This is a genomic window from Streptococcus azizii, assembly GCF_001984715.1.
GTDB classification, from domain to species: Bacteria; Bacillota; Bacilli; order Lactobacillales; family Streptococcaceae; genus Streptococcus; species Streptococcus azizii.
In genome coordinates this window covers 57,672-115,342 of record NZ_MSPR01000002.1, presented here as the reverse complement: position 1 = coordinate 115,342, position 57,671 = coordinate 57,672, and the positions used below count along the sequence as shown (strand labels likewise).

At 43.8% G+C, this 57,671-nt stretch carries 57 protein-coding genes and 1 other annotated feature (2 of these 58 cut by a window edge); of the genes, 47 read left to right on the top strand and 10 right to left on the bottom strand.

Going from position 1 to position 57,671, the window contains the following annotated elements; translation table 11 throughout:
• The 3 genes in view from BVE84_RS01820 to BVE84_RS01810 are tightly spaced (at most 7 nt apart) and all read left to right on the top strand, a layout consistent with a single transcriptional unit that may run on beyond the window.
• On the top strand, positions 1-134 hold the 3' end of the coding sequence (locus BVE84_RS01820; protein ID WP_076995379.1) for a YutD family protein. The gene continues 409 nt to the left of window position 1, outside the view; only the last 134 of its 543 coding nucleotides appear in the window; its start codon lies beyond the left edge, outside the window; the stop codon is at positions 132-134.
• A gap of 7 nt (positions 135-141) precedes the next feature.
• Positions 142-1,254, top strand: a complete 1,113-nt coding sequence (gene rlmN / locus BVE84_RS01815) for a dual-specificity RNA methyltransferase RlmN (RefSeq protein ID WP_076995378.1) — start codon at positions 142-144, stop codon at positions 1,252-1,254.
• Complete coding sequence (locus tag BVE84_RS01810; protein ID WP_076995377.1) at positions 1,251-1,790, top strand: VanZ family protein; 540 nt, start codon at positions 1,251-1,253, stop codon at positions 1,788-1,790. The genes rlmN and BVE84_RS01810 overlap by 4 nt, the downstream gene beginning before the upstream one ends.
• A gap of 118 nt (positions 1,791-1,908) precedes the next feature.
• Here the strand turns inward: BVE84_RS01810 and pepC are convergent, their stop codons facing one another.
• Entirely contained in the window at positions 1,909-3,249 is a 1,341-nt protein-coding gene (gene pepC, locus BVE84_RS01805; protein ID WP_076995376.1) for an aminopeptidase C, read from the bottom strand.
• Positions 3,250-3,551: 302 nt separating this feature from the next.
• On the opposite strand from pepC, the gene typA reads away from it, so the two are divergent.
• The 14 genes from typA to ileS all read left to right on the top strand — a co-directional run bounded on the left by typA (position 3,552) and on the right by ileS (position 18,706).
• Positions 3,552-5,402: a translational GTPase TypA gene (typA, locus tag BVE84_RS01800; RefSeq protein ID WP_076995375.1), complete on the top strand. Its 1,851-nt coding sequence runs from the start codon at positions 3,552-3,554 to the stop codon at positions 5,400-5,402.
• 4 nt (positions 5,403-5,406) lie between these two features.
• Entirely contained in the window at positions 5,407-5,691 is a 285-nt protein-coding gene (locus BVE84_RS01795) for a DUF3165 family protein (protein WP_076995374.1), read from the top strand.
• 346 nt (positions 5,692-6,037) lie between these two features.
• Complete coding sequence (gene murD, locus BVE84_RS01790) at positions 6,038-7,396, top strand: UDP-N-acetylmuramoyl-L-alanine--D-glutamate ligase (RefSeq protein ID WP_076995373.1); 1,359 nt, start codon at positions 6,038-6,040, stop codon at positions 7,394-7,396.
• A gap of 3 nt (positions 7,397-7,399) precedes the next feature.
• Positions 7,400-8,467 (top strand): UDP-N-acetylglucosamine--N-acetylmuramyl-(pentapeptide) pyrophosphoryl-undecaprenol N-acetylglucosamine transferase, encoded by a 1,068-nt coding sequence (locus tag BVE84_RS01785; protein ID WP_076995372.1) that lies wholly within the window; start codon positions 7,400-7,402, stop codon positions 8,465-8,467.
• A gap of 1 nt (position 8,468) precedes the next feature.
• Positions 8,469-9,467: a cell division protein FtsQ/DivIB gene (locus BVE84_RS01780; protein WP_076995371.1), complete on the top strand. Its 999-nt coding sequence runs from the start codon at positions 8,469-8,471 to the stop codon at positions 9,465-9,467.
• Positions 9,468-9,619: 152 nt separating this feature from the next.
• A complete protein-coding gene (gene ftsA / locus BVE84_RS01775) occupies positions 9,620-10,996 on the top strand; it encodes a cell division protein FtsA (protein ID WP_076995370.1) in 1,377 nt (458 codons plus the stop codon).
• 23 nt (positions 10,997-11,019) lie between these two features.
• Entirely contained in the window at positions 11,020-12,222 is a 1,203-nt protein-coding gene (gene ftsZ / locus BVE84_RS01770) for a cell division protein FtsZ (protein ID WP_076995369.1), read from the top strand.
• Between the two features lies 1 nt (position 12,223).
• Positions 12,224-12,895, top strand: coding sequence for a YggS family pyridoxal phosphate-dependent enzyme (locus BVE84_RS01765; RefSeq protein WP_076995368.1), 672 nt, complete (start codon positions 12,224-12,226; stop codon positions 12,893-12,895).
• 11 nt (positions 12,896-12,906) lie between these two features.
• Positions 12,907-13,440 carry a cell division protein SepF gene (locus tag BVE84_RS01760; RefSeq protein WP_076995367.1) on the top strand — a complete coding sequence of 178 codons (534 nt, stop codon included), beginning with the start codon at positions 12,907-12,909 and terminating at the stop codon, positions 13,438-13,440.
• 4 nt (positions 13,441-13,444) lie between these two features.
• Positions 13,445-13,696, top strand: a complete 252-nt coding sequence (locus tag BVE84_RS01755; RefSeq protein ID WP_076995366.1) for a YggT family protein — start codon at positions 13,445-13,447, stop codon at positions 13,694-13,696.
• Between the two features lie 15 nt (positions 13,697-13,711).
• Positions 13,712-14,497 (top strand): YlmH family RNA-binding protein, encoded by a 786-nt coding sequence (locus BVE84_RS11005; RefSeq protein WP_076995365.1) that lies wholly within the window; start codon positions 13,712-13,714, stop codon positions 14,495-14,497.
• Between the two features lie 6 nt (positions 14,498-14,503).
• Positions 14,504-15,208, top strand: a complete 705-nt coding sequence (locus tag BVE84_RS11000; protein WP_076995364.1) for a DivIVA domain-containing protein — start codon at positions 14,504-14,506, stop codon at positions 15,206-15,208.
• Positions 15,207-15,421 (top strand) — a binding site (T-box leader). It overlaps the preceding gene by 2 nt.
• 33 nt (positions 15,422-15,454) lie before the next feature.
• Entirely contained in the window at positions 15,455-15,895 is a 441-nt protein-coding gene (locus BVE84_RS01740) for a GNAT family N-acetyltransferase (protein ID WP_076995363.1), read from the top strand.
• Positions 15,896-15,907: 12 nt separating this feature from the next.
• Positions 15,908-18,706, top strand: a complete 2,799-nt coding sequence (gene ileS, locus BVE84_RS01735; RefSeq protein ID WP_076995362.1) for an isoleucine--tRNA ligase — start codon at positions 15,908-15,910, stop codon at positions 18,704-18,706.
• 401 nt (positions 18,707-19,107) lie between these two features.
• Here ileS and BVE84_RS01730 read toward each other — a convergent pair whose 3' ends face one another.
• Genes BVE84_RS01730 through BVE84_RS01720 form a run of 3 tightly spaced genes read right to left on the bottom strand, consistent with a single transcriptional unit; the run spans position 19,108 to position 22,194 of the window.
• Positions 19,108-19,410: a DUF1827 family protein gene (locus BVE84_RS01730; RefSeq protein WP_076995361.1), complete on the bottom strand. Its 303-nt coding sequence runs from the start codon at positions 19,408-19,410 to the stop codon at positions 19,108-19,110.
• Positions 19,411-19,470: 60 nt separating this feature from the next.
• Entirely contained in the window at positions 19,471-19,923 is a 453-nt protein-coding gene (locus BVE84_RS01725; protein WP_076995360.1) for an NUDIX hydrolase, read from the bottom strand.
• A gap of 57 nt (positions 19,924-19,980) precedes the next feature.
• Positions 19,981-22,194, bottom strand: coding sequence for an ATP-dependent Clp protease ATP-binding subunit (locus BVE84_RS01720; RefSeq protein ID WP_076995359.1), 2,214 nt, complete (start codon positions 22,192-22,194; stop codon positions 19,981-19,983).
• A gap of 444 nt (positions 22,195-22,638) precedes the next feature.
• Between BVE84_RS01720 and BVE84_RS01715 the strand changes: the two genes are divergently transcribed.
• From BVE84_RS01715 to BVE84_RS01635, 18 genes are all read left to right on the top strand, one after another.
• On the top strand, positions 22,639-22,869 hold the full coding sequence (locus BVE84_RS01715; protein ID WP_076995358.1) for a DUF1797 family protein: 231 nt from the start codon (positions 22,639-22,641) through the stop codon (positions 22,867-22,869).
• A 124-nt stretch (positions 22,870-22,993) separates the two neighbouring features.
• On the top strand, positions 22,994-23,683 hold the full coding sequence (locus tag BVE84_RS01710; RefSeq protein WP_076995357.1) for an amino acid ABC transporter permease: 690 nt from the start codon (positions 22,994-22,996) through the stop codon (positions 23,681-23,683).
• Positions 23,676-24,410 (top strand): amino acid ABC transporter ATP-binding protein, encoded by a 735-nt coding sequence (locus BVE84_RS01705; RefSeq protein ID WP_076995356.1) that lies wholly within the window; start codon positions 23,676-23,678, stop codon positions 24,408-24,410. Before BVE84_RS01710 ends, BVE84_RS01705 begins: the two co-directional genes overlap by 8 nt.
• 1,686 nt (positions 24,411-26,096) lie before the next feature.
• The gene (locus BVE84_RS01700) at positions 26,097-26,570 is read left to right on the top strand and encodes a FeoA family protein (protein WP_370592826.1); all 474 of its coding nucleotides are present in this window, start codon (positions 26,097-26,099) and stop codon (positions 26,568-26,570) included.
• Positions 26,567-28,705, top strand: coding sequence for a ferrous iron transport protein B (feoB, locus tag BVE84_RS01695; RefSeq protein ID WP_076995355.1), 2,139 nt, complete (start codon positions 26,567-26,569; stop codon positions 28,703-28,705). Before BVE84_RS01700 ends, feoB begins: the two co-directional genes overlap by 4 nt.
• A 9-nt stretch (positions 28,706-28,714) precedes the next feature.
• Entirely contained in the window at positions 28,715-28,858 is a 144-nt protein-coding gene (locus BVE84_RS10635) for a FeoB-associated Cys-rich membrane protein (protein WP_135017410.1), read from the top strand.
• A gap of 364 nt (positions 28,859-29,222) precedes the next feature.
• A complete protein-coding gene (locus tag BVE84_RS01690; protein ID WP_076995354.1) occupies positions 29,223-30,101 on the top strand; it encodes a bifunctional methylenetetrahydrofolate dehydrogenase/methenyltetrahydrofolate cyclohydrolase in 879 nt (292 codons plus the stop codon).
• A 359-nt stretch (positions 30,102-30,460) separates the two neighbouring features.
• A complete protein-coding gene (gene xseA, locus BVE84_RS01685; RefSeq protein ID WP_076995353.1) occupies positions 30,461-31,801 on the top strand; it encodes an exodeoxyribonuclease VII large subunit in 1,341 nt (446 codons plus the stop codon).
• Positions 31,779-31,991: an exodeoxyribonuclease VII small subunit gene (locus BVE84_RS01680; RefSeq protein WP_076995352.1), complete on the top strand. Its 213-nt coding sequence runs from the start codon at positions 31,779-31,781 to the stop codon at positions 31,989-31,991. The genes xseA and BVE84_RS01680 overlap by 23 nt, the downstream gene beginning before the upstream one ends.
• Entirely contained in the window at positions 31,988-32,863 is an 876-nt protein-coding gene (locus BVE84_RS01675) for a polyprenyl synthetase family protein (protein WP_076995351.1), read from the top strand. The genes BVE84_RS01680 and BVE84_RS01675 overlap by 4 nt, the downstream gene beginning before the upstream one ends.
• Positions 32,856-33,695, top strand: coding sequence for a TlyA family RNA methyltransferase (locus tag BVE84_RS01670; RefSeq protein WP_076995350.1), 840 nt, complete (start codon positions 32,856-32,858; stop codon positions 33,693-33,695). The genes BVE84_RS01675 and BVE84_RS01670 overlap by 8 nt, the downstream gene beginning before the upstream one ends.
• The gene (locus BVE84_RS01665) at positions 33,664-34,095 is read left to right on the top strand and encodes an arginine repressor (protein WP_076995349.1); all 432 of its coding nucleotides are present in this window, start codon (positions 33,664-33,666) and stop codon (positions 34,093-34,095) included. Before BVE84_RS01670 ends, BVE84_RS01665 begins: the two co-directional genes overlap by 32 nt.
• A gap of 6 nt (positions 34,096-34,101) precedes the next feature.
• The gene (recN, locus tag BVE84_RS01660; protein ID WP_076995348.1) at positions 34,102-35,763 is read left to right on the top strand and encodes a DNA repair protein RecN; all 1,662 of its coding nucleotides are present in this window, start codon (positions 34,102-34,104) and stop codon (positions 35,761-35,763) included.
• 8 nt (positions 35,764-35,771) lie between these two features.
• Entirely contained in the window at positions 35,772-36,503 is a 732-nt protein-coding gene (locus BVE84_RS01655) for a metallophosphoesterase (protein WP_076995347.1), read from the top strand.
• Between the two features lie 104 nt (positions 36,504-36,607).
• The gene (locus BVE84_RS01650; protein ID WP_076995346.1) at positions 36,608-37,441 is read left to right on the top strand and encodes a DegV family protein; all 834 of its coding nucleotides are present in this window, start codon (positions 36,608-36,610) and stop codon (positions 37,439-37,441) included.
• Positions 37,434-38,276 carry an SGNH/GDSL hydrolase family protein gene (locus BVE84_RS01645; RefSeq protein WP_076995345.1) on the top strand — a complete coding sequence of 281 codons (843 nt, stop codon included), beginning with the start codon at positions 37,434-37,436 and terminating at the stop codon, positions 38,274-38,276. The genes BVE84_RS01650 and BVE84_RS01645 overlap by 8 nt, the downstream gene beginning before the upstream one ends.
• Entirely contained in the window at positions 38,245-38,847 is a 603-nt protein-coding gene (locus BVE84_RS01640) for a YpmS family protein (protein WP_076995344.1), read from the top strand. Before BVE84_RS01645 ends, BVE84_RS01640 begins: the two co-directional genes overlap by 32 nt.
• Positions 38,848-38,937: 90 nt before the next feature.
• Entirely contained in the window at positions 38,938-39,213 is a 276-nt protein-coding gene (locus tag BVE84_RS01635) for an HU family DNA-binding protein (protein WP_067086181.1), read from the top strand.
• 162 nt (positions 39,214-39,375) lie between these two features.
• On the opposite strand, the gene BVE84_RS01630 is transcribed toward BVE84_RS01635, so the two are convergent.
• A complete protein-coding gene (locus tag BVE84_RS01630) occupies positions 39,376-39,648 on the bottom strand; it encodes a YiaA/YiaB family inner membrane protein (RefSeq protein WP_135017409.1) in 273 nt (90 codons plus the stop codon).
• Positions 39,649-39,929: 281 nt separating this feature from the next.
• Between BVE84_RS01630 and BVE84_RS01625 the strand changes: the two genes are divergently transcribed.
• A complete protein-coding gene (locus BVE84_RS01625) occupies positions 39,930-40,391 on the top strand; it encodes a GNAT family N-acetyltransferase (protein WP_076995342.1) in 462 nt (153 codons plus the stop codon).
• A gap of 145 nt (positions 40,392-40,536) precedes the next feature.
• Here the strand turns inward: BVE84_RS01625 and BVE84_RS01620 are convergent, their stop codons facing one another.
• The 3 genes from BVE84_RS01620 to BVE84_RS01610 form a co-directional block, all read right to left on the bottom strand.
• Entirely contained in the window at positions 40,537-41,808 is a 1,272-nt protein-coding gene (locus tag BVE84_RS01620) for a hydroxymethylglutaryl-CoA reductase, degradative (protein ID WP_076995341.1), read from the bottom strand.
• 639 nt (positions 41,809-42,447) lie between these two features.
• Entirely contained in the window at positions 42,448-43,629 is a 1,182-nt protein-coding gene (locus BVE84_RS01615) for a hydroxymethylglutaryl-CoA synthase (RefSeq protein ID WP_076995340.1), read from the bottom strand.
• 3 nt (positions 43,630-43,632) lie between these two features.
• Positions 43,633-44,817, bottom strand: coding sequence for an acetyl-CoA C-acetyltransferase (locus BVE84_RS01610; protein WP_076995339.1), 1,185 nt, complete (start codon positions 44,815-44,817; stop codon positions 43,633-43,635).
• 291 nt (positions 44,818-45,108) lie between these two features.
• On the opposite strand from BVE84_RS01610, the gene BVE84_RS01605 reads away from it, so the two are divergent.
• From BVE84_RS01605 to BVE84_RS01595, 3 genes are all read left to right on the top strand, one after another.
• Positions 45,109-45,801 carry a phosphoglycerate mutase gene (locus BVE84_RS01605; RefSeq protein WP_076995338.1) on the top strand — a complete coding sequence of 231 codons (693 nt, stop codon included), beginning with the start codon at positions 45,109-45,111 and terminating at the stop codon, positions 45,799-45,801.
• Positions 45,802-46,104: 303 nt separating this feature from the next.
• Positions 46,105-46,488, top strand: a complete 384-nt coding sequence (gloA, locus tag BVE84_RS01600) for a lactoylglutathione lyase (RefSeq protein ID WP_076995337.1) — start codon at positions 46,105-46,107, stop codon at positions 46,486-46,488.
• Positions 46,489-46,579: 91 nt separating this feature from the next.
• On the top strand, positions 46,580-47,977 hold the full coding sequence (locus tag BVE84_RS01595; protein ID WP_076995336.1) for a polysaccharide deacetylase family protein: 1,398 nt from the start codon (positions 46,580-46,582) through the stop codon (positions 47,975-47,977).
• Between the two features lie 788 nt (positions 47,978-48,765).
• Here the strand turns inward: BVE84_RS01595 and BVE84_RS01590 are convergent.
• Together BVE84_RS01590 and BVE84_RS01585 are read right to left on the bottom strand one after the other, a co-directional pair.
• A complete protein-coding gene (locus BVE84_RS01590; RefSeq protein WP_076995335.1) occupies positions 48,766-49,848 on the bottom strand; it encodes a DEAD/DEAH box helicase in 1,083 nt (360 codons plus the stop codon).
• Position 49,849: 1 nt separating this feature from the next.
• Entirely contained in the window at positions 49,850-50,827 is a 978-nt protein-coding gene (locus BVE84_RS01585; RefSeq protein WP_076995334.1) for a Gfo/Idh/MocA family protein, read from the bottom strand.
• 143 nt (positions 50,828-50,970) lie between these two features.
• On the opposite strand from BVE84_RS01585, the gene udk reads away from it, so the two are divergent.
• The 8 genes from udk to dnaX form a co-directional block, all read left to right on the top strand.
• A complete protein-coding gene (gene udk / locus BVE84_RS01580; RefSeq protein WP_076995333.1) occupies positions 50,971-51,600 on the top strand; it encodes a uridine kinase in 630 nt (209 codons plus the stop codon).
• 554 nt (positions 51,601-52,154) lie between these two features.
• Entirely contained in the window at positions 52,155-53,711 is a 1,557-nt protein-coding gene (locus tag BVE84_RS01575; protein ID WP_076995332.1) for a 2-isopropylmalate synthase, read from the top strand.
• A gap of 14 nt (positions 53,712-53,725) precedes the next feature.
• Positions 53,726-54,760, top strand: a complete 1,035-nt coding sequence (leuB, locus tag BVE84_RS01570) for a 3-isopropylmalate dehydrogenase (RefSeq protein WP_076995331.1) — start codon at positions 53,726-53,728, stop codon at positions 54,758-54,760.
• Positions 54,757-55,026, top strand: a complete 270-nt coding sequence (locus BVE84_RS01565; RefSeq protein ID WP_076995330.1) for a DUF1294 domain-containing protein — start codon at positions 54,757-54,759, stop codon at positions 55,024-55,026. Before leuB ends, BVE84_RS01565 begins: the two co-directional genes overlap by 4 nt.
• Position 55,027: 1 nt before the next feature.
• Positions 55,028-56,410 (top strand): 3-isopropylmalate dehydratase large subunit, encoded by a 1,383-nt coding sequence (gene leuC, locus BVE84_RS01560; RefSeq protein WP_076995329.1) that lies wholly within the window; start codon positions 55,028-55,030, stop codon positions 56,408-56,410.
• Between the two features lie 2 nt (positions 56,411-56,412).
• A complete protein-coding gene (gene leuD / locus BVE84_RS01555; RefSeq protein WP_076995328.1) occupies positions 56,413-57,018 on the top strand; it encodes a 3-isopropylmalate dehydratase small subunit in 606 nt (201 codons plus the stop codon).
• Positions 57,019-57,097: 79 nt separating this feature from the next.
• A complete protein-coding gene (locus BVE84_RS01550) occupies positions 57,098-57,595 on the top strand; it encodes a GAF domain-containing protein (protein ID WP_076995327.1) in 498 nt (165 codons plus the stop codon).
• Positions 57,595-57,671 carry the beginning of a DNA polymerase III subunit gamma/tau gene (dnaX, locus tag BVE84_RS01545; protein ID WP_076995326.1) on the top strand. It continues 1,600 nt past the right edge of the window, so 77 of the gene's 1,677 nt are visible here — the first part of the coding sequence; its start codon is at positions 57,595-57,597; its stop codon lies off the right edge, out of view. Before BVE84_RS01550 ends, dnaX begins: the two co-directional genes overlap by 1 nt.

The window sequence follows — 57,671 nt, the reverse complement described above, 5'->3', positions numbered from 1 at the left end:
TTACCGTAAAAGAAAAAAGTAGTCAGCGTTCACAGAAGCAAAATAAGCTAGAGCGCAGTAAAAAACAAAGTAAGAAAAAGAACCAGCGTGAATCACATGAAAGCAAACAAGGCTTCGTGATTCGCCAGAAGTAGGAGACCTATGAAACCATCCATTTATAGCCTCAGTCGTGCTGATTTGATAGACTGGGCATTAAAGCAGAATGAAAAGAAATTCCGTGCAACCCAGATTTGGGAGTGGCTCTATCGTAAGCGTGTCCAGAGCTTTGAAGAAATGACCAATCTCTCTAGGGAGTTGATAGCCAAACTGAACGAGCACTTTGTGATCAATCCTCTGAAGCAACGCATTGTCCAGGAGTCAAAAGACGGGACAGTCAAGTACCTGTTTGAATTGCCTGATGGCATGTTAATTGAAACGGTCTTGATGCGACAACACTATGGCTTATCTGTCTGTGTGACGACTCAAGTTGGCTGTAATATAGGTTGCACCTTCTGTGCTTCTGGCTTGATTCGCAAGCAACGGGATTTGAATAGTGGCGAAATTATGGCACAGATTATGCTCGTTCAAAAGTATTTTGATGATCGGAATCAGGGAGAGCGTGTCAGCCACATTGTGGTCATGGGAATCGGAGAACCGTTTGATAACTATGAGAATGTCCTCAATTTCCTACGGACTGTAAATGATGACAAAGGAATGGCTATCGGGGCTCGCCATATCACCGTATCAACTTCAGGCTTGGCACCAAAGATTCGTGAATTTGCTAGGGAAGGTGTGCAGGTTAACTTGGCCATTTCGCTCCATGCACCGAATAATGACATTCGTTCTAGCATCATGCGTATCAATCGGAAGTTTCCAATCGAGGTCCTATTTGAGGCGATTGAAGATTATATCGAAACAACCAACCGGCGCGTCACCTTTGAGTACATCATGTTGAATGAAGTCAATGATGGCGTGGAGCAGGCCCAAGAATTGGCAGATTTGACCAAGACGATTCGCAAGCTCTCTTACGTCAATCTGATTCCATACAATCCTGTGAGCGAGCATGACCAGTATAGCCGCTCTACACCAGAGCGTGTGGCTGCTTTTTATGATCGTCTCAAGAAAAATGGTGTTAACTGTGTAGTACGTCAAGAACATGGTACGGATATTGATGCAGCCTGTGGCCAGTTGCGCTCTAATACTATGAAAAAAGACAGGGACTCAGCGCGTGCTCGGATTGCAGCAGCCAAGGCTAAAGCAGGTATCAAGGCATGAGACACCTCTTTAAAAGGAATGGCGACTTAACTCGATTGGGTCGGACGCTCACCCTATTTTTGGCGCAAATCTATGCCCTTGCCATCTGTTGCATGTGCTTTCTACCACAGGGCATCTATCCTCGGTATAAGACGGTTTCAACGCCAGGGATTGTCCAAATTGGTAGACTCCACTTCCTTCCTATCCCTTTTAATAGTTTTGTCAATGCTCATCAACTTGACAGCTTGGAGGATTGGTGGCTGGTCTTGCTTCAAAATCTGACAAATATTTTTCTGCTCTATCCCCTTGTCTTAGCTTTTGTATTTCTTTTTAAAAAGTGGCAGAACTTTCAAGCAGTGGTCCGTTACAGCTTTTTAATGAGCCTATTTATCGAATGTACCCAGCTCCTGCTAGATTTTCTCTTTGATGCAGGACGTGTTTTTGAAGTGGATGACCTATGGACCAATACGCTAGGAGGGATACTGGCATATCTCACCTATCGTATGTGGAGGAAAGCCTTCTTAAAAAAAGAAGTTTATACAGTAAAAAAGTCTTAAAACCAATACCTACAGAAGGAGCGTGGTTTTAAGACTTTTGTGTTTTTGAACATCAATAGGATACTTTGGTAGCGGATATTCAATGCAAATCAACATCCTGTCAGAATGCTATCGCTCGTTATCCTTGATTTGCTAAGGCACCCATAGGATCCCACGGTGCGAGGACTGTTGGTTCGGCATGATAGGCTGCGAGTTCTTCTTCTGTCAAGAAGTCCTTACGAATAACGATTTGATAGGTATATTCGTCCATCCAACTATCGCTTGCGACAAAATAGCCCTTATCTCCGACCTTATCTCCCCAGGAATTTTCAACCTTCCATTTAAGCGGCTGTCCGTTTTTATCCAGATCCACACCGACCAAGACCATGGCATGGGTCATCAAACTTTCACTGTAATCCAGACGTCCTGCCTTATCTTGATGGAGGTCAATGTTTAGGCTAGAGCGAAAGTCGTACATGCCGTCTACCATGATGCCTGTTTTGCGATTGCTAGATTGGCCGACATCAGAGCCAAACCAGACGGTCTCTCCTGCCTGCATCTGGGCGATAGCTAGTGCTTTCAAGCGATCCATTTCCACATTGAGGTAGCGCACAGGTCGGCTTCCGACAACATTTCCTAGCATTTCCACAGTATAAGATTTGCCGTAAGGCTTATCAGCAGTTGGTGCATTGATGATGGACACATAGTCTTCCAACTGGATGTCAACATATTTTTTGTAGAAGGCTTGTGGGGTCAAGTTACGTTCACTGTGATAGCGGTTGTCCTTGTCACGGTAGGTAAAATCAAAGGTACGTGGTGGCAAGCCGAGTGATGTGGCAAGGAAATTAAAGATTTCTTGGAGGAGCTCTTCTTTTTTGGCTTGGATTGTTTCAGGTCTTGTTCCTTGAGCGACTAATTCACGTAAAATCTGTGCATCTTGACGGAGCAATTTATTCAATACAGTATTGAGTTCACGACTGTTACTAGATGAGATGGACTCCGGATAGACAGACTTAGGAACCACACCATATTTTTCAAAGAGGGATACGACCATGTCCCATTGACCCCCATCTTGCTGGGGAACATCTAAGAGAAATTTGACCTTACGGCTGGTTAATTCTTGATCGGCAGTAGCAAGTATTTGTTCCAAGAACCAGTTGGATTTTTCGTACTTATCCCAGAAGAAGGTATGGGCTTGGGAGAGTTCAAATTCTTCTAATTGGAAGCCGGCAATCATTTTGTGTCGGAAGGTATTGAGGGCTGCAAACATCCAGCAACGGCCAGAGGCTTTCTGGTTGCTGACCTTGTCTTTGGTCAAATCGATGGAAAAGACAGGGCTGTTTTCCACACTGCTACTGCGTTTCTCAAGAGAGGCATAGATACCATTGTGGGTCAGTGTATTTTCCATAGCTGAAAGGTGATGGTTCGCTTCATAGTCGGCAAAGAACCGGTCGGTTAATGATTGATGTAATGAGTTCATAGAGTTCTCCTTTTCTATAAGCCCTATTATAGCCCTTTTTAGAAAATCTTCAAGCGCAGACTTGAAGAGAGGTCAACTGACTTATTTGAAGGACAGGATTCTTTTATTGACCAGCCTAGTAGGAAATGTGGTGGGATACATCTTTTCCCGACAATGGATTTTTAATAGCTACAACACAATGGTTTTACTTTTTAGTCTCCTTTCTCAACAGTTAAGAAAACATTTACAATCAGATGATAAGTGCTTTTTATGGAAATCTGTGATATACTTTTTTAGTTAAACTAAACAAAGTAGAGGCAGATATGAATAATTTAAGAACTGATATCCGAAACATTGCCATCATTGCTCACGTTGACCATGGGAAAACGACCTTGGTTGATGAATTGTTAAAACAATCCCAAACACTGGATGAGCGGACGCAGTTGGGTGAGCGTGCAATGGATTCTAATGATATTGAAAAAGAACGCGGGATTACCATTCTTGCCAAAAACACCGCGGTTGCTTATAACGGAACGCGCATCAACATCATGGACACACCTGGGCATGCGGACTTTGGTGGAGAAGTAGAGCGAATCATGAAAATGGTAGACGGGGTTGTCCTTGTCGTCGATGCTTATGAAGGGACTATGCCGCAGACGCGCTTTGTATTGAAAAAGGCGCTGGAGCAGAACCTGACACCGATTGTTGTCGTCAATAAAATTGATAAGCCCTCTGCTCGACCAGCAGAAGTGGTGGATGAGGTATTGGAACTCTTTATAGAATTGGGAGCAGATGATGACCAGTTGGAATTTCCAGTAGTGTATGCTTCTGCCATCAATGGTACGTCCTCTCTTTCTGACAATCCGGCAGAACAAGAAGAGACAATGGCACCGATTTTTGATACGATTATTGAGCATATTCCTGCTCCAGTAGACAACTCAGACGAGCCATTGCAGTTTCAAGTATCACTGTTGGACTACAATGACTTTGTCGGGCGTATTGGGATTGGTCGCGTCTTTCGTGGGACGGTCAAAGTTGGTGACCAGGTTACTCTTTCTAAGCTGGATGGTACGACGAAAAACTTCCGCGTGACCAAGCTCTTTGGTTTCTTTGGGCTGGAACGGAAGGAAATCCAAGAGGCAAGAGCAGGGGATCTCATTGCCGTTTCGGGTATGGAGGACATCTTCGTTGGAGAGACAGTGACTCCTACAGATACTGTTGAGCCTCTACCTGTCCTACGGATCGATGAGCCGACCCTTCAAATGACCTTCCTTGTCAACAATTCTCCGTTTGCAGGTCGTGAAGGGAAATGGATTACCTCACGGAAGGTTGAAGAGCGTCTGTTAGCCGAGCTGCAGACAGATGTATCACTTCGTGTTGATGCGACTGATTCACCGGATAAATGGATTGTATCAGGTCGCGGTGAATTGCATTTATCTATCTTGATTGAAACCATGCGTCGTGAAGGATATGAACTACAGGTATCACGCCCAGAGGTTATCGTCAAGGATATAGATGGTGTGAAAATGGAGCCGTTTGAACGCGTGCAAATCGATACTCCAGAAGAATATCAAGGAGCTGTTATCCAGAGCCTGTCTGAGCGCAAGGGCGAGATGCTCGATATGCAGGCGACAGGAAATGGTCAAACTCGTTTGGTATTTCTCGTTCCGGCTCGTGGTTTGATTGGCTACTCCACAGAGTTTCTGTCCATGACCAGAGGATATGGCATCATGAACCATACCTTTGATCAATACCTTCCGGTAGTTCCAGGTGAAATCGGTGGCCGTCATCGCGGGGCCTTAGTCTCTATCGATGCAGGAAAGGCCACCACCTACTCTATCATGCGTATCGAAGAACGTGGTACCATTTTTGTCAATCCTGGTACGGAAGTTTACGAAGGGATGATTATCGGGGAAAACTCTCGTGAAAACGACTTGACGGTCAATATCACGACAGCTAAAGCCATGACGAATGTCCGCTCAGCGACCAAGGATCAAACAGCTGTCATTAAAACACCGCGTATCTTGACCTTGGAAGAATCGCTTGAGTTCTTGAATGATGACGAATATATGGAAGTAACACCTGAATCGATTCGCTTGCGCAAGCAAATTTTAAATAAGGCTGAGCGCGATAAAGCTGCCAAGAAGAAAAAATTAGCAGCTGAAGAGGGCTAAGTTTATGTTCTATCTGATTCTTGCCATTATGTTGGTACTATTCTACATTTTTGTAGCTCCGAGCAATATCAAGGGGACCATGAATGTAGTAGCAGCAGTGTTTGTCGTTGTCGGACTCTTGATTACTCTGTTACTCGGTTTTTTGAGAATACTGCAATCTCCGCCAGAAATGTGGCTCGTTGCTGGAATGGTTATGGTGGGATTATGGGCTATGCGTGATATTTATTTCTTGGATAAAGCAGAGAAAACACACGTAACTTCAAGAAGAAGACCGTATCGCTACCGCTAGGTATCAGTGGTCTACGGTTTAACCTTTGGGGAAGTATCCTCAACTTGGTGTCTAGCGATTCAGTCGTTCAGCTGTTTTGAATGACGAAGGCCTCCAGTCTATAGTCTTTCATTTTGTACTTGGCGTTAGGCGCCGAGTCACAGGCATAACGGAAGTTATCCAAGGCGAGCAAAGGGGGCAATCTATGAAAACTGAATGCTTCATCACATCAAAACGAAAAGGATACAGGGGAAAATAGGGGGAGGCCCAGAGAGTGTCGCCTCCCTTTTTTCTTTTTCTTTCACTTGAAAAAGGAGCGTATTCAAGGTAAAATAGGTAGGCTAGGTGTAGAAAGTATGGTATGAACATGAAACAGATAAAACGATTTGAAAATAAAAAAGTCCTAGTCCTAGGACTGGCTAAGTCTGGTGAGGCGGCAGCACGTTTATTGGATACATTAGGAGCCATTGTGACCGTCAATGATGGTAAGCCATTTGAAGACAATCCCACAGCCCAGACTCTTTTAGAAGCGGGAATCCGTGTCATTTGTGGTGAACATCCCTTGGAACTGTTGGATGAAGATTTTGCCCTGCTTGTGAAAAATCCAGGGATTCGCTATGACAATCCGATGGTAGAAAGGGCGCTGGAGAAGGGGATTCCTGTCTGGACTGAGGTGGAGTTGGCTTACCTTGTTTCTGAAGCCCCCATTATCGGCATCACTGGCTCAAATGGTAAGACAACCACTACGACGATGATTGCTGAGGTTCTCAATCGAGGGCAACAGTCAGCTAAACTCTGTGGGAATATTGGTTTTCCCGCGTCATCAGTCGCTCAGAATGCAGGAGCAGATGATATATTGGTCATGGAATTGTCCTCTTTCCAACTGATGGGAATAGAGGCCTTTCATCCTCGCATCGCAGTGATGACCAATCTAATTCCGACCCATATTGACTACCATGGTTCATTTGAGGACTATGTAGCAGCCAAGTGGCGGATTCAAGAACAGATGACAGAAGATGATGTTGTCATTCTTAATATGGACCAGGAAATTGCAGGAACGCTAGCTGAGCAGACCCGGGCTCAAGTGTTACCTATTTCAACCCATAAAGTTGTTGATGGAGCCTATCTTTCCTACGGACAACTCTACTTTAAGGGAGAGCGAGTGATGGCTGCCAGTGAAATCGGTGTACCAGGTAGTCACAATGTTGAAAATGCCCTTGCTACGATTGCGGTCGCTAGGACGGTGGGAGTTCATCATCAAGCGATTAAAGAAGCTCTCTCAGCCTTTGGAGGAGTCAAGCACCGCCTGCAGTATGCAGGTCAAGTCGAGGGAGTGACCTTCTATAACGATAGTAAGTCTACCAACATTTTAGCGACCCAAAAAGCCCTGTCTGGTTTTGAGAATGCCCGAGTTATTTTGATTGCAGGGGGACTTGATCGTGGTAATGAATTTGATGAATTAGTACCAGATTTGGTGGGCTTAAAGCACATGATCATCATGGGAGAATCTGCTCCCCGTCTCAAGCGCGCGGCTGAACAAGCAGGGGTTGCTTATATAGAGGCTCAAGATGTGGCGGATGCGACTCGAAAGGCCTATCAGTTAGCGGTAGCAGGAGATACTGTTCTACTTAGTCCTGCCAATGCTAGCTGGGATAGGTATGCGAATTTTGAAGTGCGTGGCGATAGTTTTCTCAATACCATTGAGGAATTGAAGGGAAATAAATAGCATATGAAAAAAATAGTCTTTACAGGAGGAGGAACGGCTGGTCATGTGACCCTGAACCTCCTGTTGATTCCGCGATTCCTAAAGGATGGATGGGAGGTACACTACATCGGTGATGCAAAGGGAATAGAGTATCAGCAAATCCTTCAATCAGGATTAGATGTTCATTTTCATGGGATTGCAACAGGGAAATTGCGTCGCTATTTTTCCTTGCAGAATGTTCTGGATGTTTTTAAGGTGGTCTGGGGGATTATCCAATCAACTGTCATTTTAGTGAGGGTTCGTCCACAGGCTCTCTTTTCAAAGGGGGGCTTCGTTTCGGTCCCACCAGTGATTGCCTCGCGCCTGCTTGGTATTCCCGTCTTTATCCATGAGTCGGACTTATCCATGGGGCTGGCCAATAAGATTGCCTACAGATTTGCAACAACCATGTATAGTACCTTTGAGCAGGCTGCTAGCTTAGATAAGGTTAAACATGTGGGGGCTGTGACCAAGGTTTCCCCTGCTAAGAATGTGACCCCTATTCAACTCCCCGAAATTCTTAGCCAATTCGATGAAGGGCTTCCGACGCTTCTTTTTGTGGGTGGATCCGGGGGCGCCAAGGTTTTCAATGATTTGATTAGCCAGCATCAGGTTGCTCTGACTGAGCGCTTTAATATCATCAATCTGACAGGGGATGCCAGTCTCAATCAGTTATCGTCGAGATTGTACCGAGTGGACTATGTGACAGACCTGTACCAACCTTTGATGGAAGAGGCTGACGTGGTCATCACTCGGGGTGGGTCAAATACGATTTTTGAATTGGTCGCCATGCAAAAACTACATTTGATTGTCCCTTTAAGCCGTCAAGCTAGTCGCGGAGATCAGTTGGAAAATGCCCGTTACTTTGAAGAAAAGGGCTACGCAAAACAGTTGGATGAAAGCAAGTTCACTCTTGAAAATTTACTGGTTGCAGTGGAGCAGCTGCTGGATAATAGAGAAAAATATAGTGAACGAATGGCGCATTCAACAGAGATTCAAACGATTGATCATTTTTATCAATTATTGAAATCAGACATAGAGAGAAGGGCGTAAAATGGCGGAAAAAGACTCTTTGGAAGACCTCAAACAGGCAGCGCTTGAAGAAGTGGAAAACCAGGTAGAAGACCAGGTTCCTGAGACCGAAAGCGAGGAAGAAAGTGATTTTCTTTCTCAATGGAAAGAACGGCATCAGGCTTATTTGGAGAGCCAAAAAGAGCTTGGAGCAGAAAAAGAGGACCAATCAACAGCCCCTTCCCGTCCTTCTAAGCCTACAAAGGTAGAAAAAAGAGCGCAAAAGACAGATAGCGAACTTCCTGCTCCTTCTTTAGAAAGTGATTCAAAGCAATCTCCTGCGCCTCCTGCGTTTCCACGTAAGGCCCTGTTAAAAGCAAGTCCAGTCATTGTCGCTGCCCTACTTGGTAGTCTGCTTGCCATCTATTTCATTAGCCCCTTGAGCAAAGAAAAGCGGATTGAAGTTGTTGGCAATCAACGTCTCGATACCGCAACCGTTCTTACTTACAGCAACATTTCTGAAAAAGATTATGCTTTGACAACCCTTCTACAAGCCAAGACGATTGAGGCCAATATTAAAAACAGTAGCAACATCGTCAAGGCAGATAAGATTAGCTTCCAGTTTCCGAATCGTTTTACAATCCAAGTGGAAGAGTTTGCTGAGGTAGGTTATTTGAAAGAAAAGGATAGCTATCGTTTGGTCTTATCCAGCGGAAATATCTCAGAAACTGCAGTTGCCAGTGAAGCCTTGCCCGAACGCTACACCCTTATCAATATTGCGGATAAAGATTTGGTTAAGGAACTTGCGCTACAATTAGCAACCATTGACACAGGGACACTCAGCAATATTGAGAGCATCGAGTTGACCCCGAGTAAGGTGACAGCTGATTTAGTGACAATGACCATGCATGATGGGCATACCTTACTGCTTCCTCTCAGTGAGATAGATACAAAACTTCCCTATTACCCTAAGATAGCCAAGCAACTTTTGGTTCCTAGCATTGTAGATATGGAAGTCGGTGCCTTTAGCTATGCAAAATAGAAAAAATAGCAAATAGAAAAAATCATAGAAAAAAGGTATTTCTATCACCATTTTTTAATATTGTATGGTATAATGGAGGGTGAATAACTATATTTAAAACATTGAACGAAAAATTCTTAAAACGTTTTGAGAAGTAAGAGAGGACTGACAGGATGGCTAGAAATGGCTTTTTTACGGGATTAGATATCGGTACAAGCTCCGTTAAAGTCTTGGTTGCAGAGTACGTAGAAGGCGAAATGAATGTAATTGGCGTGAGCAATGTTAAAAGCTCAGGTGTAAAAGATGGAATCATTGTCAATATTGATGTGGCGGCAAATGCGATAAAAACAGCGATTGCACAAGCAGAGGAAAAGGCTGGCATTCGAATCGATAAGGTAAATGTTGGTTTGCCAGCAAATCTCCTTCAAATCGAGCCTACCCAAGGCATGATTCCAGTGACAACAGATTCGCAGGAAATCACAGACCTAGATGTGCAAAATGTTGTTAAATCAGCGCTGACAAAGAGCATGACGCCGGAACGGGAGGTCATTTCCTTCATACCAGAAGAGTTTGTGGTAGATGGTTTCCAAGGTATCAAAGACCCTCGCGGTATGATGGGGATTCGTTTGGAAATGCGTGGAATGCTTTATACAGGACCACGTACCATCTTACATAACTTACGTAAGACAGTTGAGCGTGCAGGCGTTCAAGTAGAAAATGTTGTCATTTCTCCGCTCTCACTTACTCGTTCAGTTCTCAATGAAGGTGAAAAAGAATTCGGTGCCATCGTCATTGACCTCGGTGGTGGTCAAACCACCGTTGCAGTGATGCGCGGTCAGGAGTTGCAGTATACGAACATTTATCAAGAAGGTGGCGACTATATCACCAAAGATATTTCCAAGGTACTGACCACCTCTCAAAGCATTGCTGAAAATTTGAAATTCAATTACGGCATTGCCTATCCACAAGAAGCGAGCGAGCGAGAAAAATTCATGGTGGAGGTAATTGGAGAGTCCGCTCCTGTTGAAGTGACCGAGCGCTACTTGTCAGAAGTAATCTCTGCTCGGCTGCGCCAGATTTTCGCTCGCGTGAAGCAAGACCTAGAGCGGACGCGGGCCTTGGATTTGCCTGGAGGAATCGTCTTGGTTGGTGGAGTAGCGGTACTACCTGGTATTACCGAACTTGCCCAAGAAATTTTTGGGGTGAATACAAAATTATATGTACCGAATCAAATTGGTATCCGCAATCCAGCCTTTGCCCAGGTGATTAGCTTGGTCGAGTATGTCGGTAGCTTAGATGAAGTTGAAATGATTGCCCAATCAGCTGTGAATGGTGAGGCAACTCTTAGACAAAAACCAGTTGATATTCCATTTGATACACCGAGAGTTCGTCCTACAATCCAGCCAGTTCTAACAGAAGTTCCAACGGAAGTTGCTCCCGAACCAGTTGAGGAGAGACCGTATACTTCTTACGCTGAGGCAGAAGGGGACGAACCAAAAGTGAAAATCACAGATCGCATCCGTGGTTTGTTTGGAAGCATGTTTGAATAAGAAAAGAAAAAGGTGATAAGACTATGACATTTTCATTTGAAGCAGCAGCGGCCCATGGTGCTGTCATTAAAGTTATTGGTGTTGGTGGTGGTGGCGGAAACGCTATTAACCGCATGATTGAAGAAGGCGTTTCTGGTGTTGAATTTATCGCCGCTAATACAGATGTTCAAGCGCTTAGTAGTTCTAAGGCTGAAACGGTTATTCAATTAGGTCCAAAATTGACTCGCGGACTTGGTGCTGGAGGTCAACCTGAGGTTGGTCGCAAGGCAGCTGAAGAAAGCGAAGAGGCTCTTACAAATGTATTGACCGGTGCAGATATGGTTTTCATTACAGCAGGTATGGGTGGCGGATCTGGAACAGGTGCTGCTCCAGTCATTGCCCGTATCGCAAAAGGTTTGGGAGCCTTGACAGTAGCAGTTGTTACTCGTCCATTTGGCTTTGAAGGTAACAAGCGTGGTAATTTTGCGATTGAAGGCATCGAAGGTCTTCGTGAACAAGTCGATACCTTGTTAATTATCTCAAACAACAACCTACTTGAAATCGTAGACAAGAAAACACCGCTCTTAGAAGCTCTTAGTGAAGCAGATAATGTCCTTCGTCAAGGTGTGCAAGGAATTACTGATTTGATTACCAATCCTGGTTTGATTAACTTGGACTTTGCTGATGTCAAGACTGTGATGGAAAACAAGGGAAATGCCCTCATGGGAATTGGGATTGGCTCAGGAGAAGAGCGTGTTGTAGAAGCTGCCCGTAAGGCTATCTATTCACCACTTCTTGAAACAACGATTGATGGTGCTAACGATGTTATCGTCAACGTAACAGGAGGTTACGATATGACATTGACAGAAGCAGAAGAAGCATCTGAAATTGTTCATCAGGCAGCCGGTCAAGGGGTCAACATTTGGCTTGGAACTTCTATTGATGAAACTATGAAAGACGAAATCCGTGTGACAGTTGTCGCAACGGGTGTACGTCAAGAAACTGGGGAGAAACCAGCACGTCAACGTGTGGACTATGCGCCAATCGGTCGCCCTGTACCCCAATCAACAGCGCCAGCAGAAGCACCATCTTCAAAGGCTTCAGCCTTTGGTGAATGGGACTTGCGCCGCGAAAATCTTCTTCGTCCGACTGAAAATGCTAATCACTCAGCTGTTTCAGTTGAGAAGTTTGCGATGGATGAAGATGATGATGAGTTAGATACTCCGCCATTCTTTAGAAACCGATAAGATGGATTTACAACAGAATAAAGATGCTGTATTTGCCGCTATTGAGCGAGCCAAGAAAGCTGCAGATCGTTCTCAAGAGTTCGTTAATGTAATAGCTGTCACCAAGTATGTTGACAGCTCTATTACTAAGGACTTGGTAGCTACAGGGGTTCAGCACATTGGCGAAAATCGGGTAGATGTATTTTTGGATAAATATCGTGCCTTATCAGGGATTCCCCTAACCTGGCACCTGATTGGAAGTTTACAAAGAAGAAAAGTAAAAGATGTGATTAACTATGTCGATTACTTTCATGCCTTAGACTCGGTTAAATTGGCACAGGAAATCCAAAAACGTGCAGAAAAGAAGATAAAATGCTTCCTTCAAGTGAATATTTCTAAAGAAGCAAGCAAGCATGGCTTTCTAATAGAAGAATTGGAGGCTGTCCTAGAGGAGTTACTTTCTCTTGACAAGGTGGAAGTTGTTGGTCTGATGACGATGGCTCCTTTTGAGGCGAGTCATGCAGAACTGATGAGCATCTTTTCGGAAGCAAAAGCACTGCAGGAGCGATTGGCTGCTCGCAAGCTCCCCCACATGCCCTTTACGGAACTCAGCATGGGAATGAGTGGAGACTTTACAGAGGCTATTGCTTGTGGTGCAACCTTTATCCGTATCGGGACGGCATTTTTTAAATAAGGAAGAGAAACGTGGCTTTTAAAGATACATTTAAAAATATAATTAACTACTTTGAAATAGATGATGAGAGAGAGCAAGACGCATACGGATTAGAAAACGAGGGACCGAAGATGAGAGTAGCTCCTACACCCGCACATGAGGTAGAAGTACCTATGGAACGTTCTAAGTTTACCCGCTCTCAAACGAGTGCAAAACCAGTAGCGAGGTATGCAGAAGAACAGCCAGTTGTGAAGGCAGTTGCCGGCAATTCAACGATTGATATTAAATATCCAAAGAGGTATGAAGATGCACCGGAAATTGTGCAACTGTTAATTGATGATGCTAGTATCTTGATTGACTTCCAACACATGTCTGAAACACAGGCTCGTCGTTGTCTGGATTATTTAGATGGAGCCCGCTCAGTCCTTTCAGGGAATCTAAAAAAGGTGTCTAGTACCATGTGGTTGTTGACACCAGCAAAGGTGACGGTCAATATGGAAGAACTTCGTTCAACAGCTCCCCACCACGCATCAGAGAACTCCTTTGACTTTGATATGAAACGGTAGAACTATGGCACTTATTATTTTTTTCTTATTGAAAGTATTAGAGATTTATTCTTATATCTTGGTTGCCTATGCTTTTCTATCATGGATTCCCAATGCCTACGATAGTTGGCTAGGACGTCTGCTCATTAGTCTTGTCAGACCGATTTTAGCCCCTTTTCAGCGCTTTAAGTTGCAGTTTTTAGGCCTGGATTGGACCATTGTTTTAGTATTGTTTTTGATTCACCTTTTGTCGAGAATCCTAGTCTCCTTGTTTTAATCGAATATGAATCAAATGGATCAGCAGCTATTCCAGCATTTTCCGAAAGAAGAGAAAGCCTTTATCGAAAAGGTCATAGATCTTTGTCGGCAGGTAGACAGGACCTACGCTTATCGACTCACTCCCTTTTTGAATCCTAGACAGGATGAGATAGCACAGTCTATTGTAGCGTATTCCGGATTGAGATACTGGACTAGTCGTAGTCTCATGACTACCGAATATTCACGTGGTATTATTGCGCCCGACTACTATGAATTGCAGGAGGATGATTTTGAAACATCCCTAGTTGAGGTTGTCTATCCACAAAAATATGCTAGACTGACTCATTCTCAGATCTTAGGGACTCTGCTCAATCGCTTGGGAGTGAAACGTCAGTACATTGGTGATATTCTTTTGGAAGAAGGACGGGCCTATGTCCTGTTAGACCAGCGCTTTGTGCCACTTCTGATGAGCGAAGTGGAAAAGATTGGTCGAACCCCTGTTCACTTTAAGGAACATCCCTTCCAATCAGTGGTGATTGATCCCTTCACGAATGCGACCCATGAGCAGGTCCTTGTCTCAAGCCTACGGCTGGATAAATTGGTTGCGACTGTCTTTAGGATAGCGCGTTCAAAGGCCTGTCAACTGATTGAAGCCAAGCAGGTCAAGGTTGATTATGTTGCTGTAAGGCAAGTAGGAAAAAGCCTGAAAGAAGGACAATTAGTGAGTGTCAGAGGTTTTGGTCGGGTTCGTATCGGAGATATCATCGGCTATTCCAAACATGGTAAAGTAAAAGTAGAAATAGAAGTTATTAGAAAGTAGGGAAGTATGGTACTTACGTCGTTAGAGCTAAAAGATAAGACATTTGGCACTAAATTTAGAGGGTATGACCCAGAAGAAGTAGACGAATTTTTGGATATTGTAACAGATGATTATGAAGAGCTTGTGCGTAAAAACCATGAGCAGGAGATGGAAATCAAATCCTTGAAAGATCGGCTTACTTACTTTGATGAGCTAAAAGAATCGCTCAGTCAGTCGGTTATTTTGGCACAAGATACAGCTGAAAAAGTAAAAATTGCAGCAAAAGAACAGGCGTCAACTATTATCAAGCAAGCAGAATATGACGGTCAATCACTACTCAATCTATCGAAAGATAAGGCCAACGAGATTTTGCGAACTGCAACGGACAATGCGAAAAAGGTGGCAGTTGAGACAGAGGAGTTGAAGAATAAGACTCGTGTATTCCATCAACGTCTCAAGTCAACGATTGAGAGCCAGCTAGCCCTGGTTGATTCCCCTGAATGGGAAGAGATTTTACGTCCCACTGCTTCTTACCTACAAACCAGTGATGAAGCCTTCCGTGAGGTCTTGGAAGAAGCCTTGGCTGAATCGGTTGATACGTCTGAAGATAGTCTGGATGTAACGCGTCAAATGTCAGCGGAAGAAGTAGCTGAATTGGTACAGAAGGCAGAAGCCCTTGAGCAAGAAGCAGCACAGGCGGTGCTTCAAGAAGAAGTAAGAATAGAAGAATAAGAACAGTATCATAGAAACAGAATGAGCTAGTCATATTTTTAGCGAGTAGGTGATGGTGGAAGACCTACATTCCCTAGCTATCTCATTATCATTCTATTGACTTTTCCCTGAAATCAGTAGGGGGAAACGGTTGCTTCCGTTAATGAGCAAAAGAGGGATGGGCGAATTGTGTCCATCTGAACTAAGGTGGTACCACGAACTTTCGTCCTTTTTGACGAAGGTTTTTTATCGTCACAAAGAAGAAATATGATTCATTTAAAACCAGTAGATGAGACAACGTTTGAAGCAGTCATCCAGCTGTCTGTTGCGAAAAAGGATGAGCGCCGTCTGGCTCCCAACCTCTATTCGCTGGCTCAGGCTTGGCTCTATCGAAAAAAGGAGCAGCTGGAGCCCTTAGCCATTCTAGCAGGAAATCAAGTAGTCGGTTTTCTTTTACTGCTAAAAGAAGAAGAAAAGGAGAGCTATTTGATTTGGCGCTTAATGATTGATCAAGCCTATCAGAATCGTGGTTATGGCACTGAGGCTTTGAAATGGATTATCCAAAGGGCAAAGGATGACCCTGCCTGTAGCCATCTAATCACCAGCTATGTGGTCGGAAATCACAAAATGCGTGGGATTTTGGAAGGTTTGGGCTTTCAATCGACAGGTCTAACCACCAATGAAATTGTCATGACATTAGAAATTTAAAAAGGAGTCGTTATGAAATTAAAAGAAACCCTTAATCTTGGAAAAACAGCTTTTCCAATGCGTGCAGGCTTGCCAACAAAAGAACCTGTCTGGCAAAAGGAATGGGAGGAGGCAAAACTCTATCAAAAACGTCAAGCATTAAATGCAGGAAAACCGCAGTTTATTTTGCATGATGGACCCCCATATGCCAATGGTAATATCCATGTTGGCCATGCGATGAATAAGATTTCAAAAGACATCATCGTACGTTCTAAGTCAATGTCGGGCTTTTACGCACCATACGTTCCCGGTTGGGATACGCATGGTCTCCCCATCGAGCAGGTATTGGCAAAACAAGGCGTAAAACGCAAGGAAATGGACTTGGTTGAGTATCTCAAGATGTGTCGTGACTATGCTCTTAGTCAGGTGGATAAACAGCGGGAGGACTTTAAACGTCTCGGCGTGTCTGGTGATTGGGACAATCCTTATATCACCTTGACACCGGACTATGAAGCCGCACAAATCCGTGTCTTTGGTGAAATGGCGAAAAAGGGCTATATCTATCGTGGAGCAAAACCTGTTTATTGGTCATGGTCATCGGAGTCAGCCCTTGCAGAAGCAGAAATCGAATACCATGATTTGGTGTCTACCTCTCTTTACTATGCGAACCGTGTCAAAGATGGGAAAGGAATCTTAGATACAGATACCTATATCGTTGTTTGGACGACCACACCGTTTACCATTACTGCCTCTCGTGGATTGACCATGGGTGCGGACTTTGAATATGTAGTCGTCAAGCCTGAGAATGATGAGCGCAAATTTGTTGTAGCAGCTGAATTATTGGACAACCTTGCAGAGCGTTTTGGTTGGGAGCATCCGCAAGTAGTTGCAAGCTATAAAGGGCAAGAATTGGATCGAATTGTGACAGAACACCCATGGGATAGGAATCAAGATGAATTGGTTCTAAATGGTGAGCATGTTACTCTTGATTCAGGGACAGGAATTGTCCATACAGCACCTGGATTTGGTGAGGACGACTACAATGTGGGAATCAAGTACGGTTTAGAGGTTGCAGTGACGGTCAATGAACGCGGGATTATGACAGAGAATACAGGTCCTGATTTTGAAGGACAATTCTATGAAAAAGTAGTTCCAACGGTTGTTGAAAAATTAGGTGATTTGCTTCTTGCCCAAGAAGAAATCACCCACTCCTATCCTTTTGACTGGCGGACTAAAAAACCAATCATCTGGAGGGCAGTGCCACAATGGTTTGCCTCTGTTTCAAAATTCCGTCAGGACATCTTAGATGAAATTGAAAAGGTGACTTTCCACTCTGAGTGGGGGAAAGTGCGTCTTTATAATATGATTCGTGACCGCGGTGATTGGGTCATCTCACGCCAGCGTGCCTGGGGTGTGCCTCTTCCAATCTTCTATGCCGAAGATGGAACACCTATTATGACGGAAGAAACGATTGAACATGTAGCAGAACTCTTTGAGAAGTCAGGCTCTATCATCTGGTGGGAGCGAGAAGCTAAGGATTTATTGCCAGATGGATTTACACATCCTGGTTCGCCAAATGGTATCTTTACCAAGGAAACGGATATTATGGATGTCTGGTTTGATTCTGGTTCATCATGGAATGGTGTCTTGCGTACTCGAGCGGACTTGCACTATCCTGCGGACCTATACTTGGAAGGCTCTGACCAGTATCGTGGGTGGTTCAACTCCTCTCTTATCACCTCTGTTGCTTCAAATGGTGTAGCACCGTACAAGCAAATCCTCTCTCAAGGCTTTACCTTGGATGGAAAGGGAGAGAAGATGTCCAAGTCTCTTGGCAATACCATCTTACCGAGCGACGTTGAAAAACAATTTGGGGCAGAAATCTTGCGCCTTTGGGTAACGAGTGTCGACACCAGCAATGATGTCCGAATTTCCATGGATATTTTGAATCAAGTATCTGAAACCTATCGGAAAATCAGAAATACCCTTCGTTTCTTGATTGCCAATACCTCTGATTTTGTACCGTCAGCAGATACCGTTCTTTATGACGACCTGCGTGATGTTGATCAATATATGACGGTTCGCTTTAATCAGGTAGTGGCTAGCATCCGTGAGGCTTATGCAGACTTCAAGTTCTTGGATATTTATAAGACGATTGTGAACTTTGTAACTGTTGACTTGTCAGCCTTTTACCTGGATTTTGCCAAGGACGTGGTCTATATTGAAGGAGCGAAATCGCTTGAGCGTCGTCAGATGCAGACGGTTTTCTATGATATCTTAGTCAAATTGACGAAACTATTGACCCCTATCTTACCGCATACGGCAGAAGAAATCTGGTCCTACTTGGAACATGAATCCGGTGATTTTGTCCAATTAACGGAATTTCCAGAGGTAGCAACCTTTGACCACCAAGAAGATATCTTGGGAATGTGGGCAGCATTTATGGATTTCCGCGCGAAGGCACAGAAAGCCTTGGAAGAAGCGCGGACAGCAAAAGTCATCGGTAAGTCTTTGGAAGCTCATTTGACGGTTTATCCAAACGAAGAGACTAGAGCCTTGCTAGAGGCAATCAATAGTGATGTGGCCCAACTCCTCATCGTGTCCAATTTGACGATTGCAGAAGGAGAAGCACCAGCAACTAGCCTTACTGTTGACAATGTAGCTTTTGGCGTTGAGCGGGCAGCAGGTGAAGTCTGTGAGCGTTGCCGTCGTCTCGATACAAGTGTTGGAAGCAATCGCAACCCCCATCTGGCAACGGTCTGTGATCACTGTGCTTCCATCCTTGAAGCCAACTTCCCCGAAGCGGTAGCAGAAGGATTTGAGTCAAAATAATATAGGAAATAAAAAAACAGCTCCGTGTTAGCTGTAGAAGATAATCATTCAATAATAAGAGGGAGAATCAGCTTGATTCTCTCTTTTGTGGTTCTAATTGCCATGAAAGTTGTATAAAAGAGCGTCAGTCGTCTTTTTTATAGTCTTTGAAAATCACAATAATGCTTGGTCGACTTCTACGCTCCAATATGAAAAATCAAAAAATAGCAAACTATAAGAACTATCTGATTTGCAGTAAAACCTATTATGGGTCGCCTTCTATAACCGTTGTGATTTGTTTTGCTTTTGATAATGGCTCTAGCAAAATATCTTTACTATAGTAAGGGAGTGCTAGTTTTGATTTTTGTTGAGTAAATGCTTAAACATCCTACACGATTTTTACCATGCAGGATGTTTATTTTTTATTTCACAATCGGGATAGACATTTCAATCAAACGATCGGTATGAATGGTGCGAATGCCTGCCTGGTTGATGATTTTTGTATCAATTTTGCGCTTGAGGAAAAAGTCGCGAATCTGTTCGATTTCTGACATTTGCACGGCGCGGTATTTGTTGCTAATTAAGAGTTCATAGTGCAACGGTGCTTGTGTAAAAATAACGTCTGTATTTCCGGCGGAATAAGTCTCCACCAGAAAAGCATCTGTATTTGCTAATTGGTTTTGTACGAGCTGTGCCTGACTGTTTGTCGTGTTGATAATCTTCATGATTGACCTCCAATCATCCTTTGCATTTATTATAGCACTCTTAGGGGGATTTGACTAGCCTTAATCTTGCTGCTGTGCGGATTTCCACTGTTGCACCCCCCACTTGTGACTGCCACGTTTGAGCATGTCAATGGCAGTGTCGATGTCAAACCAAGCGAGGTGGTTAAAGTCTTCTAGGGGCTGACCGATCTCTTGATAGCTAGTTACTCCATAGATATAAGCAGGGTTGTAGTAGTGGGTATCGCGATGGCGCGAGTAGAAGTATTCGTCGGCCTGTCCATAGTAGTCACCAATGGTAGCTGTAAAGCCAAGTTCTTCAATCAATTCACGTTCAAGAGCCGTGTGATGATTTTCCCCAGCCTCGATTTCTCCTCCAGGTAGGAACCAAGCTCCGTTAGGAGCTTGGACTAGAATGATGCGCTCTTTTTGCAAATCAGGAATGACTGCATAGACGCCGTAGCGATTTTGATAGTTTATGCCTGCTTCTTTTTTACCGAATGTTGCCTGTGTCATTATTCTTCCTCAATGATGATTTTTATCATTATAGCATAAATATAGGAAAAAGAAAGGTTATTTTGCCTTTATTGAAATGACTCCTTTACTGGTTAGGACCGCCCGTAAATTCTTTTCTTCAGGGTGTTCCAAATAGAAGTCGGTCAGCGGATCCTCAATGTATTCTTGAATGGTTCTGCGAAGTGGGCGAGCCCCCATTTTTGGATCGTAGCCTAGGTCAACCAATTTTTCCTTAACCTTGTCAGTGACATGAAGTGCCAATCCAGTTGTTTCCAAGCGCTTGTTGACATCAAGGAGCATGAGCTCCACGATATGAAGGAGATTTTCCTTGCTGAGGGCATGAAATTCGATGATGCCATCAAATCGGTTCATAAATTCTGGACTGAAGAAATTGCTGAGTTGCCCCAGTACAGAGTGTGTGCGTCCTTCTAAAGCAGCCCCAAAGCCGACGCTAGCTTCCACCTTACCTGTCCCAGCATTAGATGTCATGATGATAATGGTGTCCTTGAAACTAACGGTGCGTCCTTGACCGTCTGTCAAGCGACCATCATCAAGAACTTGAAGGAACATATGCATGACATCGGGGTGGGCCTTTTCAATCTCATCCAGTAGGATGAGCGAGTAAGGATTACGGCGGACTTTTTCTGTTAATTGGCCAGCTTCCTCGTAGCCAACATAGCCCGGAGGAGCTCCGACCAATTTTGCAACGGCATGTTTTTCCATATATTCTGACATGTCAAAACGAATCATGCTATCGGCAGAGCCAAAGAGCTCGATAGCTAGTTGTTTTGATAGCTCGGTTTTTCCGACCCCTGTTGGTCCGACAAAGAGGAAACTTCCAATTGGACGGTTCGGTGAGCCGAGTCCTACTCGATTACGGCGAATGGCTTTCGCAATTTTATCAACGGCATCATCTTGGCCGATAACATGTTGTTTTAAATCGCTAGCTAGGTTAATTAGTTGTGACTGTTCTTTTTCTTTTAGCTCGCCAACAGGAATATTGGTTTTTTGTTCGATGATCGCTTCGATTTCTTTTTCTGTAATGACCGGGATGTCTTCTTCAGTAATCGTTGCTTTTTGCATTTCCTTGTACTTAGCGATTTGATCACGGTAGTAGGCAGCTTTTTCAAAATCTTCATCTCGGGTGGCTTGAGCCTTGCGATTTTCTGCATCAATCAAACGCTGGTCAATTTCTTTTGGATCAACAAAATTCAAGGTTAGATTCATCTTGGAGCCAGCTTCATCAAGCAAATCGATGGCTTTATCGGGTAGGAAGCGGTCTTGAATATAGCGATTTGATAAAATAGCTGCCGCATCAATCGCTTCATCAGTATATTTGACATGGTGATAGTCTTGGTATTTACTTTGAATCCCCTTCAGAATGGTGATGGTCTCATCTACACTTGGCTCATCCACCTTAACAGGCTGCATGCGCCGTTCCAAGGCCGCGTCTTTTTCGATGATGCGATACTCATTGAGTGTGGTAGCACCGACTAGCTGCATCTCACCACGAGCAAGGGCGGGTTTCAAGATGTTACCTGCATCCATATTGCCATCACCGGCAGAGCCAGCACCGACAATCTCATGAATTTCATCGATAAAGAGAATGATTTCTTTACGACTACGGATTTCTTCCATCAGCTTTTGCATGCGTTCTTCAAACTGTCCACGGATACCCGTTCCCTGAACTAGACTGACGACATCGAGACGAATCACTTCACGACCTTGGAGTTTTTGCGGGACGTCGCCATCGACAATTTTTTGGGCTAGGCCTTCGACAACAGCTGTTTTTCCGACTCCAGGTTCGCCGATGAGAACAGGGTTATTCTTGGTCCTGCGATTGAGAATTTCGATCACGCGTCTAATTTCTTCGTCACGACCGATGACAGGGTCAATATCTCCGCGGCGGGCAATTTCGGTTACATTGATTCCAAATTCCTCCAGCAATCCGTTTGGTTGCTGTGGTGGAGGGGTAGGACCTCCGTTATGGCCATGATTGCCACCGCCAGACTGGGTCGGAGGGGTTTGGTTGCGTGGTTTTCCAGCAGGGGTGTGTCCTGGGATACCTCCGATGTTATTGAAAAATTCACTGAATGGGTCCATATTATTTGGATTTGCAAAATCACCCAAGCCTTTCAAAATGGCATTATTGGGGTCTGTCTTCATAATTTGATAACAGTTATGACAGAGGTCTACTTGTTGTTGTTTTCCATTAAGGTTAGTATAGAGATGAATGGTTGCATCGTTGATATGACAATTATGACAAAGCATGGGCAATCCCTCTTTTCTATCAAAATGTCTGCCTTTTTAGTTCTGAATCATCAAAGAGAGCTACAACTATTGGATCCATCAGAACCAAATAGTCAATAAAGGTCAGATATAAGTTTATTATAACAAGATTTAGCGAAATTGCAAGAATCTGCTATCAAATTAACCGGAAGAAAGGAAGAAGAGTAGCCCTTCTCAGGTGATAAGTCTTTAGGGGAAAAGGAGAAACGGAATTTCTACAGTTATCGAGGGAGAAAGGAGGGAACAACACACGAATCTTATGCATCGCTAGTATCTTTTTAAGGAGCACACAAGGTTGGCAAGGGGAGCAGTCCGTGACTGTAAAGCTGAGAACCAGCATAAGGAGAGAAGAAAAATAGGTCAATCAAGACTTTTTACAGGAAATATGGTAGAATACTTTTATAATAAGAAATTAGGAGAAGTGATATGGAATCACATTTGGTGCGAATTATTAACCGTTTGGAGGCTATGGCGACTGACGGTGGGACCTTGAAACGTAATTTTGAGCGTGATGGGATTGTCGTTGCAGAAGTTGGCTACAGCTTTGATGAGGAGAATGGCTCTGTCTTTACGCTTCGTGATGTTCAAGCGCGTGAGACATACACATTCGATAGCATTGACTTGATTGCAATGGAGATTTACGAATTATTGTACTAATTCCTATTAAGGATGAGAAAGCACTCCGGTGCTTTTTTTGCGAAATGAATATTTAGTAAAAATATTGTATTTTTATTCAAAAATGGTATAATGGGAAGCAACTAGTCTGAAAAGAGGTAAACAAATGGATTTTTCATTCCTTCCCAAGTATTGGGCTTATTTTAACTATGGAGCGATTGTAACGCTGATGATTGCGGCCATGGTTGTATTTTTCGGTAGTATTCTAGGAATCATTTTGGCTTTTGCTCAGCGGAGCAAATTCCGCCCAGTGGTCTGGCTAGCAAATATTTATGTGTGGATCTTTCGAGGAACTCCCATGGTGGTACAGATTATGATTGCTTTTGCAGTCATGCATATCACAGCACCGACCTTTGAGCTGGGGATTTTATCAGTAGATCTGTCCCGTTTGCTACCAGGAATTATCGTGATTTCGATGAACAGCGGTGCCTATGTGTCCGAAACAGTGCGGGCAGGGATTAACGCAGTACCCAAGGGGCAATTAGAGGCAGCCTATTCTTTAGGGATTCGTCCCTTTGAAGCCATGAAGTCAGTCATTATGCCTCAGGCAGTGAAAAATATCTTGCCTGCCTTGGGAAATGAATTTGTGACGATTTTAAAGGATAGCTCGCTCTTATCCACGATTGGTGTCATCGAGCTATGGAACAGCGCAACGACTGTTGCCTCAACAACTTACTTGACCTTGACTCCTCTCTTGTTTGCAGCCTTCTACTATTTGGCCATGACGAGCGTCTTGACCTTGGCGATTCAGGCATTTGAGAAACGATTGAATAAAGGAGGACAGACACATGAATGAAACGATTCTTTCGATTAAAAATCTTCACAAATCCTTTGGTAAACAGGAGGTTCTAAAGGGGATTGATCTGGAGATTGAAAAAGGACAGGTAGTCGTGATTATCGGACCATCTGGTAGTGGGAAATCAACCTTTTTACGGACCATGAACCTGTTAGAAGTACCGACCAGAGGGACAGTGGTATTTGAGGGTGTGGATATTACTGACAAGTCAAATGATATTTTCAAAATGCGGGAAAAAATGGGTATGGTATTCCAGCAGTTCAATCTTTTCCCCAATATGTCTGTATTGGACAACATTACCCTATCGCCAATCAAGACCAAGGGATTGGCGAAGGCCGAAGCTGAGAAAATGGCCCGTGATTTGCTTGAAAAAGTGGGCTTGCCAGATAAGGCAGCAGCCTATCCCCAGAGTCTATCAGGTGGTCAGCAACAGCGGATTGCCATTGCGCGTGGTCTTGCTATGACCCCTGATGTCTTACTATTTGATGAGCCGACTTCCGCCCTTGACCCAGAGATGGTTGGCGAAGTACTGGGGGTGATGAAAGAGCTAGCTAAGTCAGGAATGACCATGGTCATTGTAACCCATGAAATGGGCTTTGCACGGGAGGTAGCTGACCGTGTGATTTTCATGGATGGTGGTGTCATTGTGGAGCAAGGCACACCAGAGCAAGTCTTTGAACAAACGCGTGAGTCGCGTACACAAGACTTTTTGAGCAAGGTCTTATAGAGAAACTCGTCTTTCAGACGATTTTCCTCAAACTTCTTAGATAGAGAAGGTGTTACTTTGAAAGGTTTTTCCAATCGGAAATCAAGGAGCAGGCTTCAATGGATGCTCATTGTCTTTAAGATGTAGATAAAGTCGTTTAGAGAAGTTTTTTTGAGATTGGGTAGATACTCAACTTTCTCCAAAAAGATTGAGATAGCTCACATTATCAAAGACCTAAAATCAACGTTTTTAGCAACATGGTTTTAGGCTTTTTTCTATAGATGGAATGTTTGCCCCATCTCGGCTCATTCGCTCTTGTCTCAGCCAAGAGCGAACAAAAAATAGGAGACTGGTATAACGTTTCATTAAGGAAAGTATCATACTATAGTCATTTGGTTTATACCTAAAGGTAGCCACAGCTGTAATTGACTAAATCTGAAACAGCTGCGTCTCTTCTATTACTTCGATGAGTGAAAAGCTCCAGTGGAGGTTTTCAGCCTACCACCTTTCATTAAAAAAGTGGTCGTTAGAAACTCCGTTTCCCTATTTCCAATCTTGCCCACTTCGCTCTCGGATTTATAGGCTCAGGCTGAAACAGTTCACCGAACTGTTTCACTCTCCCAGACTAGTGGAGCAAGCACTAAAAGTAAACGAAAAGACTATAATACTCTTTAGGCATCAAAAGGATAGGTCGTCAAGAGTCTCGGTGAACTGAACACGGGCTAAAAGCTCGGAAAAAAGATAGGCAGCTGTTTTGGCTTTAGCCGATTACAGCTGAGAATCCCTTTGGGATAGATTTCCTCGTGTTCAACAAACACGTCGTCAATCTCCTATTTTTCATTCGCTTTTTACACGCCCTTTGTATCTTGTCATTGAACACGCCCTAAACTCTGTGCGAAAAAGACAAATCTTCCTAGCTTCAAAGGTATAGTATACCTTTGAAGGCGGGAAATAGGAGTTTGCCTTAGCAAACTCTCAGCAACCCTCTTCGTCAGATTTTCTATTTCCTAGCTCAGACTTCTGTGGTCACTTTCTTGTTTCAACTGGTTAATCCTCGCTTTCCGATTTCTTGGCTCGGGCTAAGCTAATCCACTGGATTAGCTTACTCCCCGAACTGTTTCAATCCTATTTTCGCTTTGAGTTTTTCACGGGCTTTGTATCTTATGTAACTGAGTTCGGACTAAAAATGTTAGAAAAAAGATGAATCGGCTTGCTGACCTGAGTCACCTACTCCGATTCCCTATTTTTCTTTACATTTTCTTAACGTCCTCACATCTTATGTAATTGAGTTCAGCCTAAAACCTCGGAAAAAAGATAGGCTTTCTTGTGTTCATCGAACACTGCGGCAGCCTCCTATTTTTCATTCGGTTTTTTGACGGCTTCACATCGTAATTGTGAAAGCTAGTCTGCTGTTGATTTTTATTGAGTATAATATTGGGTAAATAGATTTTTTTAGTCTGAAGCGAAGAAATTCGCTTTTTTGTGCATTTTTTAACAATATTATTCGGAAATACTCCATTCTCTTTGAAAAGTGGTATACTAGAATTGTTAGAAAACTTTAATGTGATACTCTTCAAAAATCAAAATTATCCGTTGTCAACTTGCCTTGATGAACTCCAGTTCTATCGTCGACTTCGTTTCCTAGGCTACTTTTGATTTTCATTGAGTATGAGATGATTTCATTGGATGATGGAGGGCGGAACAGTGATGTTATTAGATGGAAAGTTACATATTTCTTATCGGATTATCGGTATTGATTTACCAGAGGAAAGCCAGCGTCATTTATCTAATTTAGGGTTAACAGTGGGTCGTTCCTTGCGGCTGGTATCAAAGACTAGAGACAGTGCTATTCTGATGTTAAAAGCCAGTCGTTTGGCCTTTGATAGCAGTATCTTACAGCAGATTGAGGTGGAAGAAGAAGCAGGGATGATTGAAGCCATTCCCTTATCGGAACTCGAGACTGGTCAAACAGCCTATGTAGCGGGAATATTTGCCATGCAGGAAGCTAAGCGACGTCTGATGGACATGGGAATTACACGAAATACTAAAATCTTATTGCGAAAAGTCGCCCCTTTGGGGGATCCGATTGAGATTAGTTTGCGGGGTTATGAGCTGACATTACGAAAATCAGAAGCCCAACTCATCAGTGTCATTCCGATGAAAAGGGAGGAAACACCATGACAGAAATTGCGTTAATTGGGAATCCCAATAGTGGGAAAACCAGCTTGTTCAACTTGATGACAGGTACCAACCAGCGTGTCGGAAACTGGCCTGGGGTTACGGTAGAGAGAAAAAGCGGTGTCATTCGGCATTTCAAGCATCTCAGTCTTCAAGATTTGCCGGGTATTTATTCCATGTCGCCCTATACGCCTGAGGAGAAGGTGGCGCGAGACTATTTGTTGAGTCAGGAAGCAGACGCTATTTTGAATGTGGTAGATGCGACCAATCTAGAGCGTAATCTTTACTTGACGACCCAACTGATTGAAACAGGAATTCCTGTTACGATTGTTCTCAATATGAGCGACTTATTGCAGATGCAAGGGAAACAGCTGGATATTGAAACATTATCCTATCAGTTTGGAGTACCAGTGGTAGCCACTAGCGCTATCAAAAACACGGGGATTGAAGCGGCTTTGAAGGCAGCACAGCGCCATACCAAAGAGAAGGTAGAAGAAATTGTTTTTCCCCTTTATGATGCTCGTTTTGAAGCAGCTGTGTCACAAATTATAGAAGTGCTAGGAGATTCCGTTCCGATGCGACCAGCACGCTTTTATGCTATAAAACTATTTGAACGGGACCATTTGGTTGAAGCAGAGCTGCAGTTATCCCCCGTCCAACGCTCGGAAATTGCTGAGATTATCGCCATAACAGAAGAAATTTTTTCAGAAGACTCCGAATCCATCGTCATCAATGAACGTTATGCTTTCATCGAGCGCATTGCAAAATTGGTACAAAGTGAGGAGTCAAATTTCAAACTCACCCTATCGGATAAAATTGATAAGATTGTCACCAATCGTGTATTGGCGATGCCCATTTTTGCTCTGGCGATGTTTCTGGTCTATTACTTGTCTATTCAGACAGTGGGAACCATGTGGACCGACTGGGTCAACGATGTCTTGTTCGGTGAGTTAGTGCCTAGCTGGGTACAAGCTGGTCTAGAAGCCTTGCAGGTGGCTGGTTGGTTGGAGTCTCTTATTCTAGATGGCATTGTAGCGGGTGTGGGGACGGTACTTGGCTTCTTACCACAGATCTTTGTTCTTTTTGTCTGTCTGGGAATTTTAGAGGACATTGGCTATATGAGCCGCATTGCCTTTGTCATGGACCGAATTTTTAGGCGCTTTGGTCTCTCGGGGAAATCCTTTATTCCGATGCTCATTGCGACGGGATGTGGGGTGCCAGCGATTATGGCTAGCCGGACCATTGAAAATGAACGGGATCGCAAAATTACCATTATGACAGCGACCTTTATGCCTTGCTCGGCCAAGTTGGAAATCATTGCTTTGATTGCAGGGGCCTTTTTCCCAGATAATCCCCTGATTGCCCCATCGACCTACTTTCTTGGTTTGGCAGCGATTGTTTTATCGGGGATTGCTCTCAAGAAAACTCGCTTTTTGGGAGGCTACACTAGTCCATTCATCATGGAATTACCGACCTATCATTTGCCGAAGATGAGTACGGTCTTGCGCTATGCCTTTGTCAAGGCTCTGAGTTTTATGAAGCGGGCGGGGACCATTATTTTTAGTTTGACAGTGTTGATTTGGTTCTTATCTTCTTATAATTTTGCCATGCAGGCGGTTGAAACAGACCAATCCATATTAGCAGACCTTGGTAAAATGGTTGCTTGGATTTTCGAGCCACTTGGCTTTGGAAATTGGCGTGCAACGGTGGCAGCTGTAACAGGACTTGCGGCAAAAGAAACGGTAGTAGCAACGTTTGGTATTCTCTATCATGATAGTTCGCAAGATGGCTTGACCCAGGCCTTGTTGGCGGATTACTCCGCCCTAGCAGCCTATTCTTTCTTGACCTTCAATCTGCTTTGCGCTCCGTGTTTTGCGGCGATTGGAGCCATTAAACGGGAAATGAATGATGTCAAATGGACCCTGGGGGCGATTGGATTTCAGACAGGATTAGCCTACGTGGTGAGTTTTGTGATTTACCAACTAGGCTTGGTGTTACTCTATGGACAGGCATCCACAATCTGGACTATTCTGGCTCTGTTCTTCTTGCTTCTGATGGTTTACTGGGTCGTCAGAAAGCCTAGAAGTCAGCAGGAACAGATTATCAGCTTGAAAAATCTAGCTTTCGCACAGAAATGAGGAAAAAAGATGGCAACTATTATTCTGACAACGCTGATTGCACTCGGGGTTGTAGCTGGATTGCGTAGCTTTATTAAGGGAAAGGGGTCCTGCGGAGAGTGTCAATGTAGCTGTCCTATCAAGGAAGAAATGCGACATTCTACTAAAAGATAACAGATAATACTTTTTAAACATCAAAAGGCTACTTGGTCAGGAGTTTCGGTGAACTGTTTCAACTGGCCACCTAGAAATACGAAAGTGACCACAGAAGCCCGAGCCTAAAAACGAAAGAGCGAGGTTAAGAAGGTGTTCAACAAACACGTCGTCAATCTCCTATTTTTCATTCGCTTTTTATACGCCCTTTGTATCTTTCGTTTCCTAGTCTACTGTTGATTTTTAGTGAGGTGAAGTAGCATTATTTGGAAAAAGTGTTGTGGGATCAATAACTCTCTCCCGAACCTTGGTATGATGATAAGGTGCAGCCCTAGTCAGTCTAGCGGATTTGTAGTATAATGTAGAAAAATGAGATGAGGTGACGATGGTGGCAGTAATGGATGGAAAAGCTCTTGCGGCAAAGATGCAAGGACGATTAGCAGAAAAAACAGCCAAGCTAAAGGCGGAAACGGGTGAGGAACCAGGCTTAGTGGTGATTTTAGTTGGGGAAAATCCAGCTAGTCAAGTCTATGTGCGCAATAAAGAACGCTCAGCCTTGGCAGCAGGATTCCGTAGCGAAGTGGTACGCGTGAGAGAATCCATTTCAGAAGAAGAGCTCTTGCAACTGATTGACAAGTACAACCAAGACCCTGCCTGGCATGGAATCTTGGTGCAACTCCCTTTGCCAGACCACATTGATGAGGAAAACGTCCTCTTTGCCATCTCTCCTGAAAAAGATGTGGATGGTTTTCACCCAACCAATATGGGGAAATTTTGGTCAGGCCATCCGATGATGATTCCTTCAACACCTGCTGGAATCATGGAAATGTTTAAGGAATATGGTGTGGAGCTTGAAGGCAAGAATGCGCTCGTCATCGGACGTTCCAATATTGTCGGTAAACCTATGGCTCAGCTCTTGCTGGATGCAAATGCAACGGTGACCATCGCCCATTCGCGAACGAAACACTTGGCGGAGTTAGCACGCCGTGCAGATATCTTAGTCGTTGCTATTGGACGTGCAAAATTTGTTACAGCTGACTTTGTCAAGGAGGGGGCAGTTGTTATCGATGTTGGTATGAACCGTGACGAAAATGGTAAACTCTGTGGCGATGTGGATTTTGCGGCGGTAGAGCCAATCGCCAGTTTGATTACCCCTGTCCCAGGTGGGGTAGGACCGATGACGATTACTATGCTGATGGAACAGACCTACCAAGCCTGTGAAAGATTTCTGGCTCTGCAAGCACAGGAACTAAATCAGCCCTAAGACCGATGGCAGAAAGTCTGGATTAGGGTATACTAATCTCAATCCTAAATATTTTTCATAATCTCCCGAAAACAGCAGCCAGATGGTTGCTGTTTTTGTGTCTCTCCTATTCTTCGACTCTTGGTTTTATTGGGAATTAGAAATAAGAAAGGGCACAATTTTTCTCAATAATTTTATCCTGTTTGAAGGGAATAGGAGGAGCAGAAAAGAATAGCAACCTTCTATCTGTATCGGTGTCGCCTAATTGGACATGGATGGTCATTGAATATAAGATGGGGTTCCAAGGATAATGTTTCGGTTTTATACAAAATAATGGTATAATTATATAGATATTCAAGAGGAAATGAGAAAGGGGAGGCATGCCAGATTATTTATCGGTCAGTCATTTGACCAAGTATTTGAAATTAAAGTTTGACCGAGATCCATATCTGGAAAAGGTCTATCTAACAGGGCAGGTTTCTAACTTCCGCAAGCGTCCGACCCACCAATATTTTTCCCTCAAGGATGAAACAGCAGTCATACAGGCGACAATTTGGGCGGGTGTTTATAAGAGTCTTAGCTTTGATTTGGAAGAGGGTATGAAGGTCAATGTTGTTGGAAGAGTTCAACTCTATGAGCCAGGTGGTAGCTATTCCATTATCATTGAAAGGGCTGAGCCAGATGGGATAGGCGCCCTGGCTATTCAGTTTGAGCAGCTGAAAAAGAAGTTAGGTGATGAAGGTCTTTTTCAAGACAAATTCAAACAGCCCTTGCCACAATTTGCCCAAAAAATCGGTGTGGTGACGAGTCCCAGTGGTGCGGTCATCCGAGATATTATCACGACGGTTAGCAGGCGGTTTCCAGGTCGAGAAGTGGTGCTGTATCCGACTAAGGTACAAGGAGAGGGAGCAGCGGCAGAGATTGCACAAACTATCCAGAGAGCCAATGAACGCAAGGATTTGGATGTTTTGATTGTTGGCCGAGGCGGTGGCTCCATTGAGGATTTGTGGGCTTTTAATGAAGAAGAGCTGGTGCGGGCAGTTTTTGAGTCGAGGATTCCAATCATTTCCAGTGTCGGACATGAAACTGATACAACGCTAGTAGACTTTGTGGCAGATAGGCGGGCTGCTACCCCAACAGCTGCAGCAGAACTGGCTACACCTGTGACTAAATTGGATGTGTTGACTCATCTGAAACAGCAAGAAAATCGGATGAATAAGGCGGTGGGAAGTCGCTTGAAGTATGACCGTGAACGTTTAGAAAAACTGATTCATTCCGTGATTTTCAGGCAACCAGAGCGACTGTATGATGCCTATGTGCAAAAGATAGATCAGCTACAACTGCGTCTTAAGCAATCGATTTCCGAATATAGAAATGAGGGGCAAAAACGCAGTCAAGTCTTGGCGCAACGCCTCTTGGCTTGTTCACCGATGCAGAGGCTTCTCCTCTATCAGGAGAAGCTAGGGCAGCAGCAACGCTTGTTGCAGAGTAGTATGACCGCGATGTTGGATTACCAGAAGGCAGAAGTGAAACGTTTGTCTGAGAGTCTCTTACTGTTGGATACTCATCGAATCGTGGCAAGAGGCTATGCGATTGTAAAGCAAGATGAACACGTGATAGACAGTATTCATAAGGTTCAAACGAAAGAAAATGTGACCATTCAGCTACGCGATGGTCACCTAGAAGTGGAGATAAAAGATGTCAAAGCAAAAGAAATTTGAGGAAAATTTAGCAGACTTGGAACAGATCGTAGGACGCTTGGAAAGTGGTAATATAGCGTTAGAAGATGCATTGACTGAATTTCAAAAGGGGATGAAATTGTCAAAAGAACTACAAGAAACGCTGAATCAGGCAGAAAAAACCTTAGTGAAGGTTATGCAAGCAGATGGAACGGAAATGGATATGGAATGAATCAGGTAGAACGATTGACTTGGCTTGAGCAGGTTATGCTGGACTTTTATAGTGAGAGGTCGGTGGCGCCTCGTTTGGTGGAGACCATTCTCTACTCCGTTCAGGCGGGAGGTAAGCGATTGCGCCCCCTCTTGTTTTTGGAACTTTTGGAGGGATTTGGTCTATCCTTGACACAAGCCCACATGCAGGTGGCGGCTGCCCTTGAAATGATTCATACAGGTAGCTTGATTCACGATGACTTGCCTGTTATGGATGACGATGATTATCGTCGTGGTCGTTTGACTAGCCATAAGAAATTTGGTGAGGATATGGCCATTTTGGCAGGAGACAGTCTTTTTCTTGACTCCTATGCTTTGGTGGCAATGTCTGAGCTTCCTAGTCAGGTTCGAGTAGAGTTGATTGCAGAGCTTTCTCAAGCAGCAGGAACCTTTGGTATGGTCGGTGGACAGGTTCTTGATATGCAAGGAGAAAAGCGGAGCCTGACCTTGGCTGAATTACAAGATGTGCATGCCCACAAAACAGGAAAACTTCTGGCTTATCCATTTGTAGCAGCAGGAATTATTGTTGGAGTGGAAGAGCATCATAAAGCTGTACTGCGAGAAATCGGTGAATGGCTTGGCTTGGCTTTCCAAGTTCGAGACGATATTTTAGATGTGACTGCCAGTTTTGAAGAGTTAGGAAAAACTCCTAAAAAAGATCTTGTCGCAGCTAAATCCACCTATCCTGCCCTGCTCGGATTGCAGGAGGCAACGGCTTATTTAGAGATGACCTTAGATAAGGTAGTGTCAGGTCTAGCGGCATTGGAAGCACAGTCTAGCTTTCAGGCGGACAAGATTCGAGAAATAGTAGAAGGTTTACGATTAGATGGCTAAGGAAAGAGTAGATGTACTGGCCTACAGACAAGGACTTTTTGAAACGCGAGAACAGGCCAAGCGAGGTGTTATGGCTGGTTTAGTAATCTCTGTCATCAATGGCGAGCGCTATGACAAGCCTGGTGAAAAGATAGAGGAGAACACCGAACTAAAGTTAAAAGGTGAGCAGATGAAGTACGTCAGTCGTGGTGGCTTAAAATTAGAGAAGGCATTGCAGGTATTTGACTTGTCGGTGGCTGGGAAAACGGCTCTCGATATTGGTGCTTCGACGGGTGGCTTTACTGATGTCCTCTTGCAAAATGGAGCTGATTTGGTCTATGCTGTTGATGTAGGAACCAACCAGTTGGCCTGGAAAATTCGCCAGGACGAGCGGGTGGTCAGTATGGAGCAGTTCAATTTTCGCTACGCCAAAGCCAGTGATTTTGAACGGATACCACAGTTTGCTAGTATTGATGTCAGTTTTATTTCCCTCAGCTTGATTTTGCCAGCCCTGTCAGCTATTTTAGCGGATGGAGGAGAAGTGGTTGCCTTGATTAAACCACAATTTGAAGCAGGTCGTGAGCAGATTGGAAAGAAAGGGATTATCAAGGATAGAGCCGTTCATCGCATGGTCTTGGAAAAGGTAGCATCTTTTGCGGTAGAAGCAGGATTTACCATCAAGGCACTTGATTTTTCCCCTATTCAGGGTGGGCATGGCAATGTGGAGTTTTTAGCTTATTTCAAAAAAGAGACCCCTGCTGAAAATCAAGTGACAGTCGCTATTGAAACCATCGTAGAGCAGGCGCATAAGGAATTTAACGATGAGAAAAAAAGAACGTTTAGAGAACATTAGAAAATTTGTAACGGATTTTGAAATCGGTACGCAGGAAGAAATTGTGGAACATCTCCGGCAGTCTGGTATAACTGCGACACAGGCAACGGTATCTCGTGATATCAAGGAATTGGGGATTGTCAAAATACCATTGAAGGATAATAGCTATATCTACGAGTTACCAAAAGCTAAGACATCCAATCTAAAGCTGGCTGAAAGAAATATCTTATCATCGGAGAGTTTGGATAATATGCTGAATTTAAAGCTGGTGCCAGGAAGTACAGCTTTTGTAAAAAATCAGATTGTTGAAGTCTTTGCAGATGCTATTTTTAGTATCATTTCAGATGATGATACCATTTTGATGATTGTACGGGATAAAGACAAGGCACTAGAAGTATTAGAAACGATAAAAAATTGGTAGGTTGTCATGTTACTTGAAATGTCCATTAAAAATTTTGCCATTATTGAAGAGCTTTCCCTTCATTTTGAACAAGGAATGATTGTCCTCACAGGGGAAACAGGTGCTGGAAAATCGATCATTATCGATGCCATGAATATGATGTTAGGAAGTAGGGCAACGACCGATGTTATTCGACACGGCATGCCCAAGGCTGAGATTGAGGGCCTATTTTCGATTGAGCAGAGCCGAAGTTTGCGTGAACTCTTGGAAGAGCAGGGCTTAGAAGTATCAGATGAGTTGATTATTCGGCGTGAGATTTTGCAAAATGGGCGCAGTATCAGTCGTATCAATGGACAAATGGTCAACTTATCTGTCCTAAAGGCCGTTGGTCAGCATTTGGTTGATATCCATGGTCAGCATGATCAGGAAGAACTGATGCGGGCACAACATCATATTGCCATGCTCGATGAGTTTGGAGATGAAGCATTTTTCCAATTAAAAACAGATTATAAACTTGCTTTTGAATCCTATAAAACATTGCGTAAACAGGTACTGACCATTCAGAAAAGTCAAGAGGAGAATAAGGCGCGCATTGAGATGCTCGAATACCAGATGGCTGAAATAGAAGCGGCAGATTTGAAGGTGGGAGAGGATAAGGACCTGCATCAGGAGCGGGATAGGCTGTTGAATCATAAGCAGATTGCAGATACCTTGACCAATGCCTATACCATGCTAGACAATGAAACGTTTTCTAGCCTGGGAAATGTCCGCTCTGCGATGCATGATTTAGAATCCATTGAAGCATTCGACCCGAAGTACAAGGACCTAGCTGGCAGTCTTTCTGAGACTTACTATGTCTTAGAAGATGTGACGAAACGTTTAGAGAGCATGGTTGATGGACTTGATTTTGATGGTAATCGCCTCATGCAGGTGGAAAGCCGTTTGGATCTAATCTATAGTATTACCCGCAAATATGGGGGGGCTGTAGATGATGTCTTAGATTATTTGGAACAGATTACCAAGGAGTACCAGCTGTTAACAGGAGCAGATAGTCCGTCTGATCATCTTGAAAGGGATTTAAAAGCTCGTGAGAAGAACCTGATTCGTTTGGCAGCTGACTTAGCCAATGCTCGCCATTTGTTGGCAGAAAACTTGGAACAAGAGATTAAGCAAGAGCTAAAGGATCTCTATATGGAAAAGGTAGAGTTTCAAGTCCGCTTTAGCAAGGCCAAGTTTGGTCGCGAGGGCAATGAACAGGTGGAATTTTATATATCCACCAATCCAGGAGAAGATTTTAAACCTCTTGTTAGAGTAGCAAGTGGAGGGGAACTATCCCGCTTGATGCTGGCGATTAAGTCTGCTTTCGCCCGTAAGGAAGGCAAGACCAGCATCGTCTTTGATGAAGTGGACACAGGAGTATCTGGCCGTGTCGCCCAAGCCATTGCTCAAAAGATTTACAAGATTGGCTCACAAGGTCAAGTCTTAGCTATTTCTCACCTGCCACAGGTCATTGCTATAGCGGATTACCAGTTTTTTATCGAAAAAATTAGTGATGATCATTCTACCGTTTCCCGAGCTCGTCTCTTAACGACCGAGGAGCGCATTGAGGAAGTTGCAAAAATGCTAGCTGGTGAAAATGTGACAGAAGCTGCCTTGACTCAGGCTAAGGAACTATTAAGGAAAGGATGAGACAGTAGATGTCGAATTACTTTGTCATCGGAGACATTCACGGCAAGGCAGGGATGCTTGAAACCCTTCTCCACCGGTGGAACGGGGAGGATCAGCTTCTCTTTCTAGGTGATTTGATTGATCGTGGGGAAAATGGAAGAGCTGTTTTGGAGCGGGTCAAAGATTTGGTGGAGCAAAAAAAAGCGACCTGTTTATCAGGCAATCACGAATACATGTTTTTGGCTTGGCTAGATGAACCGTGCGAACGTTATGAACATTACAGACGAAATGGTGGCGATACAACGATCAATTCCATTTTAGGACGACCCTTAGAAGCTCCTGTAGATGGGATTGAAGACGCCAAACGTGTGATGGAAGAAGCGGCTGATTTAGTTGCCTTTATCCGCCAACTACCCTTTTATCTAGAAACCGAGGAATTGATCTTTGTCCACGCTGGGCTTGATTTGACTTTGGATAGGTGGCAAGATACGACAGATTATCAGAAGGTCTGGCTACGAGACTCCTTTCATAGGGCAGAAAATAAGACTGGAAAAGGGATTGTCTTTGGGCATACCCCTACGACCTATCTAACAGGGGAACCGATACAAAGTGCGACACTCTGGCAAACAGCTGACGGCAAGATTGGTATGGATGGCGGAGCTGTTTATGGTGGCGTTTTACACGGTATCCGTTTTATAAATGGCAAAATCGCAGAGCATCACGTTATTCCAAATGATGGCTTTATTGCAAATGATGATTAAAAATGTCCCGGTTCGGGGCATTTTTTGGGAGCTGCTACCAATAGCTCAAACCAGAAAAATTTGATATAATGGTGAGAAATAGATACGAAAGAATAGGAAGAGATATGAGTAGGATAAAAATTGTTACAGATTCCAGTACAACGATTAAACCATCGCTCGTTGAGGAATTGGGAATTACCGTCATTCCTTTATCAGTTATGGTTGATGGTGTCGTCTATTCTGATAGTGACCTTGAGGAGGGACAATTTTTGCAACTGATGCGGGAAAGTAAAAACCTTCCCAAGACGAGTCAGCCACCAGTAGGCTTGTTTGCAGAGACCTTTGCTCAGTTAGCTGCAGATGGTAGCCAAATTATTGCTATTCTGTTGTCGCATGCCTTGTCAGGGACAGTCGAAGCAGCTCGTCAAGGAGCTACTCTGTCAGGAGTGGATGTCACAGTGATTGACTCTTCCTTTACTGATCAAGCCACAAAATTTCAAGTGGTTACCGCAGCTCGTCTTGCCAAAGCTCATGCAAGTAAAGAGGAGATTCTTGCAGCTGTGGCAGAAGTCCAGCAAAAGACAGAACTCTATATCGGGATTTCAACCTTGGAAAATCTAGTGAAGGGTGGTCGAATTGGTCGGGTGACAGGTTTACTGAGTTCGCTCCTCAATATTCGTGTGATTATGGAGATGAAAGATCACCAACTACATCCGATGACTAAGGGACGGGGAGCAAAGACTTTTAAAAAATGGTTGAGTGAATTTGTCGTCACCTTGGAGGATAAAAAGGTGGCAGAAATTGGTATTTCCTATGCAGGAACGCCTGATTTTGCTCAAGAAATGAAGGCCGTCTTACAGCCTTTTGTAGCAGAAGAGATTTCTATGCTAGAAACAGGTTCTATTATTCAAACTCATACAGGAGAAAATGCTTGGGCCATCTTAGTGCGTTATGAATAGTCGAACATTTTTACGTCATTCATTATTCTTTTTTCTCAGCTTGCTGGGATTTCTCTTTTTCTTTCAACTTTTGATTCCTGTAGCTGAGCCTCGCCTTGAGCAAGGTAAGAATGTGACAGAGAAAGGACAAGAACTTTACTATGTAGCTCTAGGTGATTCCTTAACCCAAGGAGTGGGAGATAAGACTGCTCAGGGTGGTTTTGTCCCCCTTCTTGCCCAAGGACTTGGAAATCAATATGGCTACCAAGTGACTTATGATAATTACGGGGTATCTGGTAATACCAGCCAGCAAATTTTAAAAAGAATGGATGATACAACGATTTCAACCAGTCTAGCCAAGGCAGATGTGATGACCCTCACAGTCGGTGGCAATGATTTACGGAGGGCTATTTTAGCGAATATTACGCAGCTCGATCTCTCTGTTTTTGACGGTCCGGCTAGGGAATATAGTCAGCGTTTGCTACAAATCATCGAAAAGGCAAGGGCTGAGAATCCTCATTTACCCATTTATGTGATTGGGATTTACAATCCCTTTTATCTGAATTTTCCCGAACTGACGGAGATGCAGACGGTTGTAGATAATTGGAACCAAGTAACAGCCTCTACAGTGGAAGGGGTCTCTGATACTTACTTTGTTCCTATCAATGATTTGCTATATAAGGGATTGGACGGTGAAAAAGGAATCAGTCAGTCTACCAGTACACCAGGGAAGGTGGTCAATAATGTCTTGGCAGAAGAAGATAGCTTTCACCCTAATAATACAGGTTATGAAATCATAAATAAAGCAGTCATGGAGGCCATTCGTGAAACCAAAGAACAATGGAAAAATCAATAGATGGAAATGGGCATTTTTAGGTTTGCTGGCTGCCTTGCTAGCCTTTGTCTTGGTTGTAGTTGAGCGAGTTTCCTCTCCTCGTGAGGAGGCAACTGTTCTGACTGTTTCTGCTAATTCAGCCAAGGATGAAAAGCTAGGAACCTTTACGACAAGCACAGAACAGTTAAATGCGATGTTAGCGATTTATTTAAGAGACTACCAAACGAACAATTTTTCGTATAAGGTGACCGTAACAAACCAATTTCTCGTATTTGAAGGAACCTATACACTATGGGGAGTGGATATTCCGTTAGCTGTTTATTTTCAACCCAATAAATTAAATGATGGCAGTATCTTATTGACGGTTTCTGAGATTTCTGCGGGGACTTTATCCCTTCCCAAGGAAGAGATATTATCCTATATCAAGAAACAGTCGCAATTACCAGCATTTGTGGAAATTACCCCTTCCAAGGCGACGGTGACGCTTCAACTGACAGAGATTGAGAATGCTCAAAAAATCTATGTCAAGGCGAATACGATTGACTTATATAATCACCAGTTTATTTTTGATATTTATAGAAAAAACTCATAAATCGTGTTAAAAACTTGACCAAATAGATAAAATTCGGTACTATATTAAGGTGAGTAATAACTCAGAAAATTAATTGGAGGATTTAGCAAAATGGCTAATAAACAAGACTTGATTGCAAAAGTTGCAGAAGCAACTTCATTGACAAAGAAGGATTCAGCAGCAGCAGTTGACGCTGTATTTGCAGCGGTAGCTGACTACCTTGCAGCTGGTGAAAAAGTACAACTGATCGGTTTTGGTAACTTTGAAGTGCGCGAACGTGCAGCACGTAAAGGTCGCAACCCACAAACTGGTAAGGAAATCACTATTGCAGCATCTAAAGTTCCTGCATTCAAAGCTGGTAAAGCTCTTAAAGACGCTGTAAAATAATTCGTCAGTAAAAGAAAAAGCCCACTGTATCAAGTTGTTTATACTCAATAAAAATCAACAGTAGACGCATTGATTTTTAAAGAGTGTTAGCTTGTGTAACGGGCTTTTTTTGTATCTGGAAGCCATAATAAAACGAATCCACTGGATTCGTTTTGCCTGCGCTTACTTATCTGCCTCTTCTTTGATAGTTGCTTTTTGTAATAGTAGGTTGTAGTTATCCTCGTCTTCTTGATTGTCACGAACAACTTTTGAAACGGTGAAGGAGGAAGAAATCAAGCCTACAGACCCCATTAAGTAGTAACCTTTTACCATGAGTGGCTCTTTTAGGGTGTATAAACCGATTAAAATCAGAGCTACAAAGAAGGCAAATGAAGCCCAGGCCATGAGAGTAAAGGCAGGTGTATTCCGATAGATTTTCTTTTTTACTTTATTCATAGGAGTTCTCCTTTTATTTTTTACCATTATAGCACGATTATTCATAAAAAACAAGGGTATTCCAGTATCAGATTGTGACAGCCGATTCGTTGAGTATGAGTTTGAAGGAGTCTGAAAGAACACAAAAACACTAGCTTAGGGGCTAGTGTTTTAAGGAGATTATGAAAAATATTTAGGATTGACTCTAGTATATCGTTTTTAGAGTGAATAAGCATCAGTCTGGAGACTGATTTTGAGAGAAGGGTGTGCTATAATAGGACAAGAAATAAGGAGGAGATAGGATGATTCGACGAGCAAAATCAGGAGATATAGCAGCATTAAGTGAGCTACTACAAGAAATTTTGATAGTTCATCATGAGATACGACCGGATTTGTTTAAAGCTAAGGGGCAAAAATTTTCTGCTTATGAATTAGAAGAAATACTGAATGATCCCCAAAAGTTTATTCTTGTTTATGAATTGGAGGGACAGGTAGTCGGTCATCTATTCTGTGAATTCATAGAAGAAGATCATGCTGTTTTACAGAAAGTAAAGACATTATTTATTGATGATTTGTGCGTCAAGCAGACTGTCAGAGGACAGGCGATCGGGCAGAAGTTATATGATTACGCTCTCAACCTTGCGAGAGAAGAAGGGTGTCATAATGTAGCCTTAGATGTTTGGAGTGATAATGAGGGGGCAGTGGCCTTTTATCAACGGCTAGGTATGCAAGCGCAAAAAGTGCGCATGGAATGTATCATATAGTTTTTCAGTCGAGGTTTCAGGCTGAACTCGGTTTCAGCTTATATCTTAAAGTTTACTGAGAGTTTGCCAAGGCAAACTTCTATTTCCCGCCTTCAAAGGGATACCATACCTTTGAAGTTAACAAGCAAGCTATAGAATATATGTTCTATAGCTTGCTTGCTTCTTTGCGAATCTCTGCCAAAATAGATTGAGCAGTTTCCAAATTGGTATGAGGTGCTTGTCGTAAGCGGCGTGCGACTAAATCGACTTCCTCCTCGAAAGCTCCTGCTAGTATGGCGAGGGATTTTGCATGCAGTTTCATATGCCCCTGTTGGATACCGGTGGTCACAAGGGCACGGAGTGCAGCAAAGTTCTGGCAAAGCCCGACAGCTGCAATAATTGGAGCAAGTGTCCGTGCGTCTGGTTGTCCTAATATATCAAAAGTTGCTTGAACTTTTGGATTGAGTCCGATGGAGCCTCCAACCGTTGCAATAGGTAGAGGAATCGTTAATTGTCCGACTAGATGATGGTCTGTGATTTCCCAGGTAGATAGACCGCGATACTGCCCATCCCTGCTAGCATAGGCATGGGCTCCAGCTTCAATGGCTCGCCAATCATTTCCAGTGGCAACTACAACAGCATCAATTCCGTTGAAAATTCCCTTGTTATGGGTAGTGGCACGATAAGGGTCTACTTGGGCGAGCTGGCTGGCTCTAGCCATATTTTGAGCAGTTTCAAGGGCAATTTGAGCTTCCGCATGGAGTTGGTTGATTGGAATGCGGCACTTAGCTGTCACGAGAGACTCTGTAGCGTAGTTGGATAAAATAGCTATGAGAGCCTTGCCTTGAGTCAAGTCAGCCAAGTCGTCTTTAATGGCCTCTAGCATATTATTGAGAATATTGGCCCCCATTGCTTCTTGGACATCAACATGGAGATAAGCGATGAGGAAATCTGCTTTTTGCTCGACTGTCAGCTGGCGAGCCCCACCACCTCTTTTGACAATGGATGGGTGGGCCTGATTAGCCTGCTCAAGTAGTCTATCCTGTTGAGCGAGAATGGCTGCCTGGGCCTCTACCATGTTGGGAATGTCGTAGAGGGCCACTTGCCCAATCATGAGGCGGCTTGACATCTGGCTGGTAAATCCACCTGCCCTCGCGATGATTTTAGCCCCTAGAGAACAGGCAGCAACAACAGATGGTTCCTCGGTCACCATGGGAATACTGTACTCCACATGATCAACGATTAGTTGAGGGACTAGAGAAAAAGGCAAGGAAAAGGTTCCCAAGTGGTTTTCAGCCATCTTTCCTGCAATACTTTCGGGGAGATTGTGATCGGCCAAGAGAATGTTCTTGCTCTGTGTGGAAAGCTGTCGGCTGTCAGCAGTCATGGCAATCCGCTCTTCCCTTGTTTTTTTATAAAATCCTGAAAAAAAAGACATGTCAACTCCTTATAAAAAGCACCCCTTGGCCCTGCCAAGAGGATGCCGTTTCCTCTAATACTCTTTAAAAATCAAAAGGATACTTCGTCAAGAGTCTCGGTGAATTGAACTCGGGCTAAAAGCTCGGAAAAAAGATAGATTTCCTCGTGTTCAACAAACACGTCGTCAATCTCCTATTTTTCAGTCGCTTTTTACACGCCCTTTGTATCTTGTAATTGAACTCGGACTACGAGCTGTGCAAAAAAGATAGGCAGCTGTTTCGGCTTTAGCCGATTACAGCTGAGAATCCCTTTGGGATAGTTTTTCCTAGCTCAGGTTTCTGGGGTCACTTTCTTGTTTCTAGGTGACCGTTGAAACAGTTCCCCGAACTGTTTCAATCCCATTTTCGCTTTGCTCGCTTCAACAGTCTAGGAATAGACTGTTGAAGGTTGGAAATAGAACGAGTGAAACTCGTGTCAAACGTCCTCGTATCTTGATGAGTGAAAAGCTCCAGTGGAGGTTTTCAGCCTGTTCCTTTGAAATAGTTCCAACTTGAAATAGTTATCAACTATTTCAACTACCTTCGGCTTCGATTATAAGGAAATTAGCGGTGCTAATCTCATTTCCAACCTTTCACAATTCTTAATTGTGAAAGCTAGTCTACTTTTGATTTTTATTGAGTCTATTTTTACGGTAAATGCGTTTATGTTGCTCAACTGCTTGAAGGGCAAAGGGACAGTCATCAGCTAGCAAGTTGATGGTATTTCCATCCTCATCTAGCTTTATTTCCTCAAAGAAGACACGTTCATATTCCGAAACGCTGAGACGTTTGCGTGCCTTTAGTAGCTCTAAGCGATTGGTTACTAACTGGTTGCGGTAGCCCTCAACGAGTGTTCCACTGAAGATTTCACAGACAGCTCCGCTACCATAACTATAAAAAAGGACAGCATCGCCCGCTTTTAGGGCTTGGCTATTTTCTAAAAGTGATAGTAAGGACAGAAAGATTGAACCGGTATAAATGTTTCCGACTACTTGGTTGTAAACAATGGCTTCATGGAAGCGTTCGGTTAGGCGATTCAAGGTTTGTTCATCGTTCTGACAGATTGCCTGTAGTCCCTTTAGACCTTGCTTTGCAAAGGGAATGTGCAAGCACAAGGCGGTAAAGTCAGTCAGTTTTTTACCACTTTGTTTGATATAGTAGTCGAAGGTGGTCGTCAAGCAATCCGTGTATTGCTCTGTTGAGAATTTGCCATCGACTCGAGGATATTTATCGTCATTCGGACGCCAGAAATCCATGATGTCACGGGTCTGGCAAACATTGTCATTGTTGAGAACCATAATGCTGGGATCGGCTGTGACCAACATGGCAATAGCCCCTGCTCCCTGAGTTGGCTCTCCGCCTGAAGCAATGCCGTATTTAGCAATATCACTTGCAATGACGAGAACCTTAGAGTGAGGGAACTGAGCAATATGACTTTTGGCTAGGCTTAGACCAGCAGTTGCCCCGTAGCAAGCCTCCTTGATTTCAATGGAACGGGCAAAAGGTTGAATGTCTAACAGTTGATGGATAAAAACAGCAGCAGCCTTGCTTTGATCAATGCTCGATTCGGTTCCTACGATGACCATGTCAATGGTAGCCTTATCTTCTTCTGATAAGATAGCTGCAGCAGCCTGGGCTCCCAAGGTGACAATATCCTGAGTAACAGGAGCTACCGCCATTTCACGTTGAAGTAATCCGATTTTAAATTTATTAGGATCGATTTGTCGCGCAAGCGCTAAATCAGCTAGGTCTAGGACATAGCTAGGGGCTGCAAAACCGATTTTATCAATACCAATATTCATAGTTTATCCTTTTTGTACAGTTGAGATAATCAGGGAAATACCTTGTCCCCCTCCGATACAAAGGGAGCAAAGCCCCAGATGGTCACCACGTTTTTGCATTTCGTGGATAAGGCTGACAAGAATACGACTGCCGCTGGCTCCGATTGGGTGGCCGAGGGCAATAGCTCCTCCGTTGACATTTACCTTTTTAGGGTCAATTCCTAATTCTTGAATGACAGGAATGGATTGCGCAGCAAAGGCTTCGTTGAGTTCAAATAAGTCGATGTCAGCGATTGTTTTATTTGCTTTAGCGAGTGCTTTTTGACTAGCTGAAATGGGACCAAGTCCCATGTAGTTGGGGTCTAATCCGCTTGTTGCATAACTTTCTATGTAGGCGAGAGGGCTCACACCAAGTTCTTGAGCCTTGTCACTAGACATCAAGACCAGCATGGCACATCCGTCATTGATACCAGAAGCATTGGCAGCTGTCACGGTTCCGTCTTTTAGGAAAGACGGTCGTAGACTTGCTAATGTTTCAAGCGGGCTGAGACGTGGGTATTCATCTACTTTAAAGATGGTTTCCCCCTTGCGTGTTTGCAGGTGAATTGGGATGATTTCCTCTGTGAATCGGCCTGTTTTAATAGCGGTCGCTGCCTTTTCTTGGCTATGCAAAGCAAACTGGTCCTGTGCTTTGCGGCTGATGCCGTATTTTTTAGCGATATTTTCAGCGGTAATCCCCATGTGTTCCTGGCTAAAGGCATCCAGTAGACCATCTGTTAAGAGGGTATCTTCTAGCTGTAGGTGTCCAAGTTTTCCTCCGAAGCGACTATGTTTAGAAATATAAGGTGCTTGACTCATGATTTCAATGCCGCCTGCGACTACGATGTCATTATCCCCAAGCAGGATGGATTGAGTGGCTAGAAGAACTGACTTGAGCCCAGATCCACAGACCTTATTAACAGTATAGGCAGAAACTTTCTCAGGCAGACCAGTTTTTATTGCGATTTGGCGGGCGATATTCTGTCCTTGGCCACTCCCCAAGACATTGCCAATAATGACTTCGTCAATGTATTCAGGGGGGATATTTGCATTTGTTAAGGTGGCTTGTAAGACTTGTGCCCCTAAATCCGCAATGTGAATATCCTTTAAGCTACCCCCAAAACTACCGATGGCAGAGCGGTAAGCAGCTACGATTGCAACTTTTTTCATGCGAACTCCTCTAAATCCATAGCCTTTCTAATTGTCATGTAGGCAGCACAATCTAGCGCCTAGAGCTGAGAGGAAGGACTATATGATTGTGAATGTGTCGTATTCAGCCCTACTATTATACCATTTTTTAAGCCAAATAATAGCGATAAATTTCGGTCTTAGGGCTGATTTTTCAAGGATGAAAATGTAAGCGCAAACAGATTTTAGGTAGGGCTAGCTTTTTTCATATTTTTTGTGTAGAATAGAAGGGTAGAAGAGGGCTACCTCGAAAATAAAAGGAGAAACAAACAAATGGTAAAATTAGTGTTTGCTCGCCACGGTGAGTCTGAATGGAACAAAGCGAACCTTTTCACAGGTTGGGCAGATGTTGACTTGTCTGAAAAAGGGACACAGCAAGCTATCGATGCTGGTAAATTGATCAAAGAAGCTGGTATTGAATTTGACCAAGCCTATACTTCAGTCTTAAAACGTGCGATAAAAACAACCAACCTTGCTCTTGAAGCAGCAGACCAACTGTGGGTTCCGGTTGAAAAGTCTTGGCGTTTGAACGAGCGTCACTATGGTGGCTTGACTGGAAAAAACAAGGCAGAGGCAGCAGAACAGTTTGGTGATGAGCAAGTACATATCTGGCGCCGTTCCTATGATGTATTGCCACCAGCCATGGCAAAAGATGATGAGTACTCAGCACATACTGACCGTCGCTACGCTTTGCTGGATGATGCCGTTGTTCCAGATGCTGAAAACTTGAAGGTGACTCTTGAGCGTGCACTTCCATTCTGGGAAGATAAGATTGCTCCAGCTCTTAAATCGGGTCAAAATGTATTTGTAGGGGCGCATGGAAACTCAATCCGTGCTCTTGTGAAGCATATCAAGGGCTTGTCAGACGATGAAATCATGGATGTGGAAATTCCAAACTTCCCACCACTTGTATTTGAATTTGATGAAAAATTGAATGTAGTAGCGGAATACTATCTTGGAAAATAATGGTGCTTGTAACACCTTTTAGAAATCTTGTTGAATCAAGATTTCTTTTTCTTTCCCACTCTTATGGAAATGGGTAGGAACTCCTATTCTGATGATATCTCTCTAGATTGGCTCAGGTCTCCCTTTCCCAAGATATGATAGCGTGATTGGTGGTAGATGATGTCTGTAGCCGGTTCTCTATACCGTATCCTATGAGTGGGATTTGCTGAATGTTTCGTTTCTTTTTTGAATTTTACATTTTCCATAGAAGAAAAAATATATTCATGATATAATATAGATGATACCTTAGAAAAGGAGATGGCAATGGCAAGTAAGAAATTACTACACGCTTGTCTGCGTGTTGAAAATTTGGAAGCATCCCAAGCGTTCTATGAAAAGGCTTTTGGCTTTAGAGAAGTATCTCGTAAGGATTATCCCGAGCACAAGTTTAGCTTGGTGTATTTGGCGCTTCCAGGAGATGAATTTGAGATTGAATTGACGTATAATGATGGCCACGGACCCTATGTGGTGGGGGATGGTTTCTCACATTTGGCACTGTCCTCTGATGATTTAGAAGGAGATCATGCTAAACATAAGGCACAGGGGTATCCAACGACGGATTTGTTAGGCTTACCGGGAAGTCCCAGCCATTATTATTTTGTCACAGATCCAGACGGTTATCGGATAGAAGTTATTCGCGCAGATTAGAGAGTGGGGCAAGAATCGGATAAGCTAGAAGAGACTTGCCTTTTTTCATTGAGAGATGAATGTGAGATAAAGTAGGAAGTGTGAGATAGGAATGAAAAAAGGAATGATTCTTATTGCCGTCAATCTAGTCTTAGTGGGGCTTGGTATTTTTTTAGGAACCAAGGTGTTTGCTTCCCTTCAAGACCAAAGAGTCACTCAGTTTATCGCTGAGAGACAGGGACAATTATTCGATAAGCAAGCACAGATTATTCAAAGAGGAAATATCGGATCTACCCATGTTGAGGCAGGAATTCCTAAGGATGAAAATGGGGGAGAAAACCTAGTTTTTAAAGAAGCAATAGAGACCTACATTGGGGAGAAGATCGGGACTGAAAAGCCAAATGGTAGGACCAAGGAGCTCTTTTTTGTATCGCTTAAAGATGTCCCCATCAATTTTACAGATGTAAAAGCTATCCAAATCCAATCAGACAGTTATCAAGTGAAGGGGCTGTCAATCGTAACAGCTGAAAAAGATACCGGCCCTACCTTGCTAGTCACAAAGGAAGGGAAGCGCTTTACACTGGATACCTTTGTGGCTGATAGTGGGGCTTTGAAAACAGCTTTTGAGACCCAGTTGAAGGCAGACTTGGTTGCTAAGCAAGTAGCAGCATCAGAGATTGAAAAAATAATGGCTCAGTTTGAAGCTAGCAACCTAGCAGACTATCCCTTTGTCTACGAACAGAGCCAGTTGAGACTTGAAGTGTCTGAAAAAGACTTTGGTCTGAAACAGATTGTACTTCCGATAGCTTCTATTTTTGGGATTGTAAAAGGGGACTATCTAGCGACTAGCGATCAGGAGGCTTATAGGGTCTATCAGGCTGAAGAGGAAGCAAAAAAGAATCAGAAACGAATTGCCCTAACCTTTGATGATGGGCCAAGAGCGACTACTACACCGCAGGTTCTTGATATTCTCAAAAAATATAATGTCAAGGCGACTTTCTTTATTTTAGGACAAAATGTTCCAGAGAATCAAGAGCTCCTCAAACGGATTGTCGCTGAAGGCCATGAAGTGGCTAGTCATACATGGAATCACGCTAATCTTGTCACCCTGTCGCCTGAACAAGTGAAGCAAGAGATGGATAAAACGCAAGAAGTTATCAAAAATGTGACGGGGCAAGCTCCAACCATGATGCGGCCACCTTATGGAGCGGTGAATCCATCCGTCATGTCTACCATGCAACTACCAGTCATCTACTGGTCCGTTGACTCAAAAGATTGGCAAAGTCGTAATCCTGTAGCGATTTTGAATGAGATTAAGGCCTGTACCTATCCAGGTAGTATCATCTTGATGCACGACATTCATCAACCGACGGTAGATTCTCTAACAGCTGTCTTAGATTATCTCTTGGGACAAGGCTATCAGCCTGTCACGGTGAGTGAATTGCTCGGAAAACATTTGAATCCCCAAATGATTTACTATGACCAGCAATCAGCACGTCCTGCCCAATAAACACGAGGGGTGAGTCTAACAAACTCAAAAAAAAAGCAAACAGTAAGGCTGGGTCTGGGAAGGTGAGTAGCGTCATTTGCTGGATGCTTTCAGGATCTAAATCAACGATAGAAAGTGGTCACTTTGCAAAGTCTACTTGGAAAGTGCAGAATATTTCATCTCTTAGAAATCTTGTTCCAACAGTATTTCTAAGAGATCTTATTTTTTTATTGAGATGCAAAAAAAGACGGAAGAAATGTGCCATCTTGGCATATTTCTTCCATCTTTTCGCTTTGAGTTTTTCACGGGCTTTGTATCTTGGAATTGAGTTCAGCCTAAAACCTCGGAAAAAAGATAGGCTTTCTTGTGTTCATCGAACACTGCGGCAGCCTCCTATTTTTCAGTCGGTTTTTTGACGGCTTCACATCTTAATGTAACTGAGTTCGGACTAAAAATGTGAGAAAAAAGATAGGCAGCTGTTTTGGCTTTAGCCAATTACAGATGAGAATCCCTTTAAGATATAAGCTGAAAACCTCCATCGGAGGTTTTCACTCGGAAAATTTCTTATTTCCCAGCTCGGGCTTCTATGGTCACTTTCTTCTTTCTAGGTGACCGTTGAAACAGTTCACCGAACTGTTTCAATCCTATTTTCGCTTTGAGTTTTTTACGGGCTTTGTATCTTGTATAATTGAACACGCCCTAAACTCTGTGCGAAAAAGATAAATACTCCTAGAAACTCCGGTTTCTTCGTCGTATTTCCTATTTTCGCTTTGAGTTTTTTACGGGCTTTGTATCTTATTTTTATAGAGTTAATCGACATATAACTTTTGATTTTTGAGGATTATCTGACGGACGCAAGCGTATTTTTTAAGTGATTTCAGTTCCTCTGGATGGCTTATAAGGGTAATGACAATACCGTCTTTCCCCATACGACCAGTCCGCCCTGCTCGGTGGGTATAGGTTTCCTTATCTCGTGGAACTTCGTAATTGACGACACATTCAAGGGCCTCAATATCAATGCCACGCGCAACCAAGTCGGTTGCAAGCAGTACCCGGAGAGCATGATTCTTAAATCTTTCCAAGATGGTCTTGCGGGATTTGATAGTAACATCGCTTGCCAGTGAGACAGCTTTGATACCACGATATTGCAATTTTTCTTCCGCACTACCCAAATCTGAGAGTGAGTTGAAAAAGATGAGACCACGAAAATCTTCGACATGGGCGAGTTTGCGTAGCAGGTCAACCTTATCTCGCTGCTCCACTTGTAAATAGAAATGCTGAATATTGGTCAAATCTACCTTGTCAAGAACAATAGTACGGGTATCTGGAGCCAGTTTGTCAGGGTCAACCTGATTAGTCGCACTCATGTAAATCAGCTGGTGATGGCGGGGTGCGTAGTGGCAAATCTTATTGACAAAAGGATACTGAGAATCGCTGAGTAGTTGATCAAACTCATCTAGGACAATGGTATTGACATTCATCATCTTGATTTTCTTTAGTTTGATGAGTTCAAAAATCCGACCAGGAGTGCCAATTAGAATTTCCGGTCCTTTTTTCAGCCGTTCGATTTGGCGTTTTTGGCTAGTCCCAGATAGGAATAATTGCGCTTGAAGTCCAATCAATTCAGCCCATGTTTTGCAAACATCGAATAACTGTCCTGCAAGTTCCGTGTTCGGGGCTAAAATGAGCAGTTGCTGGGCTTTTTTGGGCTGGATATTCAGTAGGCTAGGTAGCAGGTAAGCCAATGTTTTTCCAGTTCCTGTCGGGCTGATACCCAGAATGGTTTCTCCTGCACGAATTGGCTCAAACACCTGTTCTTGAATAGGGGTAAGGCGGGTAAAACCGGCCTGTTCTAGTTGCTGTTGCCAACTAATAGGAAGTGTTGTTTTCATGTCACTCTCCTTCAAAATGGATATGAGCAGTCTGGCGCATACGATAAAGCGTCTGATGGGTGGTCTGGGCAGCAAGCAACCAGCTTTCATATACATCGGCTTGTGGACTCGCCACCATATCTGCAAAATGCACAGCTTCCTCTACCATGGTGTGAGGTGCTTGCTGAATCGGTAGGACTTGGGGTTCACCTTGTAGCGGGTAGAAGATAGCAGAGCTAATATGCTCAATCGTATCGAGGACCAGTGTTCCTTGATCAGTGTAAATCTCTGCTGGAAGCTGGCTATTCCTATTTTTACCTGTCTGAATCGTCACTTGAAAATCCTTATACATTAACTGACCAGATCCGTTTATATCAATAGTATTGGGCAACTGCTGGGCTAGGTAATGGGCATCAGTTGGAGTGCCAAAGAGGCGGATACTGGCATAGACTGGGTAAATCCCCAGATCCATGAGGGCGCCGCCAGCAAACTGACTAGAAAAGACATTTGGAGTCTTTCCTGCTAAGAGTTCGGGCATTTTTGAGGAGTACTTAGCATAGCTAAAATGCGCACCCCAGACTGTTTTGTCTGATAAGAAGTCAGAAATGACAGTAAAGGCCTCTTCATGATAATTGCGAGCTGCCTCAAAGACAAAGACTCCCTTTTCCCTCGCGGTCTCTACCAAGTCAGCCCATTCCTCTGGACGTGTGACAGCTGGTTTTTCAATGATGACGTGCTTGCCAGCCAGTAGCGCCTGCTTGGCTTGTCCATAGTGGAGGGAGTTGGGGCTTGCGATATACAAGATATGGATGCTACTAGCGAGCAATTCGTCCATATCGGTATAGAGATGGATTTCTGTTTTATAGTCTTTAGCGAATGTTCTGGCAGCTTCCATGGTTCGCGAATAAACGGCTGTAAGTTGGTATTTCTTTGTTCCATGAGCGGCAGCGACAAAATGGTGTGCAATAGTCCCTGTTCCGATAATGCCTAATGTTAACATGTTCTATCCTTTGTTTATGTGATAAAGACCATTATACCATGAATGGAGCGAGAATGTTGGGAGTAGCAATCGTTTGAGGACAGAGCTACACAGGAGGGGCTATTTTGTGGTACAATAAGGTGAACATAAATGAGGAGAAACCCATGACACAAAAACCGATTATTATTGGCGTAACTGGTGGATCAGGAGGGGGAAAAACCAGTGTCTCACGCGCTATTTTGAACCATTTCCCCAATGCTCGGATTTCGATGATTGAACATGATTCTTACTATAAAAATCAGTCGCATTTGACCTTTGAAGAGCGGATTTTGACCAACTATGATCACCCCTTAGCATTTGATACGGAATTGATGATTTACCATCTCGGTGAATTACTAGCGGGTCGAGGAGTTGATATTCCGATTTATGACTACACTCAGCATACTCGTTCTGAAAAGACCTATCATCAAGAACCCCAAGATGTATTCATTGTAGAGGGGATTCTTGTTCTAGAGGACAAGCGCCTGCGTGATTTAATGGATATTAAGATTTTTGTAGATACAGATGATGATGTGCGAATTATCCGTCGGATTAAGCGGGATATAGAGGAGCGGGGTCGTAGTTTAGATAGCGTGATTGAGCAGTATCTCGGTGTAGTGAAACCCATGTATCATCAGTTTATTGAGCCGACCAAGCGCTATGCCGACATCGTTATTCCAGAAGGAGTTTCAAATGTTGTGGCGATTGACTTAATCAATACGAAGGTCGATAGTGTCTTACGCAGTCGTAGCTAATACTCTTTAAAAATCAAAAGGATACGTTGTCAAGAGTCTCGGTGAGTGAAAAGCTCCAGTGGAGGTTTTCAGCCTGTTCCCTTGAAATAGGGTGGAACAGAGTTCTACCTTCGCCTGCGTTTCCTAGTCTACTTTTGATTTTTATTGAGTATAATACTCGTCACATTTCCTATTTTGCTGTAGCCATTGTGAACAATGTTCACTCATGGATACGGAAGAAACTAGACTTTTTCAGCCTGAGAGAAGCGAGAAAACCGCTTCTTTCTTTGTTTGGAAGCGCGACGCAAGGGAGCTATTAGGAGAAAATCTCTCCCTAAATTATCAGATAATTAAAACAATACAGAAAATTGTTGCAATAATGTAAAAAAAGTGGTATGATACTATCATTCATCTACAAGGAGAAAGTCAAATGAAGCTCGTTTCGTCTATGGATCTATTGTTGCGACGAGGGGACTAGTGCATGCAAGCATTAGTCCTGTTTGGCTTACCAAGCGGGCAAACATCTCGCTTGGTCAAGTGGGATGTTTTTATTTATGGAGAAAGAGGAGTAGCTTATGCGTAAAGTTGAATTTCTTGATACCAGTCTTCGAGATGGGGAGCAAACACCGGGAGTCAATTTTTCCATTAAGGAAAAGATTGCCATTGCTAAGCAATTAGAAAAATGGGGTATTTCAGCCATTGAGGCAGGTTTTCCTGCGGCTAGCCCAGATTCCTTTACTGCGGTCAAGGAAATTGCAAAAGTTATGAAAAGGACTGCTGTGACAGGTCTGGCCCGTCTGGTGAAGTCAGATATTGATGCCTGTTATGAAGCCTTAAAAGAAGCGAAGTATCCGCAGATTCACGTCTTTATCGCAACCAGTCCCATTCACCGGGAGTTTAAATTGAAAAAGACTAAGGAAGAGGTTCTTGCCAGTATCAAAGAATACGTCCGTTATGCACGTTCAAAATTCGATGTAGTAGAGTTTTCGCCTGAAGACGGTACAAGGACAGAGCCAGACTTTCTTTTAGAAGTGGTGCAAACCGCAGTGGATGCAGGTGCGAGCTATATCAATATTCCTGACACGGTTGGTTTCACTACGCCTGAGGAATACGGCCGTCTCTTTCGCTATCTGATTGAACATGTGAAATCGGAAGGTCAGATTATCTTTAGTCCGCATTGTCATAATGATCTTGGTATGGCGGTGGCTAATAGTCTTTCGGCCATTAAAAACGGAGCAGGGCGTGTGGAAGGGACCATCAACGGAATTGGTGAGCGCGCAGGAAATGCAGCCTTAGAAGAGGTGGCTGTAGCGCTTAATATCCGTGCGGATTACTATCAGGTGGAGACGGACATTGTTCTGACGGAAACCATCCATACCTCTGAGATGGTCTCGCGCTTTTCTGGAATTGCGATTCCTAAGAATAAGGCTGTGGTCGGAGGAAACGCCTTTTCGCACGAGTCAGGAATCCACCAAGACGGAGTGCTAAAAAATCCGCTCACCTATGAGATCATCACTCCAGAATTGGTCGGCGTTAAGAGCAATAGTTTGCCACTTGGAAAACTCTCTGGTCGCCATGCCTTTGTGGAGAAATTAAAAGAATTGGCACTGGAAGTTGATGAGGCAGAGATCAATACTTTGTTCCATAAGTTCAAATCCTTGGCAGACAAGAAACAAGAAATCACAGATGCAGACATTCGGGCCTTAATTGCAGGCGTGACCGTGGAAAATCCAGAAGGCTTCCACTTTGATGATTTGACACTTGAAGTGGACGGAAATCACTTGCTAGCGATGGTTCGCTTGATCAATGTTCAGGGAGAGCAGGTAGAATGTCGGGCAACTGGTAAGGGAAGCGTTGAGGCCATTTTCAATGCTATCGATGAATTTTTCCACCAAGACGTCAAACTTCTATCTTACAATATTGAGGCAGTGACAGACGGAATTGATTCGCAAGCGCGTGTGGTCGTCACGGTGGAAAATCAAGCAACTGAGACTATTTTCAATGCCTCTGGCCTAGACTTTGATGTCTTGAAGGCTAGCGCAATAGCCTATATCCATGCCAATATCTTTGTTCAAAAAGAAAACGAAGGAAGTATTGGACACACCGTATCCTATCGTGATATGCTAGATTAGCCCAGGAGGGAGATATGAAAAAAAGAATCGTAGCCCTTGCAGGAGATGGCATTGGCCCTGAGATTATGGCGGCAGGTCTACAGGTACTGGAAGCCGTCAAAGCAAGCCTCTCCTTTGAATATGATTTAGTGGAAAAAGCCTTTGGGGGCGCAGGGATTGATGCGACGGGGCATCCCCTTCCCCAAGCTACCTTGGAGGCTTGTAGACAAGCAGATGCAGTATTGCTTGCTGCGATTGGGGGTCCTCGCTATGATAATGCTAGCGTTCGTCCAGAGCAAGGTCTGTTGGCACTACGCAAGGAATTGGGGCTTTATGCCAATATACGACCGGTCACCATTTCTCCTGCCTTAAAACACTTGTCTCCGCTAAAGGAAGAGCGGATTGCGGATGTGGATTTTGTAGTGGTACGCGAGCTAACAGGGGGAATCTATTTCGGAGAACATGAGCTAAAAACTGACCTGGCGCGGGATGTCAATGAGTATCAGGCGGATGAAATTGAGCGGATTCTGCGCCGGGCCTTTGAACTAGCGCAAAGGCGTAAGAAAAAAGTGACCAGCATTGACAAGCAAAATGTCCTTGCGACTTCAAAGCTGTGGCGCAAGGTGGCAGATAGAGTTGCAAAAGACTATCCTGACGTGACCTTAGAACATCAGTTGGTGGATAGTGCAGCTATGATGATGATTACCCACCCTAGCAAGTTTGACGTCTTGGTGACCGAAAATCTTTTTGGTGATATTTTGTCAGATGAGGCTAGCGTCTTATCGGGAACGTTGGGAGTGATGCCCTCGGCGAGTCATGGGACAGGGGCTAGCTTATATGAACCCATTCATGGATCAGCTCCTGATATTGCAGGTCAGGGCATCGCCAATCCTATCAGTATGATTCTATCTGTTGCTATGATGTTGCGGGATACGTTTGGAGAGGTTGCAGTTGCTCGACGAATAGAAGATGCCGTTGAAGCAAGTCTTGCCAACAAGATTTTGACAAAAGATTTAGGAGGGAGTGCTTCTACACAAGAAGTGGTAGAGGCAATTATTCAACAATTATGACAATCAAGCAAATGGTGAGTATGGCCTTGTTGGTCTGGAATTTAATTGTCTTTATAACCTATGGGTTGGATAAGGGAAAGGCTAGAAAGCAGGCCTATCGTATTCCGGAAAAGACCTTGCTTGCAATGAGTCTTTTCGGTGGTGGGCTGGGTGCCTGGGCTGGTGGCAGCCGTTTTCGTCATAAGACGAAAAAGTGGTACTTCCAAGTAGCTTGGTTACTAGGCCTAATCGTAGATGGAGTCATTATCTATTGGATTTGGAGGTAGTATGGCTGGGCAATCGATTTTAGATAAGGTTTGGGAACGCCATGTCATTACAGGTAAGTTGGGACAGCCCCAGCTCATGTATGTAGATCAGCATTATATCCATGAAGTGACGAGTCCTCAGGCCTTCCAAGGCTTGCGTGAGGCCAATAGGCGTCTGCGTAGGCCGGATTTGACGTATGGCACCTTTGACCACAATGTACCAACGGTCAATATCTATGATATTCGGGATGCTATTTCAAAAGCGCAGATGGATAAACTAGCAGAAAATGTAGCCGAGTTTGGTATTGATTGTGCTGACCACGGTTCGGAGCTACAGGGCATTGTCCATATGATTGGACCTGAAACGGGTCGGACACAACCGGGGAAATTCATTGTTTGCGGAGATAGCCATACGGCAACGCATGGGGCTTTTGGTGCCTTGGCTTTTGGTATTGGTACCAGTGAGGTTGAACATGTCTTTGCGACCCAGACTATCTGGCAGGTAAAGCCCAAGAAACTCTTGATTGAGTTTTTGGGCCAGGCACCAAAAGGGGTGTATGCTAAGGATTATATTCTAGCCTTAATTGCAAAATATGGGGTTGGTCTGGGTGTTGGGTATGCGGTGGAGTACCGAGGAGAGGCAGTGGAGCAGCTCAGTATGGAAGAGCGCATGACCATTTGCAATATGTCTATTGAATTTGGTTCCAAAATTGGCATGATGAACCCAGATCAAAAAACCTATGATTATGTAAGGCAGACGGCGCATGCCCCTCGCGATATAGAAGCTGCGATTGCGGATTGGAGAACCTTGGTTTCTGATGAGGATGCCACCTATGACAAAATCATTCGTATGGATGTCTCCACCTTAGCACCCATGGTGACCTGGGGTACGAATCCCTCTATGGGGGTAGCCGTTGATGAACGGTTTCCAGACATCAAAGACCTCAATGATGAGAGAGCCTATCAGTATATGGGGCTTCATCCAGGACAGAAGATGGAAGAGATTGAACTTGGCTATATTTTTATTGGCTCTTGTACCAATGCCCGCCTAAGTGATTTAGAGCTTGCTGCCAAGTTTATTAAGGGTAAGAAGATAGCCCCGCATGTAACTGCCATCGTCGTACCAGGAAGTCGGCCCGTTAAGCGGGCAGCTGAGAAGATGGGCTTAGACAAGATTTTCATAGATGCAGGTTTTGAATGGCGGGAGCCAGGGTGTTCCATGTGTTTGGGCATGAATCCAGACAAGGTACCAGATGGCATCCACTGTGCTTCAACCAGCAATCGAAATTTTGAGGATCGGCAAGGTTTTGGGGCTAAGACACATCTGTGTAGTCCTGCCATGGCTGCTGCCGCTGCCATCGCTGGTCACTTCGTTGATGTAAGAAAACTTGCGGAGGTAACCTAAGAATGGAAAAATTCACCATTTATAGGGGAACGACTGTCCCGCTGATGAATGATAATATTGATACGGATCAGATTCTCCCCAAACAATTTCTCAAGTTGATCGATAAGAAAGGGTTTGGCAAGTACCTCATGTATGCTTGGCGTTACTTGGACCATGCTTATACGGAAAACCCTGACTTTGTGTTTAACAAGGATGAGTATCAAGGAGCCACTATTTTAGTGACAGGTGATAATTTTGGAGCAGGTTCGTCTCGGGAACATGCCGCTTGGGCCTTGGCAGATTATGGTTTTAAGGTCGTAATTGCAGGATCTTTTGGAGACATCCACTACAATAACGAACTAAACAATGGTATCTTGCCGATCGTCCAGCCTAGGGAGATTCGCGAGAAATTGGCAGGACTTTCACCAGATGAGACCATTATCATTGACCTAGAAAAGCAGATGATTGACTCACCTGTAGGTAGCTTTCACTTTGACATTGATAGTGAGTGGAAATATAAACTATTAAATGGCTTAGATGATATAGGAATCACCCTTCAATACGAGGAATTGATTGCTGCCTATGAAGCTAATCGCCCTGCCTATTGGAGAGCAGATGAGCAGAAATAAAAGATGGGAGGGTAAGTTTTTCACCAGAAAGGAAGGCTCTAGCCCTCTTTTTTCTCGCTTTTGTGATACAATATGAACTATGTTAGAACAAGAAAAAAAATCCCATTATGACTTACTCCTAGCGCAGCTTGCAGGGCTTCTGGAAGGCGAGCGTAATGCGCTTTCCAATCTAGCAAATAGTGCGGCTCTCCTGAATCAGGCCCTGCCAAACTCAGTTTTTGCAGGTTTTTATCTGTTTGATGGAACGGAGCTATTATTAGGTCCCTTCCAAGGAGGTGTCTCTTGCACCCATATTGCCCTTGGAAAGGGTGTTTGCGGGCAATCAGCTGAAGAAGGAAGAACGATGATTGTCAGTGATGTGCGGACGCATGACAACTATATTTCCTGCGATGCAAAGGCCTTGTCTGAGATTGTTGTCCCCATGCTGAAAAATGGTCAGTTGCTCGGTGTCCTCGATTTGGATTCTTGTTTAGTGGCGGATTACGATGCTATTGACAAGGAATACTTGGAACGATTCGTTGCCCTCTTAGTTGAGGGAACAGATTGGAATTTTGCCATGTTTGGAGAGAAAAACTAATGTATCAAGCCCTTTATCGGAAATACCGTAGTCAAACGTTTGGCGAAATGGTCGGACAAGAAGTGGTGGCCACTAC

Excerpts from the sequence above, each read along its gene's own strand:
- BVE84_RS01655 (WP_076995347.1), top strand. The coding sequence starts at position 35,772 with ATGTCGAATTACTTTGTCATCGGAGACATTCACGGCAAGGCAGGGATG.
- BVE84_RS01625 (WP_076995342.1), top strand. The coding sequence starts at position 39,930 with ATGATTCGACGAGCAAAATCAGGAGATATAGCAGCATTAAGTGAGCTA.
- BVE84_RS01615 (WP_076995340.1), bottom strand. The coding sequence starts at position 43,629 with ATGAATATTGGTATTGATAAAATCGGTTTTGCAGCCCCTAGCTATGTC.
- BVE84_RS01785 (WP_076995372.1), top strand. The coding sequence starts at position 7,400 with ATGAAAAAAATAGTCTTTACAGGAGGAGGAACGGCTGGTCATGTGACC.
- BVE84_RS01665 (WP_076995349.1), top strand. The coding sequence starts at position 33,664 with ATGAGAAAAAAAGAACGTTTAGAGAACATTAGAAAATTTGTAACGGAT.
- ftsA (WP_076995370.1), top strand. The coding sequence starts at position 9,620 with ATGGCTAGAAATGGCTTTTTTACGGGATTAGATATCGGTACAAGCTCC.
- BVE84_RS01565 (WP_076995330.1), top strand. The coding sequence starts at position 54,757 with ATGACAATCAAGCAAATGGTGAGTATGGCCTTGTTGGTCTGGAATTTA.
- pepC (WP_076995376.1), bottom strand. The coding sequence starts at position 3,249 with ATGAACTCATTACATCAATCATTAACCGACCGGTTCTTTGCCGACTAT.
- BVE84_RS01740 (WP_076995363.1), top strand. The coding sequence starts at position 15,455 with ATGATTCATTTAAAACCAGTAGATGAGACAACGTTTGAAGCAGTCATC.
- BVE84_RS01645 (WP_076995345.1), top strand. The coding sequence starts at position 37,434 with ATGAATAGTCGAACATTTTTACGTCATTCATTATTCTTTTTTCTCAGC.
- rlmN (WP_076995378.1), top strand. The coding sequence starts at position 142 with ATGAAACCATCCATTTATAGCCTCAGTCGTGCTGATTTGATAGACTGG.
- BVE84_RS01780 (WP_076995371.1), top strand. The coding sequence starts at position 8,469 with ATGGCGGAAAAAGACTCTTTGGAAGACCTCAAACAGGCAGCGCTTGAA.
- recN (WP_076995348.1), top strand. The coding sequence starts at position 34,102 with ATGTTACTTGAAATGTCCATTAAAAATTTTGCCATTATTGAAGAGCTT.
- BVE84_RS01710 (WP_076995357.1), top strand. The coding sequence starts at position 22,994 with ATGGATTTTTCATTCCTTCCCAAGTATTGGGCTTATTTTAACTATGGA.
- BVE84_RS01700 (WP_370592826.1), top strand. The coding sequence starts at position 26,097 with ATGTTATTAGATGGAAAGTTACATATTTCTTATCGGATTATCGGTATT.
- BVE84_RS01595 (WP_076995336.1), top strand. The coding sequence starts at position 46,580 with ATGAAAAAAGGAATGATTCTTATTGCCGTCAATCTAGTCTTAGTGGGG.
- BVE84_RS01755 (WP_076995366.1), top strand. The coding sequence starts at position 13,445 with ATGGCACTTATTATTTTTTTCTTATTGAAAGTATTAGAGATTTATTCT.
- typA (WP_076995375.1), top strand. The coding sequence starts at position 3,552 with ATGAATAATTTAAGAACTGATATCCGAAACATTGCCATCATTGCTCAC.
- BVE84_RS01675 (WP_076995351.1), top strand. The coding sequence starts at position 31,988 with ATGAATCAGGTAGAACGATTGACTTGGCTTGAGCAGGTTATGCTGGAC.
- BVE84_RS01670 (WP_076995350.1), top strand. The coding sequence starts at position 32,856 with ATGGCTAAGGAAAGAGTAGATGTACTGGCCTACAGACAAGGACTTTTT.
- BVE84_RS11000 (WP_076995364.1), top strand. The coding sequence starts at position 14,504 with ATGGTACTTACGTCGTTAGAGCTAAAAGATAAGACATTTGGCACTAAA.
- BVE84_RS01810 (WP_076995377.1), top strand. The coding sequence starts at position 1,251 with ATGAGACACCTCTTTAAAAGGAATGGCGACTTAACTCGATTGGGTCGG.
- BVE84_RS01630 (WP_135017409.1), bottom strand. The coding sequence starts at position 39,648 with ATGAATAAAGTAAAAAAGAAAATCTATCGGAATACACCTGCCTTTACT.
- BVE84_RS11005 (WP_076995365.1), top strand. The coding sequence starts at position 13,712 with ATGGATCAGCAGCTATTCCAGCATTTTCCGAAAGAAGAGAAAGCCTTT.
- BVE84_RS01765 (WP_076995368.1), top strand. The coding sequence starts at position 12,224 with ATGGATTTACAACAGAATAAAGATGCTGTATTTGCCGCTATTGAGCGA.
- leuB (WP_076995331.1), top strand. The coding sequence starts at position 53,726 with ATGAAAAAAAGAATCGTAGCCCTTGCAGGAGATGGCATTGGCCCTGAG.
- BVE84_RS01725 (WP_076995360.1), bottom strand. The coding sequence starts at position 19,923 with ATGACACAGGCAACATTCGGTAAAAAAGAAGCAGGCATAAACTATCAA.
- BVE84_RS01620 (WP_076995341.1), bottom strand. The coding sequence starts at position 41,808 with ATGTCTTTTTTTTCAGGATTTTATAAAAAAACAAGGGAAGAGCGGATT.
- BVE84_RS01715 (WP_076995358.1), top strand. The coding sequence starts at position 22,639 with ATGGAATCACATTTGGTGCGAATTATTAACCGTTTGGAGGCTATGGCG.
- BVE84_RS01690 (WP_076995354.1), top strand. The coding sequence starts at position 29,223 with ATGGTGGCAGTAATGGATGGAAAAGCTCTTGCGGCAAAGATGCAAGGA.
- gloA (WP_076995337.1), top strand. The coding sequence starts at position 46,105 with ATGGCAAGTAAGAAATTACTACACGCTTGTCTGCGTGTTGAAAATTTG.
- feoB (WP_076995355.1), top strand. The coding sequence starts at position 26,567 with ATGACAGAAATTGCGTTAATTGGGAATCCCAATAGTGGGAAAACCAGC.
- BVE84_RS01585 (WP_076995334.1), bottom strand. The coding sequence starts at position 50,827 with ATGTTAACATTAGGCATTATCGGAACAGGGACTATTGCACACCATTTT.
- BVE84_RS01720 (WP_076995359.1), bottom strand. The coding sequence starts at position 22,194 with ATGCTTTGTCATAATTGTCATATCAACGATGCAACCATTCATCTCTAT.
- udk (WP_076995333.1), top strand. The coding sequence starts at position 50,971 with ATGACACAAAAACCGATTATTATTGGCGTAACTGGTGGATCAGGAGGG.
- BVE84_RS01795 (WP_076995374.1), top strand. The coding sequence starts at position 5,407 with ATGTTCTATCTGATTCTTGCCATTATGTTGGTACTATTCTACATTTTT.
- murD (WP_076995373.1), top strand. The coding sequence starts at position 6,038 with ATGAAACAGATAAAACGATTTGAAAATAAAAAAGTCCTAGTCCTAGGA.
- BVE84_RS01590 (WP_076995335.1), bottom strand. The coding sequence starts at position 49,848 with ATGAAAACAACACTTCCTATTAGTTGGCAACAGCAACTAGAACAGGCC.
- BVE84_RS01705 (WP_076995356.1), top strand. The coding sequence starts at position 23,676 with ATGAATGAAACGATTCTTTCGATTAAAAATCTTCACAAATCCTTTGGT.
- ftsZ (WP_076995369.1), top strand. The coding sequence starts at position 11,020 with ATGACATTTTCATTTGAAGCAGCAGCGGCCCATGGTGCTGTCATTAAA.
- BVE84_RS01550 (WP_076995327.1), top strand. The coding sequence starts at position 57,098 with ATGTTAGAACAAGAAAAAAAATCCCATTATGACTTACTCCTAGCGCAG.
- BVE84_RS01635 (WP_067086181.1), top strand. The coding sequence starts at position 38,938 with ATGGCTAATAAACAAGACTTGATTGCAAAAGTTGCAGAAGCAACTTCA.
- leuD (WP_076995328.1), top strand. The coding sequence starts at position 56,413 with ATGGAAAAATTCACCATTTATAGGGGAACGACTGTCCCGCTGATGAAT.
- BVE84_RS01610 (WP_076995339.1), bottom strand. The coding sequence starts at position 44,817 with ATGAAAAAAGTTGCAATCGTAGCTGCTTACCGCTCTGCCATCGGTAGT.
- BVE84_RS01680 (WP_076995352.1), top strand. The coding sequence starts at position 31,779 with ATGTCAAAGCAAAAGAAATTTGAGGAAAATTTAGCAGACTTGGAACAG.
- BVE84_RS01730 (WP_076995361.1), bottom strand. The coding sequence starts at position 19,410 with ATGAAGATTATCAACACGACAAACAGTCAGGCACAGCTCGTACAAAAC.
- BVE84_RS01575 (WP_076995332.1), top strand. The coding sequence starts at position 52,155 with ATGCGTAAAGTTGAATTTCTTGATACCAGTCTTCGAGATGGGGAGCAA.
- leuC (WP_076995329.1), top strand. The coding sequence starts at position 55,028 with ATGGCTGGGCAATCGATTTTAGATAAGGTTTGGGAACGCCATGTCATT.
- ileS (WP_076995362.1), top strand. The coding sequence starts at position 15,908 with ATGAAATTAAAAGAAACCCTTAATCTTGGAAAAACAGCTTTTCCAATG.
- xseA (WP_076995353.1), top strand. The coding sequence starts at position 30,461 with ATGCCAGATTATTTATCGGTCAGTCATTTGACCAAGTATTTGAAATTA.
- BVE84_RS01605 (WP_076995338.1), top strand. The coding sequence starts at position 45,109 with ATGGTAAAATTAGTGTTTGCTCGCCACGGTGAGTCTGAATGGAACAAA.
- BVE84_RS01650 (WP_076995346.1), top strand. The coding sequence starts at position 36,608 with ATGAGTAGGATAAAAATTGTTACAGATTCCAGTACAACGATTAAACCA.
- BVE84_RS10635 (WP_135017410.1), top strand. The coding sequence starts at position 28,715 with ATGGCAACTATTATTCTGACAACGCTGATTGCACTCGGGGTTGTAGCT.